Consider the following 57,671-nt stretch of genomic DNA (forward strand, 5'->3'; position numbering starts at 1 on the left):
CATGATTGTATCACATGTCTCGGAATCGACCGAACCCGTTGGTTCGTCTGCAAGCAGAATTTTGGGACGATTGGATAAGGAGATCGCAATCGCTACCCGTTGCTGCTCTCCTCCTGACAATTGATGCAATTTGTTATTCATCCGATCCTTAAGCCCTACCCATTCGAGCAACTGTTTCGCGTAAGCACGATCACGCTTGCCTCCCAGAATCATGGGCGTCTCCACATTCTCCAGTGCCGTGAGATAAGGCAGCAAGTTACGACCGTTATTTTGCCAGATAAAACCTACCGTATGACGTTTGTATTCAACCAATTGGGCATCTGTCATCTTCAGCAAATCCCAGTCTCCCACAACAGCCGTACCCGCCGTAGGACGATCAAGTCCACCCAGAATATTCAGCAGTGTGGATTTACCGCTACCGCTGTTACCAATGATGGCCATCATTTCACCTTGATTGACAGTCAGGTTGAGACCCTGAAGGGCAACGACTTCCACATCGCTGGATTTAAAAATTTTGACAAGTCCTTCGCATTGGATCACGTTTACCTCTCCTCTCCCATTTTGACCGCCTGGTGAACACGCAGTCTGCGAATCTGCCAGAGCAACATCGTTGCACCAATGACCAGCATCACCACAGTAACCCCATACAGTTGCAACATATCCTGCTGCTCAAAGACAATCCGGAACGGAGGTACCTGAGCAGATACATTATCCGTCGTTTGCAGGAATGGCAGGAATAAACGACTGGATACCTGACCAATACCAATACCTAACAGGATCGATAGCCCCGCTGTGAATACCTGCTCCAGCAGCAGCATGCCGCTCAGTTGTGCACGAGACAATCCCATGGCACGTAATACACCGAACTGCACAACACGTCCGGACAGGTTGAAGAACCAGTACAGCACGTATCCAATCAACGAGATAATCACCGATACCAGGAAACCAAGGCTCAGAATTCCGAATACGCCACCTCGTGATGGGTGTTTACCCTGAGATACCAATTCGGTGCGTACGTCACGCACAGAAGATAACTCAATCCCTTCTGCTGCAAGTTTCTCCATTAATGGAGCCACTTTGGCATCCGGTTCCATTTTCAGCCAGACCTCATAAGGAATTAGAGGCACCTGATCGTAGATATAATCCAGATTAGCCACGAAGAATGGCATCTGATCCGGATACTGGGATGGCCAGTAAGGAATGATTCCGAAGACTACGAATTCAATCGCCTGTCCCTGTATACCCATGGAGACGAGGTCTCCGGTTTTCAGCTTGAATTTGTCAGCAAATTTGGAAGAGATCAATACAGCCCCTTCATATTTGCCGAGCAAGTCAAGGTACTTGTAGGGATGTGCCGGGAACAGATCGTTGCGGAACCAAGCCACTTGGGCAAAGTCCACATTATCAATGCCGACCAGCATCCCCTGTCCACCCGATTTACCAGAGACGATAATATTACCTTTGGTCTGTAGTACTCTTGCTGCATGTTCCACCCCATCTAATCTGCGGAACACTTCAAAAGGAGGTTCGGAGTAGATGACTTTGGACGGTTGCGAAGATCCACCGCCGCCACCTGGAGCACCTCCACCGCCATTTCCTCCGCCGGGAGCGCCACCACCCGTACCACCGCCGCCTTGTTGACCTCCACCCGTACCGCCATTCTGTCCGGAACCACCGGGTTTAACCTCAGGTGTTCCTTCCCACACCGTCTGCATAATCACATCAGAACCATAACGGTACAAGGTGCGCTCAGTGGAATTCAGATCAATAGTCCGAGCCGCAGCCGAGTTGTACACCCCAAGTCCCAATGTCAGTACAAGGAGGATCATCAGCGGATAATAAGACGAAGATGAACGCGATAGCTGCGTTAATGTCAGATACAACGGGACCGGGAGCAACTTTCGACCAATCAGCTGAATCAGCTTCAATATCCACGGGAACAAGCGCAGGAAGAATAGTCCGAGCGCAAAGATCGCGAGTGCGGGTACAAAGAACAGAAACGGCTGTACCTGTAACTGATCGGTTGTCATTCCCGTCTGGAAGGTCAACATCTGGCGTTCATAGAACAGGTAGTATCCATATCCAGCCAGACCCAGTAACACAACATCCAGGAACCAGCGTTGCCATACTGGAGCACGGTCTGTACGTGCTTGCCGCCGTTTGGCTGATACAATGGTTGCCCGTGCATAGGTTATCGCAGGGATCAGGGAGGCAATAATGGCAACAAGCACTGCTGCTACACCTAAAAGAATGGCTTCTTTGGATACGCCAATCGGAATCGACTTTCGATCAACAAAGGATAGAAATCCACTTGCTGAACCAATACTCTTGGCCATAAAATAACCGAGCAACGGCCCGATAATTAGCGCAATAGCGCCCAAAAATATACCTTCAAGCAGGTAGAGAGAGAAGATCTGCCGAGCGGAAGCTCCACGGCTGCGCAATACCGCAATATCACTCTCTTGCTTCTGTAATGACTGTCTGGCATTCATAGCAATAAAATAAAAGACCATCGCAATCATCGGTGCTGCCAAGGTAAACAACATCGTCTGCAATTGTAGACTCTGACTGCGGAACTGCTTGAGCAGATCACCGAAGGTAATGTCCACTTTTGTATCTTTCAGCCGCTGATACAGATCGATATCCAACCTTTCCAGCATGGAAGTCAGACCTGATAGCTGGCTGGTTTGAATTTCCTTCAGATCGAAGGCATAGTACCAACGTGAGTTTTGAAGTGGAATGCCTTTCTCTTTCAGTAAAACATCATTAAAAACCGATTCATCCACATAAAGTCCATTCATCATACCGTCAAATCCCTGTACCCAGTAAGGACTGTTTGGATCATCTGCTTTGAAAGACCCCGTAATCTTCACACGCAACGTAATATCAAGACCGCTGTATACCGGATATTCCAGAATATCACCGATATGCAGATCGTTACGGTACATGCCTTCTTCCAACATGACTGCCTCGATAATATCGTCCTTGACCTGATTGCCAGGTTTCACTCCGGCTGAGTAATTCACCTGTGCATCCAGTCCACTCATCGTGCCCATACTCATACTGCGCACCCGGCTGGCGTCCACTTTGGTTGGATCCTCTGGACTCACCTCGGTGCTGCGAATGGATCTGGCATTCACATACGTATGGAATGGGAAACCGATCTCGCGAGGAACATCCTCACGAATATATCGATCTACTTCATCCAGACCCCTTGTGTCTGTCTTCACACCACCAGGTGCCTGATAACTCATGAGCAACGAACCCGCTGGCAATCCTTCACTATTATCCTGTAACGTCTGCGCGACGACCCGTTTCAGTGCACCATCGGCATACATGGGAATACTGACGGTGAACGCAACCGCCACAATTAATCCGATTAATGTGCTGAAGGTCATCCAGCGCGTGTTCCACATTTTGCGGAACAGCAGTCGAAGCAATGGCAGCCCCATTAGCGTCCCACTACTTTCTCGCCTACGGTCAGACCTTTCAGAATCTCAACATCTGTCGATGTCTGCTGGCCCACTTCAACGTCCACTTCACGCTTGCTACCATCACTCTCCACGACTTGTACATACGTTCTTGAACCGATGGAGCGTAAAGCGGATACAGGAATCACAATCGCGTTCTCGGTACGCTGCGTCACAATAGAGACCGATAGAGGTGTGCCACGTTCCACGCCTTTTGGCATTTTTGCAAGTGTAACGATTACATACTTATCCAGCGTTTCCTTCGTTGGAGGCGTCCCGCCTTCCCCCGTTCCTTCGCCACTGCCGCTTCCCGATGCTTCAGCCAGAGGCATGACTTTAATTTTGCCAGCGACTTTACCGGCTCCATTAATGTCCACTTCTGCCTTCATACCGGCTGAGAACTTCTCCAGATCTTCCTTGGCAAAGGTAGCTGCCACAACCAGATTCGATGTATCCGCAATCGTAGCAATCGGGTCATACGCTTTCACGGCTGCGCCCTTCTCAACCTGCACAGCAATTACGGTACCACCGAACGGAGCAGTCAACGTAGCTTTGCCCAGTTGCGCTTCCAGATCGGCGAGTTCCTGGCGCAGTTCTTCAAACGCAATGGTCGCCTCTTCGAACTCTACAGGGTCCATCTCATCTTTTTTGCGGAGTGTTTCCTTCATTTGAACTTCGGATTTGCGAATAGCCAGTTTCTTGCCACGGATCTCCTTCTCCACACTTTCCACATCGAGCACGGCTAGAAGTTGACCCTTTTTCACTTTATCTCCTGGTTTAACATTTAACTCTTTGACATGCATGCCATCAAGCGTGAAGTACACCTTCTCTTCCCGCTGACTCATCATCTTGCCACTTCCACTTACTCTTTTCTCCAGCGTTTCAGTCCGGACTTCATATTCCGGTTTCTTAGAGATCGTTGGTGGTGTAATTGGCGGAAGCACTTCTTCCTCTGTTTCTGACGGCAGCAATGAGCAGCCAGACATTGTTGCAACCATTATCGCACCAAGTACAATAAGCGCTGCGCGTTTCCCCCTCTTCGGAGCGGCCCCTTTACTTGATAAATCTGCCGTCCGCCATTTCATAAACATGGTCCGCAACCTCCAAAATTGTAGGATCGTGTGTAGTCATACATATCGTTACTTGTTCTACTTCAATAATATTGCGGAATACGGCCATGACCTGAGCGCCCATCTTGGAATCCAGTTCCGCTGTAGGCTCATCCGCAAGCAACAATCTGGGTCTGTGGGCAATCGCCTTGGCTATAGCTACCCGCTGTTGCTCTCCCCCGGACATCTCGAAAGGTCGATGCTTCACCCGTTTGGATAGTCCAACCAGGTCCAGACAGTGACCAACCCTGTCCTTCCACTCCGCTCGCGGAACATCCGCCATTCGCAGCGACAGTTCTACATTTTCCCAAGCAGACAATAAGGGCATGAGTGCATAGGCCTGAAAAATAAAACCGATCTCTTTGCGCCGCAAAGCGGTCCGCCGCCGGTCTCCCCAATCCTGAAGAGGCTGGCCGGAGAACAGAATGTCTCCACTTGAAGGCTGATCCAATCCACCGAGCATATTCAGCAGCGTTGTTTTGCCTGAGCCAGATCGCCCCTTCAGCATGACCAGTTGTTGCGGATTCACTTCCATATCAATGCCTTTGAGCACATGGATGATACGACTGCCTGTCTGGAAACTGCGATGCACGTTACGCACCTCCAGTACAGGTCCATCATATGGAGGCAATATATCCTTCTTCGGTTTGATCTTCTTCGGGGGGTTATCAACGGAAGTGACAGCAGTTGCAGCCACTTCATCTGAAGCGATTTCACTTTCAGGTACCAGAGGTTCACTCGACGGATGATCGTGTTCATTGTTGTATGTATGTTCTCCCGAAACCGTCGGTGCCTCCAGCTCTGCTTCCCCCTGTTGATATTCATCGCCTGACTGGCTCTTGGCAGGTCTTTTTCTGAGAAATAAATTCTTCATGCCAGCAATCACGCTCATCCTTTCTTCATATCCCGTTCACTTCTTCAAAAAACCTAAAATTAGAAATCTGTTCCAACCTACACTGAATTATAAACGACCGATCACAACTAAAAGTTACAAGCTTTTTACAACGGTAGAGGGAAAAAGTTAATATTTTGATGAACAAACGAAAAAAGCACCCCAATGTATGGGATGCCTCTTGCATATTCGATGGTTTTGCCGCTGTGACGGCAATCATTACAATTTTGATACCGTTTAACATTGAACACATCTTGCATTATGCAATGATATTATTTTCCAAATGAAGAAGGATCTTCACGCCAGGATTTCAGCAACTCAAAGTCACTCTCCTGAATCGTTCCCTGAGCCAGAGCCACATCCATCAGCGCCGTGTAATTGGACAGCGTCTGAAGCGGAATTCCAGCATCTTCGAAGGCTTTAACACCCTTATCGAGCTGGTAGCTGAAGATGGCAAGCACTGCGAGCGGTGTTGCACCTGCTACGCGTACAGCTTCTGCTGCTTTGATGGAACTGCCACCTGTAGAGATCAGATCTTCAATGACAACTACTTTCTGTCCTTCGGTAATCAGACCTTCAATCAGGTTCTCCTTACCGTGTCCTTTCGCTTTATCACGAATGTAGGCCATCGGCAGATTCAGCTTCTGAGCCACCCAGGCAGCATGCGGGATCCCTGCGGTTGCCGTACCTGCAATGACTTCTGCTTCCGGGTATTGGTTACGAATAATCGTTGCGAAGGCTTCAGCAATATCGTTGCGAATCTCGGGATAGGACATCGTTAAGCGGTTATCGCAATATATTGGTGATTTGATACCGGAAGTCCATGTAAATGGCTGCTGCGGACGCAATGCCACGGCTTTAATTTTCAACAGTTGGGAAGCAATATGATTCGGAATCTCATTCAGTTCGATCATGCGTTCAACATCTCCTTCAAAATGGTTTCTGCCGCTTCACGCGGATTGGGAGCGCCTGTAATCGGTCTGCCTACAACAATGTAATGGCTTCCTCTGGCGATGGCTTCACCCGGCGTCAAGACACGTGTCTGATCTCCCAGACCACTACCTGCTGGACGAATTCCTGGTGTAACGGTGTGAAAAGCACTGCCACACGCTGCCCGAATTGCGGGCACTTCCAGCGGAGAAGCAACAACCCCATCCAATCCGGCCTCTTGGGCCAGTCCTGCATAACGGACCACAGCAGCTTCCACGCTGCCCGGGATGCCAATCTCGTTGTTCATCGTTTCCAGACTTGTACTGGTCAGTTGGGTGACCGCAATGATCTCGGGTCTGTGTAAGGAAGGATCTGCGGCTATAGCTGCCTCAGCACCTTCACGTGCAGCACGCATCATGATCGTTCCACCCGCGGCATGCACATTAAACATGTCTACCCCAAGACGCGTGATACTCTCAGCACCGCCACGAACGGTGTTGGGAATGTCATGCATTTTCACATCCAGAAAAACGGAATACCCTTTAGATTTCAGCTCCCGAATGAAGTCCGGTCCTGCTGCGTAGAACAGCTGCATTCCCACCTTGAGATAACAGGGAATGCCTTCAAGAGCTTGTACCAATGCTTTCGCTTCTTCCGCTCCAGGATAATCGAGTGCCACCATCAGACGGCCAGCCATTTCATTGAAACTCGCGTGATTCATCACCAGCGCTCCCCTCCACTTGCTCATTTTTTCCGTTTTTGCCCGATATAAAGGACATCCCGCCAGCCCGCAGGCTGACTGATGTCCTTCATCAGTGAATATTTATTTTACAAAGGCAGGCATTGCTTCTGAAGAGAAGTTGATTGTTTGCAGCATGATCAACAGCGCACGAATCGTATCCAGTGAAGTCATACATACAATACCATTCTCTACCGCTTCACGACGAATACGGAATCCGTCACGCTGTGGTGTTTTGCCTTTGGTGAGTGTGTTGAAGACAAAGTTCGCTTCGCCGCTGCGAATCATATCCAGAATGTTCGGCGAACCTTCGCTTAATTTGTTCACCGTCGTTACCGGAATGTTCGCTGCTTCAAGCGCAGCTGCAGTTCCGCCGGTTGCCATGAGTTTGTATCCCAGTCTGTAGAAACCTTCGAGCAATGGTACAGCTTCGTCCTTGTCCTTGTCTGCTACAGTCACGACAATGGCTCCGGTTGCCGGAATTTTCATTCCTGCCCCGATGAGACCTTTGAACAACGCTTTAGCGTAATTCGGGTCACGACCCATAACCTCACCTGTGGATTTCATCTCAGGTCCGAGGGTTGGTTCTACACGACGCAGCTTCGCGAAGGAGAAGACCGGAACTTTGACAGATACATGGTCCGACTCAGGCCATAGCCCGTCAACATAACCAAGATCTTTCAGTTTTACACCCAGAATGGCTTGTGTTGCCAGGTTCGCCATCGGAATGTTGGTTACTTTGCTCAAGAATGGTACGGTACGGGATGAACGCGGGTTCACCTCGATAATGTACACTTGGCCATCATGGATAACAAACTGGATGTTGACCAAACCTACCGTTTTCAGTTCTTTCGCAATTTTGATTGTAATCTCTACAATTTTCTCTTTCATGTCCTGGGACAGGTGTTGAGGAGGATATACCGCGATGGAGTCACCAGAGTGAACTCCTGCACGCTCGATATGTTCCATAATGCCCGGAATCAATACCGTTTCACCATCACAGATGGCGTCAACCTCAACTTCTTTACCCATCATGTAACGGTCGATCAGTACCGGATGCTCCGGATTGATTTTAACCGCCTGCTCCATGTACGTGAGCAATTCTGCATCAGAGTATACAATCTCCATCGCACGACCGCCGAGTACATAGGAAGGACGAACCAGTACCGGGTAGCCCAGACTTTGAGCTGTTTCTACAGCATCATCAACGGAAATGACCGTTTTACCTTTCGGCTGTGCAATCTCCAGACGGGAGAGCAGACGCTCGAACTTCTTGCGGTCCTCCGCCTCATCGATGCTTTCCAGATCCGTTCCGAGAATCGTTACACCTGCATTACGCAGTGGTGCTGCCAGATTGATGGCCGTTTGACCACCGAACTGCACGATAACCCCTACTGGCTTCTCCTGTTCAATCACGTTCATAACATCTTCGAAGAAGAGTGGTTCAAAGTACAGACGATCTGATGTATTAAAGTCCGTCGACACCGTCTCCGGGTTATTATTGATAATGACTGCTTCATATCCTGCTTTTTGCAAAGCCCATACAGCGTGTACAGTAGAGTAGTCAAACTCAATACCTTGACCGATCCGGATTGGTCCTGAACCCAGTACCACAACTTTTTGCTTGTCGGAAGGGATCACTTCGTTCTCAGTCTCGTATGTTGAGTAGTAATATGGCGTTGTTGCTTCGAACTCGGCTGCACACGTATCTACCATTTTGTAGACTGGGCGCAGGTTCTCTTCTTCCCGACGAGTTCTAACTTCTGCTTCCGTCGTTAATGTGCCACCAGGTTGACCTTGCGCACGCAGTTCGGCAATGGCGCGGTCCGTGAATCCAAGGCGTTTCGCTTGATACAGAACATCGGAAGACAATTCGGATTCTTCGCGAATACGATCTTCGAATGCGATCAGACCCTCGATTTTGTCCAGGAACCACCAGTCAATCTTGGTCAGGTCTTGCAGTTGTTGCAGCGTATATCCTCTGCGGAATGCTTCGGCAATCAGGAAGATACGCTCATCATCCGCTTTGATCAGACGCTCGTTCAGCGTATCTTCATCCAGCGTTTCGGCATCCTTCAGGTAAAGGCGGTGTACACCAATCTCCAGGGAGCGCACGGCTTTGTGAATCGACTCTTCGAATGTCCGGCCAATGGCCATTACTTCGCCTGTTGCTTTCATCTGAGTTCCGAGTTTACGGTTCGCCGAGATGAACTTGTCGAACGGCCAGCGTGGGATTTTGCTCACGATATAATCCAATGTTGGCTCGAAGCAAGCATATGTTTGGCCTGTTACCGGGTTCACGATTTCGTCCAGTGTGTAACCCATGGCAATTTTGGCAGCCATTTTCGCAATCGGATAACCCGTTGCTTTAGAAGCCAGCGCCGATGAACGGCTTACCCGTGGGTTAACTTCGATAACATAGTATTGGAAGCTGTGTGGGTCCAGTGCGAACTGTACGTTACATCCACCCTCGATGTTCAGGGCACGGATGATTTTCAGTGAAGCTGAACGCAGCATTTGATATTCACGATCCGACAGGGTTTGGCTTGGTGCTACGACGATACTGTCGCCTGTATGAACACCTACCGGGTCAAAGTTTTCCATGTTGCAGACAACGATACAGTTATCGTTTTTGTCCCGCATAACTTCATACTCGACTTCTTTCATGCCTGCAATGCTCTTCTCGACCAGACATTGCCCAATTGGGCTGTAACGAATTCCCGCTGCCACAGTTTCGCGCAGTTCTTCTTCGTTCGCACAGATTCCGCCGCCTGTTCCGCCCAGCGTATAGGCTGGACGAACGATGATTGGATAGCCAATCTCAGCTGCAAATTCAAGTGATTCTTCGAGTGTCGTTACGATCACACTCTCAGGTACAGGCTGTTCCAGTTCACGCATCAGGTCACGGAACAGATCACGATCTTCAGCTTTCTCGATGGATGTCAGCTGCGTTCCGAGCAATTTTACATTTTCACGTTCCAACACGCCTGCACGTGCCAGTTCCACAGCCATGTTCAGACCTGTCTGACCACCCAGTGTTGGCAACAAGCCGTCTGGACGCTCCTGACGAATGATTTGGGTTACAAAATCCAGTGTGATTGGCTCAATGTAGACTTTGTCAGCCATGTTGGTATCGGTCATAATGGTCGCCGGGTTGCTGTTGATAAGTACAACTTCCACGCCTTCTTCTTTCAGAGCCTGGCAAGCTTGTGTACCGGCATAGTCGAACTCGGCCGCTTGACCGATGACGATTGGACCGGAACCAATCACCAGGATTTTTTTGAGATCTTTGTTAATCGGCATGTTATTGTGCTCCTTTCACTGCGGCTGCCAATACGGCTTGACGCGGCTTTTGCGGGTTAGTGATTTTGTGCTCGCGAATCATCTCGATGAAGCGGTCAAAAAGATAGCTGTTGTCGTAAGGACCCGGGGCTGCTTCTGGGTGATACTGAACCGAGAATGCCGGGAAGGATTTATGTTTCAGACCTTCAATAGTCTTATCGTTATTGTTGATATGTGTAACTTCCAGGTCCGTGCTCTTCACAGACTCCTCGTTTACGGTAAAACCATGGTTCTGGGATGTGATGAAGCAACGTCCGCTCTCCAGCTCTTTCACCGGGTGGTTTCCTCCGCGATGTCCAAACTTGAGTTTTTCGGTATCTGCTCCTGCCGCAAGTGCGAACAATTGGTGACCCAGGCAGATGCCGAAGATCGGGTATTCGCCAAGCAGTTCACTGATCATTTTAACTGCGTGAGGTACGTCTTTCGGGTCCCCAGGGCCGTTGGACAGTTGAATACCGTCCGGGTTCAGGCGACGAATCTCGTCTGCTGTTACATCGTGCGGAACAACGACAACGTCACAGTTACGTTTGCTGAGTTCGCGCAAGATTCCTGTTTTGGCACCATAATCCACGAGCACAATACGTTCAGCCGTTCCCGGGCTGTTGTAGACATGTTCTGTAGAAGTCATAGGCACCTGGTTACGCAGCTCGGCGATGGTGGTGTCTCCCATCATCTCCAGCAGTTCTTCCACAGGCTTCGATCCTGTTGTGAGAATTCCCTTCATTGTACCGTGGTGACGAATCCGGCGAGTCAACATGCGTGTATCAATTTCGCTGATTCCTACGATACCGTATTCCTTGAGCAGATTGTCTACGCTATATTCCGCACGCCAGTTGCTTGGCGTTGGCTCGTGACGACGTACAACGAAACCGTGTACGTATGGACGAATCGACTCAAAGTCATCACGCGTAATACCGTAGTTTCCGATCAGCGGATACGTCATGGTTACGATTTGACCGCAATAGGAAGGATCCGAAAGCACCTCTTGATAGCCTGTAATTCCCGTATTAAAAACGACCTCACCTGTCGTTTCACCTTCAGCACCGAATGCTTTCCCGGTGAACAGTGTGCCGTCTTCCAACAATAATCTTGCCTGTGCCTGCATCCCATTTCACTCCTCTGTGTTTATCAACGTTGAATACTTTGAGTTGAACATGGGCGTTACGTGTGGTGCGGCTCCGTGGGCAGAAAAACCTTTGATCGCTGTTATCCCCGGATTACTTTTTATCATTTTTCAAATGATGTAATCCGGTGATAAAGGCGAACGCTTTGCTTCTTCGGGTTCTTTCTGCCCTCTACGCAGTTACGTTGGTGTCCATGTTCAAAAGCATTATTCAACTGTGTTTTGTTTCGTATGTTAGACTCTCGGCATGATTTGCCTCGAGTTAGTTGAAAAGATGTTACTGGTGTAAAAGTTGTAGATTAAGTTTTAGAATTAGAAAGATGTGTTGCTTTAAAAAGTTAAGAATTACTGTTACTGATTTAAAGATATAGAGTTAGTAATTTATCAATTTACTAAATTACCGTTTTATTGTTGTACAGTGTTGCTCCACACGCTTTTGCCATCCACCCATGTTTGTACAGCCCAGCCTTTCAGCTTCCAGCCTGTGAATGGGGTGTTTCTTCCTTTGGTTGCAAACGTTGCAGGATCAACCGCTTTTTCCTCGTTCAGATCAATCATCGTGATATCCGCTGGTGCTCCTTCTTCCAGTTTGCCTGTATCCAGTCGGAATACACGTGCCGGATCAGCTGTCATGCGTTTTACCAGGAAGTCCAAGCTCCAAAGTCCAGTTTCCACAAACTTCGTGTACAGCAGTGGGAAGGCTGTTTCGAATCCTACGATACCGAAAGGTGCCAGCTCCATGCCTTTGGCTTTCTCTTCTTCACTGTGTGGCGCGTGATCGGTTACGATCATGTCCAGCGTGCCGTCCAGCAAACCTTCGATACACGCCTGCACATCACGTGGTGAGCGTAGCGGCGGGTTCATCTTCCAGTTGGCGTCCATGCCCGGGATATCTTCATCCGACAACACCAGATGGTGCGGACACACCTCAGCAGTTACTTTAATACCGATGGATTTCGCCAGACGAATCAGGCGAACCGATTGCTCTGTGCTTACGTGGCAGACGTGGTAATGAACTCCCGTTGCTTCTGCGAGCAGAATATCCCGGCCTACGTGGATAGCCTCGGATTCATTAGGAATGCCTTTGATACCATGACGTTTGGAAAACTCGCCTTCCGTCACATATCCACCTACAACCAGTGAGTCATCTTCACAGTGAGCGATCACTGGCATATCCATGCTTGCTGCGAGGCTCATGGCATCTTTCATCATTTGAGCGTTTTGTACGCCGACACCGTCATCCGTGAATCCGATAGCCCCTGCTTCTTTCAAGGCGGCAAAATCGGTAAGTTCACGACCCAGTTCGTTTTTGGTAATGGCTGCATAAGGCAACACTTTTACCAGATCGGCTTCTTTGGCTTTATCCAGTACCAGTTTCACAACTTCCGCTGTGTCTGTTACCGGTCTTGTGTTTGGCATGCAGGCAATCGTTGTAAAACCGCCTTGTGCTGCTGAACGGGCACCTGTCTCGATCGTCTCTTTGTGTTCGAATCCAGGCTCACGCAGATGCACGTGCATATCGATCAATCCCGGAATGACCAGTTTGCCTGATGCGTCTGTCACATGATGCGCTGACTTTTCGGCATCCAATACGGCTTGGTCTTCCAGGCCAGCGATCTTTTTAATTTTACCTTCATCTATAATGATGGTTTTCCGTTCAAGTTCCCCTTGTTGGTTCAAGATGTTCGCATTCTTTATAATCTGTAGCATAATTGCCCTCCGCTTCGGTTCTGTCCGGCTTACCAGGTAAACCGGATGATTTTCTTTATCGTTTACTCTCTTATTGCTCTATAAGAACTGCCATCTTCGTCAGCCTATGACCCACAGCCAGACCCTGTTACAGTTTCATCGCACGTTCCATAACCGCCATGCGGATGGGAACGCCGTTTGCCATCTGCGGGAAGATCCGCGATGCTTCACTCTCCACAACCGCGTCATCTACCTCGACGTTGCGGTTCACTGGAGCAGGGTGCATGATAATGGTGCTTGGTTTTAGGCGTGACGCCCGTTCTTCCGTCAATCCGTAGTGTTCGCGATAATCCTCAGCTGAAGTAATTAAGCCATGTTGATGACGTTCCAGTTGAACACGGAGCATCATGACTACATCTGCATCCAGCGCTTCTTCAAGACCGACATAAGGAGCATGCTCTGCGAGTTCCGGTGCCTGCATCGTTTGCGGTGCACAGAAGCGTACATCTGCGCCAAACTTTTGCAGTGCCCACAGGTTGGAGCGTGCTACGCGGCTATGCAGAATGTCACCTATGATGGAAACACGCAAGCCTTTCAGTTCACCAAATGCTTTCCGCATCGTGTAAAGGTCCAGCAACGCCTGTGTGGGATGCTCATTGTTGCCGTCTCCGGCGTTCACGAGCGGAACACTCACTTTCTTAGCCAGCTGTTGCAGAACGCCTGCCGGTTTCAACCGGATCACGCCTGCATCAATGCCCATCGACTCAAGTGTTCGCACCGTATCGTAGATGGACTCTCCTTTTTCCACACTGGATGCGGCTGCCGTGAAGTTCAGCACTTGTGCGCCCAGGCGTTTCTCTGCCATTTCGAAGGAGAAGCGGGTGCGGGTGCTGTTTTCGAAGAACATGTTCGCAACGAAGCGTGATTCAAGTACAGGAACCAGTTTCTCTTTCTGCGCTTCCCAGTGAGCCGCCCTGTTCAGAATGGACTCGATCTCTCCTCGGCTAAGTTCCTTCAGTCCAAGCAAGCTCCGGTCTCTCAATGCTGTCTGTGTAATCATCATGCTTGCTCCCCCCGGTTCTGAGTGATTTTGACTTCGTCCTGTCCGTCCGTTTCCATGAGTGCAACTTCGATCTCTTCTGATTTGGAAGTCGGCACATTCTTGCCGATAAAATCAGGTCGAATCGGAAGTTCCCGGTGTCCACGGTCTGCGAGTACCGCCAGCTGAATGTTCTGCGGTCTTCCACAGTCCATCAGGGCATCCATCGCTGCGCGAATCGTACGTCCGGTATAGAGCACATCATCGAACAAGATCACTTTTTTGTTATGGATCGAAAGTGATTCAGGTGTCATAATCAACATTTCCTTGCGATTCGCCTTGTTTTCGTCCAAGCGATCATCGCGGTAAGGAGTCACATCCAGTTCTCCCCAGGGGACTTTGGCGCCTTCGATTTCTTCAATCTTCGCGGCAATCCGTTCTGCGAGGTAAACCCCGCGTGTACGGATACCGACCAGCACACAATCATCGATTCCTTTGTTTTTCTCCAATATCTCATGGGCAATCCGTGTTAATGCGCGGCGGATCGCCGTCTCATCCATAATGACATGTGTCTCTGTGCTCATGCGTTCAGCCTCCTCAGGATTTCCCTTCAGATCATGGCCCCGTGACGAGGAGAACAAAAAAGACTCCTTGCCGTGTTTATTGGCAAGGAGTCTCCGAACTTCAGACCGCTCTGAAGAAAGTTTACTCTCGGGATGCATCGCTTCATTTGCCGCAGCAAAAAACGATGTATCGTTCACGTTACCTTGCCAGTCTCACGGGACTGATTTAAAGGTGCTATTCATGTCGTTCATATTGCAGGACCTCACAGGGTTCTGTAATCAATATGTCCGTTTGTCTTCATGAATTATGACAGAAAGACAACCCCCTGTCAACACCTCACCATCGCAGGTGAAAACCCTCTGCTACGTTCTTCTTAGAATCAGCAGTTAGCCTGAAAAACATCCATGCACAATACATCTCATTGGTTATTCATAATTATACAACATTTCTGCATATTTATCCATAGGAAAATGAGAAATTCGAGATAACCAAAATAAACCTCTGACTATGCTTAAGTAGAGACAAAACAGTTCTTTACAGAACAAACGGTAAGTTTCAATTTACGCATTAAATGAAGGCTCTGAATTAGTACCCACTGAAATGGGTACAGTTTATAAACATAAACCCATTCATAGATGCTGCTGTAATGCCGATATACATAAGATTCGCAGCTATGCGACATGGAATTAAGATACGCCCTACATTTATGTACATTTAGGAGGAAGTCATGCGTCACATTTGGCACGTTTACAAAACAGACTGGTTGCATATTCTGAAGGTTCCCACAGGTATATTTCTAATTGTGGCTATCATCTTACTGCCCGGGGTGTATGACTGGGTCAACGTGAAGTCCGTATGGGACCCGTACAGTAACACCCAGGGGATCAAAATTGCAGTGACAACTGAAGACGAGGGTGCAACTGTTGCAGGAACCAATGTCAATATCGGAGACGAACTGATATCCAGCCTCAAACACAACGAAAAGCTGGGCTGGACTTTTGTAGATCGGGCTGAGGCCAGTCGAGGTGTACAAACTGGAGAGTACTATGCAAGCCTGCTCATTCCCGGAGACTTTTCGTCCAAAATTACAGGTATTGTTGACGGAAAGCTGGAGCGTCCAGAGGTAATCTATACCGTTAATGAGAAGGTGAATGCCATTGCTCCCAAAATCACAGGCTCTGGTGTATCTGCCATAACAACACAAATCAATGAAAATTTCACTGAAGCCGTCAGTGAGGCCGTTCTTACCAAGTTGAAGGAAGCCGGGGTTGAAATTAACGCCCAGCTTCCAACTTTGCGCAAGATGGAGAATGGCATTTTCACCCTGGAGAAAAATCTTCCGGCCATCCAAGCCGCGGGTCAAAAGGTACTGGAAGTGGAAAAAGCCATGCCTGAGATTGTAAAAGATGCTCAAAAGATCGTCGAAATCGAAAAAAAACTACCTGAAATCAATGAAGCGGCAAAGTATGTGCTCAAGGTGCAGGAGTATTGGCCACAAATTAATGATGCGGCTTCGGAAGTGCTGGCTATTCAAGGGCGGATACCTGATATACAAAAAGCGGTAGAACGCATTCGAGAAGTGGATGAAAACTTTGGTCAGGTATCAGCTGTCATCCAAACAGCCCTGGATAAAACCGACAAGGCTCTCTCTATCGTAACGGCCGCAGAACAAGATCTGGACAAAGTATCCCAAATCGCTGGCAACGGGATTGAGCTGGCTGAAAGCTTGAATCAATTTGTAGATTCAAGTGAAGAAGCGTTCCAGGCTATTGGCCCAACGATCCGCCAGAATCTGCTGCTAGTGCAGCAGATTACTAACGCTGCTGGAGACCTATTTGCACAATTGCAAAATTCGGATCTTAATAACCTGCCCACAGCAAAAGATCTGGACCGGATTGCTGCACGTTTGGGGATTGCGGTAAAACTTGTCGACAGTATGGCAGAACTGCTGGGCAAAATAGACAACTTGCTTCCAAGCCATCCACTTACCGAACAAATTCAGCATTTGAACTCCGTTTCAGATAAACTGCAGTTGCAAATCCGGCTGGCTGGCATCATCAGTGATGCCATGCGCCGCAATACAACGCTACCCGCAGACGTCGTCGCTCAGTTAAATTTGCTCTCCAAAGACATTAGCAGCGGCATTGGCAATCTCTTGACTACGTATGAAAGTGACATATCACCGGCTCTATCGGCTGGCGTGGATAAATTGCGGTCCATCCTCTCCACTTCTTCAAGTGCAATGAAAGGAGCAAGAGATCGAATTCCGGATATTGCGGACATTCTTGCATCTGCCAAAGAAGGGATTACGTTTGGACAGACCGAGTTGACGAAAATCCAGAGCGACCTGCCTCAAATCCAATCCAAGATCCATGAGATATCAGAGACACTCGCAAGCAAAAGTGAAGGTTTTATTCAAGCTTTGAACACCGTCTCTTCCTTAATCAGGACCGATCTGCCCAAATTGGGAACCAAACTGAACGAAGCGGCTGATTTTGTTCGTCATGATCTGCCTAATGCCGAGAAACAGATAGGCAAGGCATCCGATTTTGTTCAGAACCAGCTTCCGGAGGTCGAAAAAGGAGTCCATCGTGTTGCCACACTGGTACGTGATGATCTGCCAGCACTGGAAAGTGCCATCAGTAAAGCGGCAGACAAACTTAGGGAAGTCGAAGGTAATAACCAGTTTGCCGAGCTCGCCAAACTTCTGCGCGGCGATATCGAAGAAGAGAGTGCTTTCCTTGCAAGCCCAGTGCAAATCAAGGAACAGCAGCTTTACCCGATTCCGAATTATGGATCGGCCATGTCACCATTTTATGGCGTGCTGTCCTTGTGGGTCGGCTCGACACTGCTGATTTCTCTGCTTCGTGCCGAAGCTGAGAATCCAGAGGGCAAGTTCCGGGGATATGAGTTATATCTTGGACGCCTCGCTACTTTTCTGACCATTGGGTTGCTTCAGGCGATATGCGTCACCCTGGGAGATATCTTAATCCTGGGTACCTATGTCGCCGATAAACTGTGGTTTGTCCTGTTTGCCATGTTGGTGAGTGCCGTATTTGTCACCATCACGTACACCCTGCTGTCCGTTTTTGGAAATATCGGAAAAGGGATCGCCATCATCTTTATGGTGTTCCAGTTCTCCAGCTCTGGCGGTACGTTCCCAATCAGCATGACATCCCCCTTTTTCCAGGCATTGAATCCGTTCATGCCCTTCACGTATGCGATCAGTCTGCTGCGTGAGTCGGTCGGCGGTATATTGTGGTCTACTGCCATCAAGGATATTCTGTGGTTGTGTATGTTCATCGCGCTGAGTCTCATTGTTGCTCTCGCTTTGAAACGCCCACTCAGCAGTCTCACCAAACGTTCAGCCGAGAATGCCAAGAAGACCAAAATTATTGCTTAACTCATTAGCTGGACACTAAATAAGATAAGGCCATTGGACTTTCCATCCCATGGCCTTATCTTATTTCCTTATATGAATCGCTGCATCTTGATTATTTCACTGACCGGTCCTGTTCCAATTGATCATAGGATTGCTTGATTGTTGTTAATGTTTCTGCGTGGCGATAGATGTTGTTACTTGCCGTAACGATAACACATAACATGATTAAGCCTATAATCGCTTTTTTCCCCAATCCCGGACGCAGGCTGATGACGAATCCTCCACCCAACAGGAAGAACGCAAACAGATAGTGTCCCGCATACAGGTACATGTCATATTGAAATACAGCCAATCCGAAACCCACGACTACATGAAGCAAAAAAGCAAACAGAATATATGGAACAAGGGTCCATACTTCACGTTCACGAATGCCTTTAATGATGCCCATGAGTGCCAATAGTAAAATAAAGATCCCTGTAATCTGCACAACAATTGGGTTGGAACGAGATAGATCCGTAACAAAGGCAGCCATGCCCGGGTCAAGTAAATGCATCTTCGGTGTCATCATCGGATTGATGGTTAACATGTTCAATGCTTTCCAGTGAATGGCGAACTGGAATGGTGTTGCATAGCTAGTTCCACCATTTTGAATGCCCAATAGCCAGTTACTAACCCAGCTGCGACCTCCAAATGCAACATATTGAATACCTGTCATAACGACAATAATCAGAACCGCTAGTGCCATGATACCAATGTATTTTTTCAAATTGGCCTTACGCCATGCATGCATATTGAAGAAAGTGGCACCAGCAAACGGTACGATATTGGTTGAGGTTAATCCGAAGTTAATCGATGCAAGCAATGCATTGGGTACATATCGTACGTCCTGACGCTCACGCGTATACTGCATGTAAACCACGGAGAACAGAATAACGAACTGTACATAAGGATACGAGTCCGGGATCAACGCAGTATACATGAGGTAGGAACTGAAACCAAACAGTAAGGCGAACAGCAAAGGTATAATCGTCGGTCTATCTTCTTTTTGACTCAGGAAGAGATACGCCAGCACTACCGAACCTGCATTCACCAGCGATTGCAAAATTAGAAAGAACCAGTTGCCTCCCAGCAGCTTCGCTACAGCCGCAACGGTGACTGCCAAAAAGGAAATCAGCGGATGAATAACAGAAGAACTGTTGTCCCCATAATACATTGAAGGATCAAAGTTGAATATATTGAGTGGAAACAGCGTCGTATTAAAAGGGCTATACTTCCCAAGCAATTCCTCATTATTTTCAATGTACAGAACGTACGAGCCGTTCATTAAACCATAAAATAGAGCAAATCCTGCAAACAGGTAAAAGGCTGTCCAGTTGGCTCTGCGATTATAAAATAAGTAGTCCAAAAATTTCATGCTATCATTCACATCCAATAAATTTTATAAAGAAACTATATAATTTGAACTAATCATGTATACAAAAACGGAGAGTACAGAAAAGACCTGAAAAAGCGGAGCGTTCGCCTTTATCACCGAATTTCCCCTTAAGAAAAGGAATCAAAAAATCTGGGGATAACAGCGATTGGAAGGTCATTCTGTCATCGCAGTGTTCGTGTATATAATGGATGGTTCAAATTAGAGCACCAATAAACATAGGCCCCCCATAATACACGCCACGCCAATCCAGCGTAAAGGCCCTACTGCCTCTTTAAATACCAGCATCGCAATGATCAGAGTCCAAACATAGGTTAATGCGTTGGCAGGCAGTACTACGGTTAATGGGAGAAACTTCAACAATACAATATTCAGCAACGCACCGGTTCCGTAGAATCCGAGTCCCATGAGTACATGCAGACGATTGCGACTAGATGCATAAGCCTTCAGTCCAGCCCCGCCCAGTGCACCACACAATGTCATGACAACTAAAACGGCAACCATCCAGCTATCGATCAACACTGGTTAATGTCACCCCGATTCCAAGCAACACAACTGCTGCCAGCTTCTGCACCGTAATTTCTTCCCCAAGCAAAAAATATCCATAGATTAAGGCAAATACGTAGCTGGCACACATCAGAGGATAAGCAACAGAGAGTTTTTCCAGAGCAAAAGCTTTAATCATCAAAATCGCTCCAAGTCCATAACACAGAAAACCAACACCAAGGTAAATCCACTCGGTTAGTCCCCATTTCCAGAACAATTGACCCGTTGCTGTCAGAAATGCGGAGACGAGCATCAACCATTTACCGGTATGACGCGATTTTATTTCCCCCACGTTAATGCCTCCATGTCCGGAACACGCTTGTTAATAAAGTATCGTTGACTCACTAGCTGCATGACTGGAAGGTCCGATAAGGAGTCCGAGTAGGAACATGACTGGTCATAATCAATGACCATATTTTTCTCACTTAGATAAGCCTGAATTCGGCGTACCTTCTCTTCCCCTTTGCAATTGCTGCCATCAATTCTGCATGTGTAACCATTCGTATGACGGACAAGCTCAGTTCCAATGACATGATCCACCCAGGGAAAATTATTAAAGTATTTCATATAGGCATGCGGAGAAGCAGTTACCAGCAAGACATGATACCCTGCTTCTTTGCGATGCTGCATCTCTACACTGGCCTCGGCAAATATGGACGTACGCAAGCGAGTATCAAAGAAATGTTCCAGATCTTTTTCAGACATACGCTCAATTTCTTGAAAGTAGGATCGTTTGACTTGTTCAACAGTCATGAAGCCTGCCTTGAATAAAACAGTATGTAATGCAATGACAGGTAATCTCCATACCTGCCACGGGTAACGGCGAACACCGTAGTGCACAAATTGAAACATGGAATCACTGCGTATAATAGTTTTATCAATATCAAAAATTGCGACTTTCGTGCTTTTCACCCTGATCCCCCTCAGCCTTTATTCAAAGATAGTAAAAATGGTAACAACACTGATGACATACAAAATTACCGTAATTAATATGGGCTTGTCCTCAAACAATACACGATCGGGCGAGCCTCCCTGGTTCTTCATGTGGATCAGATACAGATAACGGAACATGCCGTAAATGACCAGTGGAATGGTCCACATGAGATGGATGGTCCGGTCTGAAGTGAATGTGAATAGAGAGTAGCTGATAATCGTAGCTGTCGTCACAATCGTATTGAATTGATCCAGCAACGTAATGGAGTAGTTGTCTAAAACCTTACGGTGCGATCCCGTATTCCCCTCAAGCAGCGTAAGTTCATTTCTGCGTTTGCCAATGGCCAAAAACAATGACAACAGCATGGTACAGATCAAAAACCACGGTGTGAATGGTACATGGATCAGTACACCACCTGCAATGGCACGAAGTACAAAGCCGGCTGCAATAGTCATCATATCCAGGATAACGAGATGTTTCAGCACAAATGAATATGATACATTCAATAGGAAATAAACAATACATAACACGCCGAATAGAGGGTTCATCATGAAGGCCGTTCCGACGGAAAGGATTAACAGAATAATACCAAACAACAAAGCATGACTCGGATTTACCTGCCCAGAAGCCATCGGACGATACTTTTTCACCGGATGCTGTCGATCCCTGTCCCGATCTACAAAGTCATTTAAAATATAAACACAGCCTGCAACGAAGCTAAATAGAATAAAACCAAGCAAAGTCGCAAGAATGGTTTCAGCCCGAATCTCCTCAAAAGAGAATAGTAACGCAGCAAATAACAGCAGATTTTTAGTCCACTGTTTGGGTCTTAACAATCTGAATAATCCTGACACTGTACTTCCTGTTCCTGTAGCCGGTGAGGATACCGTACTCGTTCGTGATGATAACAATTGTAATAACTCCCTTCAAAAACAACTTCTGTATATAAGAAATAACGTAAAGATCTAATCATATGTTGCTTGTATAATTTTGTAAAGGGAGTAAATGAAAAAAATCTAATATGAACATAAAAAAAGAGACCGTTACCGGTCTCTTCGTTCTCACACATGATTAATCTATAGGGTACTACAATTAAAATTCGAATTGCACGTCGCTCAGACGACGTTTGATCTCAGCAATGACGCGTTTCTCTTCTTCTTCTCCTTTAGCTTCAAAGGTTACGGAGAAACGAACAAAGTTACCAGCATCATCCCAAGGTACGGATGAGATCAATTTCTCACGGATCAGGAATTGGGAGAAATCTTCACCGGATTCAAAGCGACGTCCGCCAACCACACCTTTTGGTGCTTCCACATACAGGAAGAATGAACCTTTAGGTTTTTCAGCCTGGAAGCCCAGTTCGTTCAATGCGGCAACGAGCATGTCGTGACGACGGGAATATTTCTCTGCAATTTTCTCCGTAATTTCTGGGTGATTCAATCCATAAGCAGCAGCCTTTTGAATCGCGATGAACTGACCGGAGTCATTGTTGTCCTTCACGTCGCTGAATGCTTTGACTACAAGCGGGTTACCTGCTACGAATCCGATTCTCCAACCCGTCATGTTGTAGGACTTGGATAGAGAGTGCAGCTCTACGCCGACATCCTTCGCTCCAGGTACGGACAGGAAGCTGAACGGTTTTTTGCCATCATACGTCAATGCTGCGTATGGAGCATCATGTACAACCACTACGTTGTATTTCTTAGCCCACTCAACGACTTCAGTGAAGAACTCCACCGTTGCGCTTGCGCCTGTTGGGTTGTTCGGGTAGTTCAGGTAGAGCAACTTCGCACGTTTTGCGATGTCCTCCGGAATAGCCGTCAGATCAGGCAGGAAGTTGTTCTCTTTCGTCAATTGAATGTTGAACACTTCTCCACCCAGATATTTAGTGTGTGTACCCATAACCGGGTAACCTGGAACGGTCATGATTGTCACATCACCCGGATTGATGAAGCATGAAGGCATCATCGCCAAAGCCGGTTTGGAACCAATGGAGTGCACGATTTCAGTATCAGCATCGATACCTTCTACGTTAAATACGTTTTTCAGGTAAGAAGCAGCAGCAGCCTTGAATTCAGGAATACCATTGTCGGCATAACCACGGTTCTCAGGTCTGGAAGCTTCTTCAGCAAGTGCAGCTACAATGCCTGCATCCGCCATTTCATCCGGTTCACCTACACCAAGGTCAATCAGTTCCACATCGGGAAAATCTTTTTTGGCCGAAGCTTTGGCACGTTTGATTTTCTCGAATTTATAAATGTTCGTGTCTTTACCATAGTTGGAGCCACCGATACGGTCGGCAAAATTAGTCTGAATGTAAGTTTCTTGGTATTTATCGATACTCATAACGTTGTTCATCTCCTCATTTGACGCAAATTTCTACACTTTAATATGAAGCATTTGCGTGATCAAAGCCATGGACAAAGTATCCGAACATTTGTACTTTCTTGGAACGGTTAACGACTGCGTAGTGAGGCAAGAACATCTTCCATATCCTGAGGAAGTGGAGCTGAGAATTCAAGGTATTCTCCCGTTGTTGGATGCACAAATCCAAGAATGGCTGCATGAAGTGCCTGTCCTTGCATTTTGATGCCTTTATTCCGTCCGTACGTTGGATCTCCTACAAGCGGGTGACCAATAAATTTCATGTGAACCCGAATCTGGTGAGTACGTCCTGTCTCCAGTTTCAGTTCAAGTAAGGTGTAATCTTTAATGCGCTCTGTAACAGTAAAATGCGTAACGGCATGTTTACTGTTACGATCCGTGACCGTATACATTTTGCGGTCATTGGTATCTCGTCCAATTGGTGCATCAATGGTCCCTTGATCATGGTTAAGATGCCCATGAACGAGCGCAATATAACGTCTATTCACCGTATGGTCTTTCAACTGAGCAGCCAGTGATGCATGAGCACGATCGTTCTTGGCAGCCATGATCAGACCGGATGTATCCTTATCGATACGATGCACAATACCAGGGCGCAACTCCCCATTAATACCCGAGAGGTCTTTGCAGTGATACATGAGTGCATTAACGAGGGTACCGGACGTATGTCCTGGTGCTGGATGCACCACAAGACCACGCTGTTTATTAATCACGATCAAGTCGCTATCTTCATATACCACTTCCAGTGGAATATCTTCGGCAACGATCTCAACAGCAGTTGGTTCTGGAATCTGTAACTCGACCAGATCCCCTTCGGATAACTTGGCATTGGCTTTGACTACAGCACCATTGACCGTAACCATTCCGTCTCCGATCCACAATTGAACTTGGGAGCGAGATACGTTATCTACCGCTTCCGTAATATATTTGTCAATTCGTTCTTTTTTATGTTCAGCGGCAACGGTCCATTCCATACGTTCATTGCCACTCATTAGTTCTTCGTCGTTAATCTGTTCCTTATTCGGATTACTCATGATGTTCATTCCCTTCAATCTTCGCGGCTGCTTTTTCGCGCCGTCCTTCAAGTAACGTCTCCACAATGATCAACGCTACACCGATGCAGATTGCCGAGTCTGCGATGTTAAAAATGGGAAACGTATAACTTCCAAAATTAAGTTGTACAAAATCCACAACTTCTCCGGTCAATGCCCGGTCAAGGAAGTTGCCAATTGCTCCACCAAGCACCAAACTAAGCGCCACAGGCAGCAATTTGTGCGGGGTATCTTTTACTTTTTGCAAATACCAAATCAAGGCAACGACCACAATCAACGTAACCACAATAAAGAACCAACGCTGGTCCTGCAGAATGCCAAAAGCTGCTCCTGAGTTACGATGTGATGTGATGACAAAGAAATTGCCGATTACCGGAATTTCTTCTCTGAGTTCCATCCGGGTTGCAATCAGATACTTGGTTCCCTGATCCAATAAAAATACGATAAAAGCGAGGATATAATACACCACGTTTGTTTGTCACTCCGTTCTTGTCTTTTCCAAACGATACCAGGCTTACGCCAGACTTGTTTATTGTAGCACAGCTGTTTGGAAATCGTCCACGACGCGCTACATCGCAATGCTCATGGCAAAAACGATAACATTTCCCTTCTGTAATCTTGCCCATAATGGCACATCCTACAATAGAGTCAACATCCGGATTCCAGCATGAAATCAGAAAGGGGAAAATCATGTCACATTTTACTGCCGAACAACTGCATTTTTTACGTTCCCAACTGATGTCCGATAAGCGCGATATTGAACATAGACTGTCGGAAAACGAGCATTATGGCCTTGGAGACTCCCTTAAACTACAGACAGGTGAACTATCACCGATTGATAACCATCCTGGCGACTTAGCCACGGAAGTGTATGAGCGCGAAAAGGATATTTCCCTGTTGGAACATGATGAATTCCAATTGGAGCGAATCGATTCTGCACTGCACTCCATCGAAGAAGGACATTATGGTACATGTGCAGTCTGCCAGCAACCCATTCCTTATGAACGCATGGAAGCTGTTCCTTATACGAAATACTGCAAAAAACATCAACCGGAAACCGTTGTCTCCGAAAACCGCCCTGTAGAGGAAGAGTTCCTCGCCCCGGCATTCGGTCGAACCAGTCTGGACGAGCGTGATGACCAAAACGGCTTCAATGGTGAGGACGCCTGGCAGATTGTTGAAAGCTGGGGCACATCGAACTCACCAGCCATGGCTGAAGGGCGCGATATCGACAGCTATGATGTTATGGCCATTGAAGCCACCGATGAAGTGGAGGGCTGCGTTGAAGCGTACGAAAGCTTCGTTGCAACAGACATCTATGGTCATGACGTATCCATCGTGCGCAATCGGCAATATCGCCAGTATCTGGAGAACCGTGAGGGCGAGGGTCTGTTAGAACCGGATATGGAGACGGATGACATTTACTAACTGTAACTTAATATCATTCACCTTAATTGCTTAATAGGTGTTCATATCAAGCTGACGCTGGACAATACGCACAATATCAGCGATGTAGTCTCCAACAATGGGAAGATTGAGCGCCCCGAGTAGCTGTAAAACGTAAATAATTGTTGCTGCGAAAAAGGTAAAACCAATGGCGATCCCCACACCTCGTGCGGCTCCAGACAACAAGTTAAGTCCGATTAATTTCCATGGTCTGTTCAGCAATTCTGTGTATTGCGCAATCCGTGAACGTTCCAGTTCATTCGCCAGACGGTTAGTCAGGGTATGCAGCTCTTCAATTTTGTCATGTGAATTCAGATGATCTGATGTTGATGGTGTAGCCGCCGTTGCTGTTTGCTTGTCATGTTCGCTCATGTTTTGGTCAGTTCCTTTGATCAATATAGATTGACTGCACTATAGAATCATTTCCTTTTTGCCTAAAAAACAAACGAGCCCAGAATCAGGGAAAATGTCCCTGCCTCTGCGGCTCGTTTGTTTATGCTCTATATGCTCTCACTGTTGAATGGAAAATGCTTCGAATTATGATTCGATGTAAATACCGATCGATTTGCCTCCGGCTTCAACACGTTCCATGGACTCATTCGAGCCAAATGTCACTTCGGTTACGAGAACATTCTCACGCAACACATCATCAAACGCCTGAATAGCTTCCTGTAGGGATGTATCCACATCCAGTGTCAAACGTACTCTTTTCTCAATCGGCAAGTCCAGTCGTTTCCGGGTATCCTGCACAGCACGAACCACTTCACGAACCCAGCCTTCTTGTTCCAGTGCTGCTGTGATTTCAGTATTAAGCGCAACCGTCAGACCGTAACCTGATGCTGAAGCAAAACCTGATTTGGCCTGTTTATCAACCAATAATTCTTCGCTCGTCACTTGCAGCTCTTCGCCTTCCGGAGAAACGATGTTCAGCACACCTTCCGAAACCACTTTACGCGTCTCATCGGCCGACATTCCCTTGAAGAAGTTTTGCAGGAATCCTACGTTTTTACCGTATTTCTTACCTGCAACTTTCAGGTTCAGCTTCAATGTAAAGTCAACGAATTCCGCATCGTTATGCTCCGTACGGATTCCTTTTACATTGATCTCTTCCTTGATGATCTCTTCGTAACTTGCCAGGTCAAAGCCTTTATCCAGAGAAACAATCAATTCGGACAGCGGCTGACGTGTCTTGATGCCGGTTTCGTTACGAACGTTACGGGCAAGTTCAACCACACGGCGAGCCGTCTCCATATCCTGTTCCAGTCCTGCATCAATTAGAGATTCATTGGCTACCGGATAATCTTCCATGTGCACACTCTCGCCTGTTGCAAGGTTCAGATAGATATCTTCGGCGAGCATCGGTGTAAACGGAGCAACCAGTTTTGCAGTAGTCACCAATACCTCAGTCAATGTGCGGTAAGCATCCAGTTTATCCTCTGTCAGGCCACTTCCCCAGAACCGGTCACGGGAACGACGGATATACCAGTTACTAAGCTCATCGACAAATGCTTCAATCGCTTTGGAGGAGTTCAGGTAGTCGTTAACCAACAACGCTTTTTCTACAACCAGAATCAGACTGTTCAGCCTCGACAGAATCCAGCGATCCAGCTTGTGTGCGGACAGTTGGAACGGATGCTCCTGTGGATCAAATCCATCGATGGTAGCATATAGCGTCAGGAATGCATGGGTGTTAACCAGTGTATCCACCATTTTGGATTTTGCTTCGCCTACGATCCCTTTGGAGAAACGTTTACTGTTCCACGGTGCACTGTCAGACAACAAAGCCCAGCGGAATGCATCGGTACCGTATTCTTCAATTACTTCCCAAGGATCGATCACGTTACCTTTGGATTTGGACATCTTCTGTCCGTTCTCATCAAGAACGTGTCCTGTAGCCATAACTGCTTTGTAAGGCGCTTTGCCTGTCAAAAGGGTGGAAACCGCCAGCAAGCTGTAGAACCAGCCACGTGTCTGGTCAATCCCTTCACAGATCATATCAGCAGGATACTGCTGTTCGAAGACTTCTTTATTTTCAAATGGATAGTGCTGCTGGGCAAACGGCATGGAGCCGCTGTCGAACCAGACATCGATCACTTCCGGTGTACGTTTCATCTCATATTTGCCACAAGAGCTCATGACTTTAACGTCATCCACATATGGTTTATGCAATTCAAGATTCTCAGGCACATCCCCTACCGCACGGGCACGTAATTCTGCAATGCTGTGTGGAGCAAATTGTTCACCAGTCTCCTCGCACACCCAGATGTTCAGCGGAGTTCCCCAATAACGATCACGGCTGATGTTCCAATCCACCAGATCCTCAAGGAATTTCCCGAAGCGACCTTCACGAACATGACCTGGGTACCAATCCACTTCACTGTTGTTGGCAATCAATTGGTCCTTGATGGCTGTTGTTTGGATAAACCAACTGTCCATTGCATAGTACAAAAGCGGTGTATCACAACGCCAGCAGAATGGATAGCTGTGCTCATATTTTTCTTTGCTGAACAAACGTCCATTCTCAGACAGATATCGCACGATATCAATATCACAATCCTTCACGAAACGTCCGGCAAAGTCAGTAACCTCAGCGACAAATTTACCTTCCAGGTCCACCATGTTCACAAAGCTGATACCATTTTCACGGCACACACGGTAGTCATCTTCACCATGGGCAGGAGCCATGTGTACGATACCCGTACCACTTGCATCCGTTACAAAGCCTGCGCCCAGAATGATGTTGGCTTTCTCAGCCTGAACGTAGTTGAACGGAGGATCATACGTTTTGCCAACCAGATCGGCACCTTTCAGTGCACCAATGATCTCATACTCACCCTTGGTATCTTTCATTACTTTCTCTACCAAATTCGTTGCCATGATGTACACTTCATCACCTTGACGAACACGGGAGTAGTCCATATCCGGATTCACGGCAAGTGCGACGTGTGAAGGCAGCGTCCAAGGTGTCGTTGTCCAAGCAAGCACGAATTCTCCGCTGTCATTCAGCTTGAATTTTGCTGTAGCGCTCAGATCTTTGACGTCTTTGTACCCTTGTGCAACCTCATGGGAACTCAGTGTCGTCTGGCAAGATGGGCAATACGGGCTCACACGATGGCCCCGATACAGCAGGCCTTTCTCATGGATTGTCGCGAGGATGTTCCATACACTCTCAATGTAGTTGTTATCAAGGGTGATATATGGGTTATCCATATCTGTCCAATATCCGATACCCTCTGTCAGATCACGCCATTGTTGCTCGTACTCGAATACACTTGCTTTACATTCGTTAATGAATTTCTCCACACCGTAATCTTCGATTTCCCACTTGTGGGAGATGCCAAGCTTCTTCTGTACACCCAGTTCTACGGGCAGGCCGTGTGTATCCCAACCCGCTTTACGAACAACACGGTAACCCTTCATCGTGTTATAACGACCAACGAAATCCTTGATTACACGTCCCAGTACGTGACCGATATGCGGTTTTCCGTTCGCTGTAGGCGGCCCTTCATAAAATACAAAGTTTGGCTTGCCCTCGCGGTTTTCGATGGATCTTTTGAATGTATTCTCCGTTTTCCATTTATCCAACACGCGTAATTCTCTAGCACGTGCCTTCTCTTTGACGTCAACTCGTTGCATGGTGATCATCTTCCCTTTCTTTGGTTAAGATTGTGGACCGTCCACAAAAAGCGTTTCAATCCCCCTAAATCCCCCTTGCCAAGGGGGACCCCATAGGCGCTCCGCCCTCTGGACACCCGGGATGGCTTGTCGATTGGGGGACAGTTGCGCCGCTTGTGGGCGAGGGTTTATGTGCGTGGTGGCGGCCATTTTGCGGCTTGTTCCCTGCGTGAACGCCGCATGGCCTTACCGCGAGGCGGGTGTTGCCGGGTGCTTCGCTCTCCCGGCGGGCGGCTCTCTACCTGAGGTCCCTGCGGGCCTCATGGACGTTCGCCTTTTTTGGACACAAAAAAGCCCCATCCCTGGAAAGGGACGAGGCTATACTCGCGTTACCACCCTAATTCTGTTCATCACAAACCACATCCAGGCAAGCCTGGGTATGCTCTGTCATCAACAGCGCTTATGCCCCGCTAAACTACCGCAGGGTGCCGTTATAACGTACGGCTTACGGTTCGGCTTACACACGGCAATCACGATCACCGCTTCAGCGTCACTTCTCCGGGGAGATATTCGGCTATAACTCATCCATTGGTTTGCACCAACCACCAACTCTCTGAGGGATGAGATCATAACGTACTGAACCCGTCATGGAATCACTATTCATTATGAATATAGTTATAGCCTCTTTGCAGGCAAAAGTCAACCAGGCGACAGACTAATAAATTTCTTTCATCTCCCGCTCACGGTCACGCACTTCCTGCTCCCGGCTCTCCAGCACTTCCCAACCATCCTGAGTCAACAGTTCAAGCTGCGCTTCAACAAGCGTGCGGAAACGGGCACGATAGATCGATGCCTGCTTTTTCAGTTCCTCTACTTCCAAAGCAATCTTTCGTGATTTACCCAACGCTTCGTTCACGATCCGGTCTGCATTTTTCTCTGCTTCCTTCACGATCAACTGCGCTTCTTTCTTCGCATTATTCTTCACATCATCAGCAGCTTCCTGCGCAATAATGATTGTTTTGCTGAGCGTTTCTTCAATCGTTGCAAAATGATCCAGCTTTTCCTGAACGGACAGCAACTGATTGCTCAGCTCTTTGTTCTCGCGAATGACGCCTTCGTAATCTTTGATGACTTGATCCAGGAATTCATTGACTTCATCCTCGTCATACCCGCGCAAACGTCGGGAAAATTCCTTGTTGTGTATGTCCAGCGGCGTTAATGGCATGCTGTCCACCTCCTGTAAAAGTTCCTTCCCGTCCAGAGAAGGTTTGCAGCATAAATCTTTGACTTAATGTATATCGGATACACCGCGTATTTTCTACACCTTTATGATAAACATTTCGACAAGAAAGCGGATTTTCCTGCAACAGACTCAGGCAAATTTGCCGATTTTCACTCGGCATCGTCCTTTTTTGGTCATCCCATCCTGTTCAATGACCTTGAAGCGGCCAAATCCCTGAATGGATACGACATCACCCGCTTTTAGCGATTTGGACGGATCTTCCTCAACCTTCCAGTTTACACGACAGCGCCCAGCTTTGATTGGCACCAACACTTTACTGCGACTAAGCCGGTATACATCTGCACAGATTCCATCCAAACGAAGCGAAGCGACTGTAATGTCCATCGTCTCCAGTTTGTTCTCTGACCACCGCATCTGTTCCAAAGGAAGTAACTCTGTGAACACATGTAACCGATGCACCTGATTCAGTTGAAGCGATAAAAAAGCGCCGGTTTCCGCCGCCACCACTGTATGGCAACCGTCCTCCAGCACTTGGATATCCCCGATCTTTCCACGTTTCATCCCAAGTCCGAGCAGGGAACCCATATAGTCCCCGTGCTCCAGCTCTGAGATTTTCTGATCATCAGACGTGATGCTGAGCACCTGCATACCCATATCCTCATCATCCAGATACATGTAATCAGGTGCAACCAGCGCACGCTTTCGCTCAGCAGCCTCGTAACCACCATCCAGACGAATCTGTACGTCATTACGACGATTGACAAGAGTTTGTAAGATAAACACCTGTCTTGGGTCAAGAAAGTCAGTTAGCTTCATCTCATGATACTTGCCTGCACCCTCAACCCAATCTGAAGCCTTATCTACGAAATCTCGCTCATCATGGCTAAAATGTTCGTAAATTTCACCGCTCATCTATGTCACCCTACCCTAATAGTCCGTGTTCAAAAAGACCGGTTTTCAGTACCGAGAAGATGGGATAAATCGACGGAATGGAGCAGCGGAGCGTAGAGAAAACTACGTGAGCAACCACAATGTTTCCGAAGGAAACATTGTTCGTAAGCCTCCCACTTATTTCGGCTGAATTCCATATTCGATGCTGACGATGCCACTAGGCATCCTTCGTAATCAAAAGCGGACTTTTTGAACAACCTCTAATATACAAAATACCGAAGTATGGAGATCAATCCATTAAGCGCAAGTTGCAGAACGATCAGCGCCACAATCGGGGAAATATCCAGTACACCGAACAAAGGTGGGATAAATCGACGGAATGGTCTTAGATATGGTTCCACAAACTTACCTAGCCATTCACCAATGAAGCTTTCCCGCGCATTGGGAAGCCAAGACATCAATATGTAGACGATGACCATGTAAAAGTAAATCTGGTATAACGTGTACAGCACGCTTTCAATCTGATACAAAAGTGGCTCACCTCATTCTGTTATAATCTTGCTCGCTGTCAGCCAGTATTTCCGTAATTGATCCCTGAATTTCAACCGTATCTGGCGTGCAGAGAAAAATGTTTCCGCCGATTTTGGAAATACCGCCACCCAATGCGTATACCGTGCCACTCAAAAAATCTATAACGCGCAGCGCTTGGTCCTGACGTATCCGCTGCAGGTTTACCACAACGGTACGATGCGAACGCAGATGGTCGGCAATCTCCTGAGCCTCGTCATAAGAACGTGGTTCATACAGGACAACTTTAACATTTTTCTGGGAATGAATGCTCACCACATTATTCCCCCTTTGGTTTCTACGTTTATCGAGACTGGAGGTTTCAGCTTCCTGCTGTTCAGCCTCATTTTCCTCCTGCGAAGCCATCCGTTCACGTTCCACAATCTCTTCCTCTTCCTGAAGTCCGAGGAAATTCATAAATTTATTCATTACGCCCATCGTGAACCCTCCTCTTTTCCTACGAGAATCGATCCCAGCCGTACCCAGGTTGCCCCTTCTTCAATGGCCACTTCAAAATCATTGGACATCCCCATCGACAGCTCAGTTAATGGCTCTGCTGTAAGGGCCTGTCCATTCAATTGATCTCTCAGCTCACGCAATCCACGAAATACAGGACGCGTCAGCTCCGGGTCTTCCTCATGAGGTGCCATCGTCATCAGGCCAACGACCTTGAGATTGTTGAACGAACGAATATCACGCAAAAAAGAACTTGCCTGTTCAGGCTGTAAGCCATACTTGCTCTCTTCACCCGAAATATTCACCTGCAAAAACGTTTCCACTTGCATGCCAAGTGAAGCTGCTTTTTTATCCAACTCCTTCGCCAATGACAAACGATCGAGTGAATGTATGTAACGAAACTTTCCGATCACGTCTTTCACCTTGTTCGTCTGCAAATGACCGATAAAATGCCAGGTACCCTGTTGACCAAAAGCTTCCCATTTGGCCTGTGCATCCTGCCATCGATTTTCTCCAATATGCTCAAGACCATGATTCAGCACCGATCCCGTTGTTTCCAGTGAGACATATTTCGTGACTGCAATCACATTCACATCATCACGATGACGGTTACTGCGCCGACATGCATCCTCGATCTTTTGATTTACCTGTTGTATACGCTCCTCCAATGACACAGAGGGTCACCTCTCTTCCAGCCCAATCCAGCTCGCCATCCGCCCTGTAACACCATTTTCCTTCCGATAGGAGAAAAATAATTCGGGATGACAACTTGTACACCATGTTGTACATTCGATATGATCCGGCAATATTCCTGCTTTCATCATAATGTGTCGATTACATTCTTTCAAGTTTAACATCGTTTTACCGTTATTTACGGATCGATATGCTTTTTTAGAAGCAGAATCCTTGTATTCATCATTAACCGGGGAATCATCAAACCAAACCCGTACATGCTGCATAACCGCCTCATCCACTTCATAACAGCAATCCCCAATGGACGGACCGATTGCAGCTCGAATGTCCTGTCTGCGACTTCCGTACTCCCGTTCCATCGTCTCCACCATGGATACAGCGATACCTGCGACTGTTCCTTTCCAACCGGCATGAGCAAGACCAACGGCCTGTTGCACAGGGTCATAGAAATAAAGCGGGACACAGTCTGCATAGAAAGAAGTCAACAGCACACCCGGCACATTTGTAACCAATCCATCCGTATCCTGCAACGCCGACTGACGATCAAGTAATCCTCTGCTACGATCTTCAGCTTTAATTACAGCCACATGTTTGCCATGTACCTGTTCTCCACAGGTCCAAGCCTCCGCTTCATAGCCAAGCTTCCCGGTTACAAGCCTGCGGTTGTTAAGCACAACTTCAGGATCATCCCCCACATGATAAGCGCAATTAAGCGTAGCATAGGGTACACTTCCGACTCCCCCATGTCTTGTCGTAAATCCGACCGATAAATGTTCAAACTGCTGTCTCCAGGGCTCAACATATAATAATAACGGGTCAGAACCGAAATCTGAATTAGGGTTCTCTGTCCGTTCAAGTAATTCCTTATTCAATACAAAGGGTTCCATTCTCTCACCTCACCACTTCCAGTGTACCAAATGAGCCACATTCTGTCTCCTTTATATCGTTCGACGCTGATTACGGTCTGATCGCTCAATGCGTTCTACACGCTCCGTGCGGTTATGCTGCTGTTCGTCATACAGACGCGCTTCCCGATCACGCTCGTCATACGTGGTTTCCTTCATCTCATCCATCTTCACAAGAATCACATCCGAACCAATCTTTACAATATTTCTCCAGGGAATCACCAGATCCGTTCCCCCGCCAAAAAGTCCCATAAACCGGCTGTACCCCGGCACAACAATCGCTTCAATTCGTCCCTGCTTCAGATCCAGCTCCAAGTCACTGATCTGACCTAGGCGCTTACCATCCGTAATGTTAATGACATCCTTAGTCTGAAAATCCGAGATTTTCATGCCTCGTGCCGCAACTTCGCTCGTATTTACTTTCATTCATTCCCGCCCCCTGTTGTTCCTCTTCTTTCCGTTCCACACGCTTCTATACAATATATGTTTCAGGGGCGAAAAATGTCCTGTTTTTCATCGAATGTGGGACGGCATAACACAAAAAGACGACCAACGGTATACATAGCCCCGATTGATCGTCCTCCTGCCCTTACATTGTGTTACGACTTCACATGTTTTTGCATCTGTTGTATCGCTGATTTCTCCAGACGTGATACCTGTGCCTGGGAAATGCCAATTTCATCAGCTACTTCCATCTGGGTCTTCCCTTCGAAAAACCGCATGGACAAAATCATTTTTTCCCGTTGGCCGAGACGATGCATCGCTTCGCGGAGCGCAATTTCCTCGATCCACGACACATCCTTGTTTCGGTCATCACTGATCTGATCCATAACATAGATCGGATCTCCACCATCATGATAAATCGGTTCAAAGAGCGAAACCGGGTCCTGAATGGCGTCCAATGCAAAAACAACATCTTCCTTCGGCACATTCAGTACTTCCGCAATTTCGAATATCGTCGGTTCCCGGGAATTTTTATTCGTCAGGCTGTCACGGACCTGAAGTGCTTTGTAAGCAATATCCCTCAAGGAGCGAGATACCCGAATTGGGTTATTATCACGCAGGTATCGACGGATTTCACCGATAATCATCGGCACCGCGTAGGTTGAAAATTTGACATTCTGGGATAAATCAAAATTATCAATGGCTTTCATCAGGCCGATGCAACCAACCTGGAACAGATCATCGACAAACTCCCCCCGATTGTTAAAACGCTGAATGACACTGAGTACCAGACGCAAGTTGCCATTCACTAATTTCTCTCTTGCTGAGCGATCATGGTGTTGCTGAAGGGAATGAAACAATTCCCTCATTTCAGTGTTGGTGAGGACAGGCAATTTTGCGGTGTCCACGCCACAAATCTCGACTTTGTTTCGGGTCATCGTGATTTACCTCCCAAGGAGAAACATTAATGTACATTATCTCCGGGGCAGGCTTTTTTATTCGTACTTGGCACCCTTGCCAGTAATACCCATTCTGAGCATTGATGGTTTTCAGACCATTTTATTGAACTCCTTGCGAAGTCTTTTAATGATTCTTTTTTCGAGACGAGAGATGTAGGATTGGGAGATTCCAAGTAGATCTGCTACGTCCTTTTGTGTCTTTTCTTCCCCATCCGTCAAGCCAAAACGAAGCTCCATAATCATTCGCTCACGCTCCGTTAATTTTTCCAGTGCCTTGTGCAAAAGTTTTCGGTCTACCTGCTCTTCAATATTCCGATAGATTGTATCGTTTTCTGTACCCAGTACATCCGATAATAATAGTTCATTTCCATCCCAATCAATGTTAAGGGGTTCATCAAAAGAAACTTCAGTTCGGATCTTACTATTACGTCTCAGGTACATCAAAATTTCATTTTCGATACACCGTGAAGCATAGGTTGCCAGTTTGATTTTCTTTTCCGGGTCGAATGTATTAACTGCCTTAATCAGTCCGATGGCTCCAATGGAGACCAGATCTTCAATATTGATTCCTGTGTTCTCAAACTTGCGTGCGATGTATACCACCAGACGCAGATTGCGCTCAATGAGCATCGCGCGAATGGCCGAGTCTCCCGAAGATAATTTTTGCAGTAAAAATTCTTCTTCTTCCCTTGTCAAAGGCGGCGGAAGTGCCTCACTTCCCCCGATATAATAGATCTCTTCACTTTTGAGTCCCAACAAAAATAACAGACGGTAATATTGCAGCTGCGCCACCAGTTTCCATTTCACAAGCATGTACGTTCCTCCTATACCACATTCAGCGGCTTTTCTGTTGCTCCCGCAGAGAGAGCCGTAGACTGCGCAGAAGCAGCGTCTTGCACAAGTTCAGGATGAATCACGGCCTGATATTTCCCATCCGACGACAAAACACCTCCATCCAGCCCAATGAGTACCCTTGTCGTCTCATAACATGTTTCCCCCATCGTCACCTTCACCCGGTCCGGCTTCATTGCCAGCATAAACGCAGTGCCTTTGTTAATGCCTCGATAGGGCACTAGCCGCAGTCGATCCTGCCACTGAAAACTTTCCTGATCAAGCTCCAGAATAAGATTGTCCGGCGCCTCGTCCTTGAATCTACCCTTCCACGAAGCAGGTAACATGTCTTGCCACAACGAAACCTCCATCACCATGACTGGCATGCGCGATAAGGGATCCGTAAGTTGATTGCCCGTATCCAGAAGGCCTGTACAAGAAATGACTACCTCATCGATGCAGACCTCAACTTTACCCAAATAGGTCGTCATGCGATCTGTTTTCCGTTTTGAGCTCTGCACAGCTTTGAATACAAACAGGACAGCAAAGAATACGATAAACGTGAACCAGAAGGCAATCTTCAGATCAAATGACATCCCGCCAGAAGCCGTGAACCAAATGCCGTTAAACAGCTCACCGGAGCTCTGAAGCATGTAATGCACACCCAGAATACCTCCGGCAGCGACAAAATTAATCACATAGAAGGTACCGAGCGTCCTCGTAAAAGCCTGCAGACCCTTAAAACCAAAAGCAATCGTAAGCATGACCAGCGAGAACCCGAACTTGATCAAAAAAGTGAACATAAAATCAAACTCCGGTACAAACATCATAACCACGTATAATGCGCCCACAATGGCTGACAGCAACCATCGCCACCAAACCAGCTTCGTTTTTCGCATCCAGGCGGTCATGCCGATGAGTGCACCGTCAATACACAGGTTTGTCAAAAAAATAAGATCCACATACACAACCAAACTCTTCACCTGCCTGCGCGCAACATATCGAAATACCGGTATCCCGATATCCTGATATTCATGAGCATATTCACAAGTATACGGAGACCCCTGTTCAAAGTCTGTCTAATCATGGGGGTGTGTTTCCAACTTTTTTTGTCGGAATTGCTCAGCCCTTTTGTTCAGAATTTGTTCAATGCTGTATGCTATGATATTTAAAAAAACAGAAAAACCCGGTCGCTCCATAAGGAGTACCGGGTTATCCATAATTTGATTTGGGTATTAATCGTTATTATTATTGCGTGAACGATTGCGTAAAAATGTCGGAATATCCAGCTGATCATTGCTCGGCTGATTTCCGAACGGACGCAGATTCGGCGAACGTGTATCGGTTGTCTCCGTTGTTGCCGGAGCTGGCTTACGTCCTTGTGGAGGTGGAGCAGGTTTGTCTTCGAAACCAGTTGCGATAACTGTAACCTTGATCTCCTCTTTCAAGTCTTCATCGATGATGGCACCAAAGATCATGTTTACTTCCGGATCGGAAGCAGAAGTTACGATCTCTGCCGCTTCGTTCACTTCATACAGGGACAGATTAACGCCACCCGTAATGTTCATGATTACGCCGCGAGCACCTTCAATGGATGTTTCAAGCAAAGGACTCATAATGGCTTTGCGTGCTGCTTCTGCCGCACGATTCTCACCTGTTGATTCACCAATCCCCATAAGAGCAGATCCACGTTCATGCATAATCGTTTTGACGTCAGCAAAGTCAAGGTTGATTAGACCCGGTACAGCGATCAAATCCGAGATACCTTGTACCGCTTGACGAAGTACATTATCCGCTTGACGGAATGCTTCAAGCATCGGTGTCTTTTTGTCTACAATTTCGAGCAACCGATCATTCGGAATAACGATCAGCGTGTCCACTTTTTCCTTGAGAGCTTCAATACCTTGCTCTGCATGGCTGGAACGTTTACGTCCTTCAAATGTAAATGGGCGAGTTACGACACCCACTGTAAGTGCACCGCACTCTTTAGCGATTTCAGCAATAACCGGAGCCGCACCTGTACCTGTACCACCGCCCATACCGGCTGTAACAAATACCATGTCTGCACCTTTCAACGTGTTCATGATCAGATCGCGCGACTCTTCCGCTGCTTTTTTACCTACATCCGGGTTGGCGCCAGCGCCAAGACCACGAGTCAATTTATCACCGATTTGCAATTTATGCTCGGATTTCGCCAGGTGTAATGCCTGAGCATCCGTGTTCACCGTAATAAATTCAACACCTTGTACACCATTTTCAATCATACGGTTGACTGCATTGCTTCCGCCGCCGCCTACACCGATGACTTTAATTTGAGCCAAGCTCTCCATCTCGAAATCAAATTCCAACATATTATTCCATCTCCCCCTCAATGTGCATGGATGGCCCGTCCAATTTTTGCTTTGAACCGAATCAATTTCATATATCGACGAACGAAAGCGTTTATGTTAGTACCAGCGCATTCAGACGGCTTCAAGAATGTATGAAATGGATCCAACCTGTTATATAAATTCACTGAACATATTCTTCAGCCGTTCGAACAGACCAGGTTTTTGCTCCGATTCCTGTGCCGTATTTGGCTTCGGACGGTTGGTCGGTTTCTTATTATTATTATTGTTATTGTTGTTATTTCCACCGCCGTTATTGATCGAGGGACGAATGCGCAAACTGCGAATTACACTGTGCAATATGCCGACTCCGCTTGTGTAGCCAGGGTCACGCACACCAATGTAATCCGGAACTGCAACTCGTACTGAAGCCGCAAGCTCATGCTGAGCGACCTGCAGAACCCCAGGCATAGAGACCGTACCTCCCGTTAGTATATAACCTCCAGGAAGCTCATTGTAACCAAGACGCTTCACTTCTTGAGAGATCATCTGGAATATTTCCTGAACCCTAGGTTCAATAATAGCCGCCAGATCCTCCTGTGAAAATTCCTTGTCTACATTACTGCCGATTCGGGTTACTTTGAACATCACATCCGCAGCAGCATCATCCAACCAGGCGCATCCGTATTTCAATTTCACCTTCTCCGCCTGATCCGTCAACGTGCGTAAGCCATAGGCGATATCATTCGTTACGAATTCCCCACCAATAGGCAATGTTGATGTTGCAACAAGACTGTCTTCTTCAAAAATGGCGATGGTTGTTGCGCCTGCTCCAATATCCACAAGCACTGAACCCATCGTTTTTTCATCTTTGGACAAAGCCAGTTGACCCGCTCCGAGCGACATGAGAACCAGATCGCTTACTTTCAGACCCGCTTTTTCCACGCAGCGCAAAAGATTATGTATCGCGGTTTTTGCACCCGTAATGATCGTTGCTTCAACTTCCAGACGAACACCAATCATTCCACGGGGGTCCTGTATGCCCTCCAAGCCATCTACAACATATTGCTTGGCGACAACATCAATAATTTCCCGTTCCGGCGGAACTGCAATTACTTCGGCTGCTTTCAACACCCGTTCCATGTCTTCTTCTCCGATTTCACGATCCTCGTTAGAAACAGCCACGACACCGTGACTGCTCATCAGTCCGATATGATTTCCCGAGATTCCAACATACACTTCGGATATTTGAATACCCACCATACGTTCTGCATGATCCACTGCGTTGCGGATCGACTGCACCGTCTGATCGATATCTACGATTACACCTTTGCGAATTCCCTCCGAGTCGGCAGATCCAACTCCTATAATATTAAAGGTTCCATTATTCATTTCCCCAATAATAGCGCGAATTTTGGATGTACCGATGTCCAAACTAACAATGATGTCATTGTTGCTCAAGTCTGTGGCACCTCCTGACTCCAATAGTAAATTACGTTCGAATTTAAACACTCTTAAAACATATTCAACACACTTCAGGCTTTCCCTCTTTTTTCTACAATGTTTTTGGGTGTCAAAATCTGGTTGCGAGACATAAAACCTTGAAGAAAAAAGAAGGAGGCAACTCATGTGCCATAAGTTCAAGTGTATCATTTTTTCTTCATCTCAGAAAGAACAAGTTTCATTGCTCTGACGGGGCCCAACCCCCGACCAGCCTAGGCTTTCATATTCAGTACAGCCTCATCATGGCAAAGGTCAAGGGCTTGCTCCTGGCTCAGCATCATCTTCCGGGTCATCCGGGATGAACGGGACATAGGTATCTGCCTCAAGCATGGTGATTTTCCCAGGCCGTTCGGTCTCTATCACCTGATTTAGATATTCCACTTTATCCGATAAAAGAGATACGGTCGTAATCACTTCAAACTGTGATTTGGTATACATCCGAATCTGATCCGGAAATGAAGGCGTTGGGTTCGGAATAATTTCCGAAATATCCGTCGTCAATTCATTCGGGATTTTAGCCAGTGTCTGACTCAGTTTGGCTTTGAGTGGATCATCAGCCTTCCATTGAGTCAATATGGGCTTCTCCACAGCAACACCAATTGTAGCCGGAACCGTCAAGCTTGTTCCATTGGCCAAAATCGCTTTAAGTGTACCGTCAGAACCAAGCTCATACGCAACGGTGTCATATTCCTGAACCTTGATATGGATAATACCCGGAAATTGCTTGTCCACGGTAACAGTTGAAATGGCCTTGTTGGTCTTGAGACGCTCAATCACCTCGGCAGTACTTGTCCCAAAAAATTGATCGCCTTCTTTCAGACCACTTTTCTCCAGTAGCTCTGAAGTCGCTGTATATACATTACCCGTAATTTCTATTGCCGAAATCCGACTCATGGAAGAACGAAAGAATAATACAGCGAGCAATACAATAAATAGTAATAAGAGAATAATTACAATTCTACGGCTTGTGTTTCCTTTTGGCCGATTCTTCTTCAGAACCGGAATTTGACTTTTAGGCATAAGTAGCGCTCCACAAAGCCTCAGGTCCCCTCCCTTCAAGAAGGGGACTCCAAGGACGTTAATTGGCAAAATCCAACTGTTTTGAAACGGGTGACTGTCGCTCAACCGATGCTCCAAGACTTTGGAATAACTTCTCGATCTGATCGTAGCCCCGGTCAATATGATGCACTTGCTCCACAACCGTTTTGCCTTGAGCAGCCAGACCAGCAATGACCAGAGCTGCACCTGCACGAAGATCGGTTGCTTCTACTGTAGCCCCGTACAGACGGGGAACACCACGGATAAATGCTGCGTTCAGATCGACTGAAATATCAGCCCCCATCACATTCAGTTCATCCACATGTTTGAACCGGCCCTCGAATACCGTTTCCTTCATCACACTGAATCCGTCTGCCAGACTGAGCAGCACCATGATTTGCGATTGCAAATCTGTCGGAAATGAAGGATACGGAGAAGTCACAATACGGTCTACTGATTTGGGACGGCTCATACAGCTCACCGTCATTATATCATTGCAGACTGTGATTTGAACACCAGTGCGCTTCAATACATGTATAAGTGAAGTAAGATGAGCAGGATTGCAGTGTGTAAGCGTAACATTGCCACGTGTTGCTGCTGCTGCAATCATCACAGTTCCGGCAACGATTCGATCCGGTATAATTTCATAGGAACAAGGCTTCAGTTTCTCAACGCCATTGATCGTAATCGTATCCGTTCCTGCACCAATGATACTTGCACCCATAGCATTCAGAAAGTTTTGCAGATCCTGTATTTCAGGTTCTCTTGCCGCGTTGCAAATGGTTGTCGTCCCTTTAGCCAGAACGGCTGCCATCATGATATTCTCGGTTGCTCCCACACTCGGGAAATCCAAAAGAATATCTGTACCCACCAGATTGCGGCCATGGCAGATAATCTGTTGGTCCTGCTCTTCAATCAAAGCTCCGAGCGCTTCCAGGCCCCGGAGGTGAAGATCAATTTTGCGTTCTCCGATGGCACAGCCTCCTGGCTGATACACTGACACATGCCCAAACTTAGCCAGCAATGGTCCCATCAAAAAAATGGAAGAGCGCATCTGCTTCATTAGATCTTCTGGCACATCATATGACCGAATCTGCGAGGTATTAATGGTCACTGTTCCCTGTTCATGCCGACACGTGCATCCAAGCCGTTCCAGGATATACAGCATCACTTCAATGTCCAGCAAGTGTGGAACGTTATGCAGTGTAACTTCTCCATCTGCCAACAAACTTGCGGCCATAATCGGTAAAGCGGCATTTTTTGCTCCATGGATGCGTATGGATCCTGAGAGGGGTTTCCCGCCTTCAATCACCAATTTGTCCAATGTATCACCTCCGGGGTTTACCGTTCACCCACTACGAAGACTTCCGGTACCAGGTTAATACCGTTTTGAGATGATATAGTGCTCTGAATCTGCTGCATTAGGGTGATAACGTCCTCTGCTGTTGCTTGGCCTGTATTGACAATGAAATTGGCATGCATGGTGGATACCTGTGCGCCTCCCTGATTCATGCCTTTGAGCCCTGCTGCTTCAATCAGACGGGCTGCATGATCACCCGGTGGATTTCGGAATACACTGCCTGCACATGCCATCTGCAGTGGCTGTGTGCGTCGTCGGCGATCTTTGTAAGCTGCCATGGTTTCCGAAATGACTTTGCGTTCTCCATGCTGGAGTTCAAATGTAGCTTCCAGCACGATGCCTCTCCGATCATGCAGAACAGAGTGGCGGTAAGCAAAATCCATGTCCTCCTTGCTGTAACGTACCAATTCCCCTGTCTCCAGTACAATCTCAGCGAATTTGAATATCCGTGACACATCCGATCCATGAGCACCTGCATTCATGTATACGGCTCCACCGACAGTGCCGGGGATACCGCTGCCGAATTCCAGACCGGTCCATTCCTTTTTGGCAGCAACCACACTGAGTTTAACAAAAGAATGTGCTGCTCCGGCAGTTACACCACCTTCGTGAAATTCGGCATAATCAAAGCCATCGCCTGGTTTCACAACAACACCACGTATTCCTTTGTCTGACACCAGCATGTTTGAGCCCCGTCCAAGTTGCATCCACGGAATCTGAAACTTGTGAAGCAATTGAACGAGATTCATCATCTGCTCTTTATTCTCGGGAATGACCAGTGCATCCGCAGGACCGCCGATCTTCCATGTGGTGTATTTGGCTAGCGATTCGTTTTCAAGAACTCTGCCAACATTATTCTGGGATAGTAACGACATCCACTGGTGCATGTTTGCTTCCTCCTTTACTTCCAAACCGATGAGCACGGTATTCTGTTGTTGCTAAAGAACGTGCTCTGGCGCCATGGAACGATGGTCACGATTTATACGGTATCTTATGTCAGCCCCGTCTTGTGTGTGACAATCGCCCACAAACGCACTTTACCGGCGTGCAGCAAGACGCTGAATTTCATGAACAAGCACTTCAGCAGCATCGGGTTTACCCAATTTCCGGGAGGCCTCAGCCATTCGTTTTCGTCCCAATTCATCATTCATAATTTTGGCGATGGCTTCATACAGAACTTGGCCTGTAAGATCCTTCTCCAGCATCGTGAGTGATGCGCCCCCACCTTCAAGCGTACGTGCATTGGCTTCCTGATGATTGTTAGTCACGTTAGGCGAAGGAATCAGAATGGAAGGAATGCCCAGTGACGTAATCTCCGCAAGGAATGATGCACCTGCGCGGTTTACAATCAAGGATGTACAGGCAAGCACCTCAGGCATATTATGCACGTAAGGCAAGACATGCAGATGGTTTGGCATCGTACCCAATGAGCTGCGAATGGCTTCACGCGTTTCATCAAAATAGGTATCCCCTGTCACATAAACCACATGTACATCGTCCAGTTGTTCCAGCATTGGCGCCATGTCCACCATGGCCTGATTGATTGCTTTTGCCCCTCGACTGCCACCAACCACAAGAACAACACGGCTGTTCATCGGTACACCTAACGTGGCAAAACCACGATCACGGCTAGCCTGGGCTACCGTAGTCGCACGTGGATTACCGGTGTAGATCACCTTTTTCGCGCCAGAAAACGATTTTTCAGAATCTTCAAAGCTAACTGCAACCGTGTCCACATACCGCATCAAAAATTTGTTCGTCAGACCCGGGATGGCGTTCTGTTCATGAATTATACTCGGAATTCCCAGTTTTGTTGCTGCATATACCACAGGTCCACACACATATCCACCTGTACCTATCACAACATCCGGTTTGAATTCCTTCAGCATTTTTTTGGACTTGCGTACACCTTGAATGAAACGCATGACCGTTTTCAGGTTGTCGATGGACAGTTTCCGTCGAAAGCCGGTAATATCAATGGATTTAAAAGGGATATTTTCCTGGGGAACCAGCTTGCTTTCCAACCCTCTGGTTCCTCCAATGTATAGAAATGTCGAGTCCGGGTTCTCCGCCTCGCATTGTCTTGCTATGGCAACGGCCGGATAGATATGTCCACCCGTACCGCCACCGCTTAGAACGACTCGCATCGCATAGTCACCTCGCATAACGGGATAAATTCACTAAAATGCCCAGTGCTGTGAGCATGAGGGTCAATGATGATCCGCCGTAGCTGATCAAAGGCAAGGTAATGCCCGTTACAGGCATCATGCCAATGACAACACCAATGTTAATAATGACCTGTACGGCGACCATACCTACGATACCCACACCAAGCAGACTGCCAAAGGCATCCGGCACAGTCATGGCTACACGCATTCCTCTCCACACCAGCACCAGAAACAACAATAATACAATCATTCCACCGATAAAGCCGAGTTCTTCGGCCAAAATACTAAAAATAAAGTCCGTTTGCGGTTCAGGTACATAACTGTACTTCTGCCGGCTCATACCCAGTCCCAATCCCGCCAGTCCACCCGGACCAATTGCGTATAAGGATTGAATGATCTGATATCCGGCACCCAGCGGATCGGACCACGGGTCCAAAAACGCTGTGATACGCTGTAACCGATAGGGAGCTGCCGCGATCAATGCTGCAAATCCGGCTACACCACCAAGAGCAAGCAAACCCAGATGTTTCATTCGTGCTCCGGCTGTGAAAATAATAAGCATCGATGCACCCATCATCACCGTGCCTGTCCCCAAATCAGGCTGGAGCATAATAATACCAAAAGCCAAACCAATCAATCCCAGCGGTGGCAGAAGCCCCGTTGTGAAGGTCTTAATTTTGCCCGGTTCCTTGCTCAGCCAGTGAGCGAGAAACAGAATCATGCCCAGCTTCATGAATTCTGAAGGCTGGATACCGAACGAGCCTATGCCCAACCAACTTCGTGCACCGCCGCGAACCACACCGATCCCAGGAATGAGCACCGCAATGAGCATAATAAAACAGGCAATCAATATCGGCTTGGCATATTTCCTCCACACCCGGTAGTCTACGTTAGCGGTGACGAACATGGCCATAAGCCCAAGCACCGCAAACAGGGCCTGTCTTTTAACGAAATAAAAAGAATCGCCATAGTCATGAAAGGCAAGCACCGAGCCCGCACTATATACCATTACGATGCCGATGGCAAGCAATGCCAAAATACTAATCAGCAACCAAATATCTGGTGCTGGTCGCGTCTGTTTCATCAGGAGGCCACCCCTTGCATGGAAGTAGGGGCTTTTCCACCCCCCTACTTACAAGTTATGCGCCGCCTCTTTAAAAATGCGTCCCCGCTCTTCATAGGAAGCAAACATGTCCCAACTTGCACATGCCGGAGATAACAAAACGACATCACCGGCACTGGCAAGCTTCGCTGCTTCCTGCACAGCAACGGTTAACGTCCGGGCAGCGTCCTCCTCATTATCGACGACCTTAATTTGCTTTAATCCGGCAAGTTCCGCGACCTTGGCAATTTTTGTCCGTGTCTCTCCAATTGCAACGACAGCTTTTACCCGTTCCTGGAACAAGGGCAACAACTCCATCATGTCTGATCCACGATCTAGCCCACCGGCAATCAATACGACCGGTTCCTTGAACGAATTCAGAGCCATGACCGTAGCTTTCGAATTGGTTGCTTTGGAGTTGTTGTAGTATGCAGAGCCATTATGCTCCAGGACATATTCAAGTCGGTGTTCAACTCCCTTGAAGTCTGCGAGCGGTGCAGCCAGCACCGCAGGATCAGCTCCTGCCGCTACCGCAATGGCTACAGCAGCCAGTGCATTTTCAACATTAAATCGCCCAGGAAGGCCAATATCCTCGATGTCGATAATGATGTGGTGATCTCCGTTTTCATCTGCGTAGATAACCTGACGCTTCACATCGTCCTCATCTCCATCCACATAAGGAGGATCTGCATACACACCTGTATCCAATTTCTCTGTCACTGAGAAGGGGATCAATCTGCCTTTGATGTAAGGAACCAGACCACGACATACCGCATCATCCCAATTCAGAATGGCTACGTCGTCAGGCTGCTGATTGGCGAACAGTTTGGCTTTGGAAGCCACATAATCATCCATGTTCCCGTGATAGTCCAGATGTGTCTCTGCAACGTTAAGTAAGCTGGCAATCCGGGGACGGAAATCAACCGTTCCTTTGAGCTGGAAACTGCTAAGCTCAACAACCATCCAGTTATCTGGAGAAGCTTGCTCTGCCGCTTCACAGAGAGGTGTTCCTATATTACCGGCAACGATCGGTTTGAGGCCGGCATGTTCCAGCATTTTGCCCACCCAAGTGGTCGTTGTGGTCTTGCCGTTGGAGCCCGTAATCCCGATCATGGGTGCAGCACATAGATGATAAGCAACCTCGACTTCGGTCACCACTTCAATGCCCAATGCCAAAGCTTGCTGCACAGGAGCTGCACGGTATGGGATACCCGGATTTTTGACGACCAGCTTCACATCACTATGAATCAGATCGTCCGGATGTCCTCCGCATACAACAGAAATTCCCAAAGCCTCCAATTCGGAAGCTTCGGGACATTGATCTCTCTCTTTTTTGTCATTAACTGTAACTTTCGCTCCGGCGCGATCTAGCACTTTGGCGACCTGTACGCCGCTTTTGGCCAATCCGAGCACGACTACTTGTTGTCCGCGATATGATTCAGGATGGTTCATGATCTACAACCCCTTGTTGAGATAAAGTCCAAGAGCGGCCAAAATTGCGCCTACCGCCCAGAAGGTAATAACAACCCGCCATTCCGACCAACCACTTAATTCAAAGTGATGATGAATGGGGCTCATTTTGAATACACGTTTGCCACGAGTCTTGAATGATACCACTTGAATAATAACAGACAGGATCTCGATGACAAAAATACCGCCAATGATGACAAATAAAAGCTCTGTTTTAGTTACTATCGCTACCGCACCTATGGCACCGCCAATGCCCAGAGAACCCGTATCGCCCATAAACACTTTGGCTGGATGTGCATTGTATACCAGGAAACCGAGCACGGCTCCAATCATCGCTGCTGCACACACTGCCGCCGGCATCGACGTGGCTTGCATCGCCACAATGGCAAATGCGCCAAAGGCAATCGCACTTACCCCTGACAGCAACCCATCCAGACCATCGGTAAAGTTAACCGCATTGGTAATGGCAAGCATCATGAATACGACAAACGGATAATAGAACCATCCAGTCCAGTCGAACGAGACTGACGTACCCGGAATAGAAATGGCTGTACTGTGTCCATTCTGAATCAGCAAGAAACACATCACTGCACTGAAGAACAACTGGCCCAGCATTTTTTGTCTGGCCGTCAGTCCCAGGGAACGTTTGAACACAATTTTGATGTAATCATCCAGGAAGCCAATCAGCCCGAATCCCAGCGTAGCCACAAGCAAGACATAAAAGTCTGTATTCTTGACAGCCGAAAATTTCAAAAAGGCCAATGTGAACGCAACTAAAATGACGACTCCACCCATTGTAGGTGTTCCGCTTTTTTTCAAATGGCTCTGAGGCCCATCTTCCCTAACTTGCTGTCCGAATTTCATGCGTCGTAACAGCGGAATCAGGAGCGGTGCGGCAATCACCGCCAGAATAAATGAAACGCCGATTGTTAACAGTAATACCTGAAAATCCATGGGTTCACCCCTCTAGTCTACTCGATTCTGTAATGTTGCCATTTGTAGTGCTTCGACCACGTCCTCCAGCTTCATGCCCCTTGAGGCTTTAAACAAGACAACGTCTCTGGGATGTAGTTTCTCCAGTAGATAACGGGTCATTTCTTCTTTATCTATAAAAGCATGCACAGCCTCTGCCGGCATATGCTTTCTTGCTCCTTCGGCAATATGCGCTGATAGCGGGCCGTATACGAGCACCATGTCCATTTTGGCAGATGTAATATACGCTCCAATTCCAAAATGAAGGTCCTGCTCCTGAGGACCAAGTTCAAGCATATCACCAAGCACAGCCACTTTCATGCGGTATCCTTTCAGACCCTCTAGTACATCGATTGCGGCCTTCATGGAGGTAGGACTTGCATTGTATGCATCATTCAGCAGGGTTAGACCACTAACACCTTGAGTAACCTCAATACGCATGCCTGTCAATTTCAAGCGAGACAACCCAGCGGAAATCTGCTCCGTTGTCACTCCAAAATGACGGGCTACAGCCAAAGCAGCCAGACAGTTAACGACATTATGCGTTCCTAGAAGAGGGAGTGTAAATGCATGTTCTCCAGACTGTTTGGTGGTGAAAACGACTCCGCTCTGCGCATTCATAAGTCCGGTAGGATAATCATCATTATCGGTTTGCAGACCAAATGTAAACCGCTGCAAACCATCGGGTTGTTTCGTTGCGGGCTCTTCAAGAACTTGTGCAATTAAAGGCTCGTCTCCGTTGTAGATCAGTAATCCGCCAGGCTTCAGTCCCGCGGCAATCTCGGCTTTGGCTCTGGCAATCTCCAGTCTGGACCCCAGCTGAAGCAGATGAGATTCACCAATATTGGTAATGATCGCTACATCAGGCTGAGCAATAACCGACAGATCGTTAATTTCCCCGCGACCACTCATACCCATCTCCAAAATGATAATCTCCGTATCCGGGGCCATACTTAATACGGTCAGTGGTAGACCAATGTGATTATTGAAGTTGCCTTGTGTCTTATGCACTTTGAATGTAGTTGAGAGAATCGCATCCACGATGTCCTTCGTTGTTGTCTTGCCGTTGCTGCCTGTAATGCCAACAACAGCTGCTTTATTCTCCGTTAGATAAGCCGATGCGAGTGCTTGCAGTGCGACAAGTGTGTCATCCACCACAATGACAGCTCCTTGTGGTGGAATACCATGATCCTTTTGCCAGATCGCCCCTGCGGCACCCTTCTCTAAACAATCTTGCACAAACTCATGTCCGTCAAACCTTTCACCCACTAGCGGGATAAACAAACTGCCTTCCAAGGGTTTACGCGAATCGGTAAACACCCCTTCAACCGTTACATGGCCATGAGCAGCAGCGTCACTTAATGTTCCTCCACACATCTCGGCCAATTGTGCCAATGTTCTTTTTATCAATTGGATTTGCCCCTTATCGCTTCTTTGGCTATGATTCGGTCATCAAAATCGGTTTTGGTTGTGCCGATAATCTGATAGGTCTCATGACCCTTGCCCGCAATCAATACTACATCGGCTGGGCTTGCCATTTCAATAGCTTCATGAATCGCCTGGCGCCGATCCACAATCATCGTATAACGTTCAGCAGGAACAGATTCTTCAATCAGGCCCTGTTCAATGTCTTTGAGAATCAGATCCGGATCTTCTGTCCGTGGATTATCGGAAGTAACCAGTACATAATCACTATACTTCGCAGCAATTTTCCCCATGAGAGGGCGTTTGGTACGGTCCCTGTCACCACCACAGCCAAACACGCAGATTACACGTCCTTCGGCAAACTCCTTCACCGTCCGTAACACATTCTCCAGTCCATCCGGTGTATGGGCATAATCGACAATAACAGCAAATGGCTGTCCTTCGTCCACTCCTTCAACACGTCCATCCACACCCGGAACCGTCTCCAGACTGCGCTTGATCTCTTCCAGCGGAATACCTTCCACCAGTGCTGCAGAGATTGCTGCCATGGCGTTGTACACATTGAATTTGCCTACCATGCGCAAGCGAATATCCGTGCTGCCCGCAAATGTGTCCACGTGGAAAGAAGTTCCTTGAGAAGTGATTGAGATTTGGGATGCACGTACATCGGCCTCTTCACCCATGCCATATGTAATCACTTCAGCAGCCGTCACAGAGATGAAATAATCCGCAGCTGCATCATCTGCATTGATGACCGCGAACTTACGCTGCGAAGCATCTTGCGTATAGCCGTTACCCAGCCGTGCAAAGAACAATCCTTTCGCCCCACGATATTCCTCCATGGAATGGTGGTAGTCCAGATGATCCTGCGTCAGGTTAGTGAATACCGCAGTACGGAAGTTGGTTCCCTTTACTCGTCCTTGTTCCAATGCGTGAGAAGAAACTTCCATGACACAGCAGTCCGTACCCTTCTGAACCATATCATGCAGACTGCGCTGCAGATCAAGCGCTTCTGGTGTCGTTCCTGACATCGGGTAGGTCCGACCGTCATACCGCATTTGAATGGTACCGATCAATCCTGTCTTGCGTCCATAATCACTCATGATTTTTTCAATCAAATACGTGGTTGTTGTTTTTCCGTTCGTTCCCGTAACACCAATCATATTCATCTTCTGGCTTGGCGAGTCAAAAAAGAAATCTGCCAGAACAGCCATTGCAAACCGGCTGTCCTTCACCAGCAATTGTGGTACAGGCAGATCCAGTTGCCGTTCAACCACCAATGCGACTGCACCGGAATTAACCGCTTTTTCTGCATAATCATGACCATCTACCGTATGTCCCGGAAGACAGATAAACAGATCACCCGGTTTTACCTGCCGGGAATCTGTCTGAAGGTTTTGGCATTCTGTATTTGGTTCGCCCACGAGACGGGCGGTGGTCAGCATCGATGCAAATTGTTTTAAAAGCACATGAATAACCTCACTTTTCCAATTATACTTCTGTTTTAGCATATGTCTGTATTTATTAATATCGTCAATACAGCCAAATAATGAAACGCACTTGGATGAACTTTGTTGCGCTTGAAGCCGAAACTGCTCCAGTGCACAAGTTATTCATCCTTCGTGTGATCGTGCGCATCGTTCAGTACATTCCCCATATAAATGCGGATGGTGGATCCCTGATCTACCCTTGCCCCGGGCTTGGGTGCCTGATTGATTACGTATTTACCACTGCCAGACTTGGCCAGCATAAAATTCATGTTCAGGTCTTCGTACAGATCTTCGACAGTAGCTCCTGTCAGGTCTGGAACTGTCACGATTTTGGTCTCACCGTACTTGTATTCTTTCGCGACCTGATCCTTTCGAACAGGGACATTCATATAATGCAACGCATCTTCAAGGATGTTCTGTACAATCGGGGCGGCAACCACGCCTCCGAACTGAATTCCTTTGGGATTATCCACTGCGGTATAGACCACAATCTGAGGGTCATCTGCTGGTGCAAATCCGATAAAGGATACGATATGCTCGGTTGAGGAATAACGTCCGTTGATGACCTTCTGGGCTGTACCTGTTTTGCCACCGACCCGGTATCCATCAATGAATGCTGGACGCCCTGTACCTTTGGCGACAACACTCTCGAGTGCTTCACGTACTTGCTTGGACGTATTCTCCGAGATCACCTGACGAACCAGTTCCGGCTTGGCTTCTTCCATGACTTCTCCCGTAACCGGATGGACCCATGCTTTCGTAACATATGGCTTGTAAAGTTTACCCCCATTGATGGCCGCTGACACAGCTGCTACTTGCTGAATGGGTGTTACCGATACACCTTGACCAAAAGCGGTCGTTGCAAGCTCAACAGGGCCAACTCTGGACAGTTTGAACAAAATTCCACTGGCTTCTCCGCTGAGGTCGATCCCTGTCTTGGTGCCGAAGCCAAAGTCTTTAATATAGGAGAAGAGTGACTCTTTCCCCAGCCTTTGCCCGAGGGCCACAAATCCAGGGTTACATGAGTTCTCCACCACTTGCAAGAAGGTCTGACTTCCGTGTCCTCCCTTTTTCCAGCAACGCAGGCGGGCTCCACCCACCTCAACATATCCGGGATCAAAAAATTGATCCTGTTGCAGATTGACTTTTTTCTCTTCAAGCGCTGCTGCCAACGTAATGATCTTAAAGGTGGAGCCTGGCTCGTAGGTCATCCAGATTGGTAAATTCCGATTGTAGATCTCTGCGGGATATTGCTGATAATCGGCAGGTTCGTATCCAGGCCTGCTGGACATGCCCAAAATTTCACCTGTTTTGGGATTCATCGCTATGGCCAATGCTGAGTTCGCCTGAAACTTCACCATGGCCTGATCCAGTTCTCTCTCCATGATGGACTGAATGGATTTATCAATGGTCAGCTTGAGGTTAAGGCCGTCCTTCGGTTCCACATACTTCTCGGATGAGCCCGGCATTAGCCTTCCGGCCGCATCGGACAAGTAGGACACACTGCCATTCAGACCATTCAGCTTATCATCATATTTCTTCTCGACACCCGTTAAACCCTGATTATCAATACCCGTAAAACCAAGAATATGGGCAGCCAAATCATCATAGGGATAAAAACGTTTATTGTCCTCAGCAACAACGATACCCGGAAGCTTCAAATCACGGATGCGCTGAGCTTTCTCCATCGTAATTTTGCGGCCGCCGGGTTGTAGTCGTACAATCAGTTCTCGTTTCTTGATGGTTGCCAGCACTTTTTCTTCCGTCATTCCAAGCAATGGTGCCAGTGCTTTAGCTGTCGTTTCAGCTTCTTTGACCTGAGCCGGAATGGCCATAATGGTCGGTGTTGTCACATTATAGGCCAGAGAGGTTCCATTGCGATCCAGGATCTCACCTCGCTTGGCTGAATAAGGAATATTACGCCGCCAAGATTCTTCTGCTTTTGCTGACAACTCCGGGCCTTTCCCGAGTTGTACATAAGCAAGCCTGATCATCAGGGCCGAAAATAACAAAACTAAAATCATTAAACTCCATAGCAACCTGCGCCGCAGATTTACACTTGATCCCTTCACGAAAAGATCCCCCCACTCGTCCCAAAATCATGACATTCGTTCCCTTCATGAATATTCAGGACAACCGGGGGTTAGAACAAGCTGTCAGAGCTCCCTATGGTAGCGAAGCCCCGTCTGTTGCTGGATCATCAGAGGATTTGGATTCATTGGCAGGAGCCTTGCTGTTATCTATTTCGTCTTTTTTACCTTCTCCGCCCGAAGCCTCTTGTTCTTTCACTTCAGAATCTGACGACGGACCAGAAGAGATTGGAGCCTCATCGGCTATACCTGTCACTGCCGCTTTGGCAGTTTGCAAGTTCAACTTCACGGTTCTCTGCTCACCTGCGACCTGCTCGGTTTGCTTCACGACATAGCCCTCACCTTCGACCGTTACCCCCACTTTCATGAGTGAAATTACTTCAAGGGCATCACGAAGAGATTCACCTGTTAGATCTGGAATCTTCATCTTGCTGCTTTCTTCCGTTAGCAGATAGATTCGTTGGCCTGGATTCATAGAGGCGCCAGCAACCGGATACTGCCGAATTACATTATCCCCTTGACCAAGAGTAACATAAGCAATACCTGCGCTTAGAAGTTGGCTTCTGGCCTGTTTGGCTGTCTTGCCACTCAGGTCAGGCGCCTTCGCTTGCACGACAGAGACTTCTTTTGACTTTTTGTCAGGAGTTTTGGCAGTGTCCTTCGGTATTCCCATGTATTGAAGAGTCTGGCTGACAATCTTTTTGAATACCGGAGCAGCCGCGGTTCCTCCACCGATGTTGGTTCCATCCGGTTGGTCAATGACAACAAGTATGGCAATCTTCGGATTATTCACTGGTGCAAATCCAATAAACGATACAACGTCTTTGGACTTGCTGTATTCTCCGTTAACTACCTTTCTTGCCGTACCCGTCTTACCAGCTACACGGTAACCTTCAATATAGGCATTACGACCGGTACCAATCGTTTGATCTGCAACCACTTGTTCCAGATAACCGCTCACCAGCTTGGAAGATTCCTTGGAAATCACCTGACGAACCACTTTAGGTTTGATCACTTCCGTGGTCCCATCATTCGGGTTCTTGATCTCCTTCACCAGATGTGGCTCCAGCAATTTGCCGCCGTTGGCAATCGCAGAGATAGCTGCGACCTGTTGAATTGGTGTTACCTGTACAAGACCATGACCGTAGGCTGCCGTGGCAATCTCGGATTTGTATATAAGTGGCTTGATCGGTGACGCTGACTCATTCGGCAGATCAATACCTGTCTTTTTACCAAAACCGAATTCGTCTATGTAATGACGCAGACGTTCACCACCAAGCATGTTATAACCCAAGTTAACAAAGGCAATGTTACTCGACCGTTTGACACCTTCAAGATAAGATATCCAACCATAGGCATGTCCATTATCACTAATTGGGAAACCACCGATATATATGCGTTTGGATTCGAAACTAGCATTGGGATCAAAGAGTTTTTCTTCCACAGCTCCTGCCAGCGTAACTATTTTGAATGTACTACCTGGCTCATAGATGGATTGAGTGGCATGATTGATAAAATTCTTTTGATCAGGTGTACTCCCATACGAATTAGGGTTAAAGGTTGGCCAATTCGCCATGCCTAGAATCTCCATCGTGCTCGGATCTGCTGCAATGACCGTCATACTCAGTGGATTATATTTGGCAACGGCTTCTTTCATTGCATCCTCAATGTAGAACTGGATCGTGTCATCGATGGTTAGCGTAAGGTTTTTCCCGTTCTGAGGTGGAAGATAGTTATCCTGTGAATCCGGAAGTTTGATGCCTTTGGCATCCTTTTGATAATTCAAATATCCGTCTGTACCAGTCAGTGCTTCATCATATGAGACTTCAAGTCCATTGACAGCTTTCCCGTCACGGCTCATATATCCCAAGAGGTGAGAAGCAAGTGTTTCTTCAGGGTAAAACCGCTTCGACTCTTGAGCCATGACAATGGCATTACGAGCCTTGTATTCTTCTTGTAATTCCTCACGCAGTTCGTTGACTTTTTCCGCAAGCTCAGGACTTATCTTATACCCTTCACTGCGTACTTCACGTTGCTGATAGAACTTACCATCTTCCTTTTTCGCTGTGACCAGAGCACGCATCTCACTCTCATTTTTACCAAGAAGAGCTGAGAGCTTTTCTGTCACTACATCCTGAATCCCAAGTTCATTAATTAACAGAGGGTTCACGGAAACCGTGTATGCAGGCGCATCAGTAGCCAGAACGTTACCATTGCGGTCCGTAATCGTCCCACGTGCGGCCTTAATCGTCTGTTCCCGCTCTACCAAACCGGCCGCCCGTTCCTGCCATACACCGCCATTTACTACTTGAATGAAGAAGATTCGGGTTACGAGTACAAGAAAAAAGAGGGTAATACATCCCCCTATAAGCAACGTGCGCATCTTTATTCTTTTTATCATCGGAACACCTCTTTACTTACTGCTTGCTGTATTCGAAGACGATTCAGTACCTGTTGATTTCGTGCTTGTTGAGCGTGGTACAAAAATAACATCCTTACCGGAAGCTTCGACGTAACCAAGTTGTTTTGCATTTTCGATGACCTGATTATTTAAGGTTTCTTTTTCCACCTGCAGGTCTGCAATTGTCTTCTCATACCCCTTGATATCCGTAATAGTAGCCTGGGCCTGTTTGTTCAGATCATAGATATGAGCATAACGAGACATTAAAGCTCCACCAACAAGGATAACTGCAACCAGGGTAATCAGATACAAAATCTTCTCGCGTGCCGGAAGACCCGTACGACGGGTCACCACTTTGGTGGTTTCTTTGTATCGTTGCTGGGTCACACGTTCCTGGGACGCTTTTTCTTTTACAGCGAGATTACCACGTGTATATGCCATACTCCGATTCTCTCCTCCACTCTTGATCTACAATTTCTCGGCAACGCGCAGCTTGGCTGAACGAGCACGTGAATTTTCGGCCAATTCCGTTTCCGTTGGAATTAGCGGTTTTCTGTTAACTAAACGCAGGGTACCCTTGCCGCCGCATACACACAACGGAAAATCGGGTGGACATGTACATTTTTCCAGATAACTGCTGAAAATTTGTTTACATATCCGATCCTCAAGGGAGTGGAAGGTAATAACAGATACACGTCCTCCTGGTGCCAGACAACGAACAGCCTGATGCAAGCCTTCTTCAAACGCACCCAACTCATCGTTAACGGCAATACGCAAAGCCTGAAAGCTGCGTTTGGCAGGATGTCCACCCGTACGGCGAGCTGCCGCCGGGATGCCTTCCTTAATTAGTTCCACGAGTTCACCTGTCGTCTCAATGGTGGACTGCGCTCGTTTTGCGACGATAACACGGGCAATTCTTCTCGAAAACTTCTCTTCACCATAGCGATACAAAATTCGAGCAATCTCTTCTTCTGGCCACTCATTCACAATCTCTTTGGCCGTCAGCATTGCATCCTGGTCCATTCGCATATCGAGCGGAGCATCGTGATTGTAGCTGAATCCACGTTCTCCTTCATCAAATTGCGGAGATGACACACCCAAGTCGTACAAAATACCGTCGACCTGTGGTGCACCATCCTTCATTGGCACATCCAGATCCTTAAGTACCTGTTCCAGATCTCGAAAATTGGTTTTCACCAATGTTACACGATCTCCATAGGCAGCGAGCTTCTCGCGCGCATTATCCAAAGCCCAATCATCCTGATCTAGTGCGATCAGACGTCCCCCTGGACCGAGCTTGGACGCAATCACGGAGCTGTGTCCGCCACCGCCTAAAGTGCAGTCCACGTATATACCGTCCTGCTTGATGTTTAATCCCTCTGTTGCCTCTTCTTTGAGTACGGTTATGTGGTGAAACAACCTGCACCCCTCCTGACTTTATAAATCAAAATTAAAATCGACCAGCTTTTCGGCAATGTCGTTGAATGCTTCTTCGGATTGATTGAAATAACTCTCCCATATGCCTTTGCTCCAAATCTCCACCCGGTTCGACACGCCAAGGACAACACAATCCTTGTCCAGCTTGGCATACTCTCTTAGATTGCCCGGCAGATTTACCCTGCCCTGTTTGTCCAGTTCACATTCGGT

49 protein-coding genes and 1 other annotated feature (2 of these 50 running past the window's edge) are annotated in these 57,671 nt (G+C 47.4%); of the genes, 2 read left to right on the top strand and 47 right to left on the bottom strand.

Annotation, left to right across the window (positions count from 1 at the left end):
* The 11 genes from NLBNIHML_RS07985 to pyrR all read right to left on the bottom strand — a co-directional run.
* Nucleotides 1-540, bottom strand: partial view of an ABC transporter ATP-binding protein gene (locus NLBNIHML_RS07985; protein ID WP_339235853.1) — the 5' portion only. The gene continues 324 nt to the left of window position 1, outside the view; 540 of the gene's 864 nt are visible here — the first part of the coding sequence; its start codon is at nt 538-540; the stop codon falls past the left edge of the window.
* A 2-nt stretch (nt 541-542) separates the two neighbouring features.
* The gene (locus NLBNIHML_RS07990; RefSeq protein WP_339256386.1) at nt 543-3,452 is read right to left on the bottom strand and encodes an ABC transporter permease; all 2,910 of its coding nucleotides are present in this window, start codon (nt 3,450-3,452) and stop codon (nt 543-545) included.
* On the bottom strand, nt 3,452-4,561 hold the full coding sequence (locus NLBNIHML_RS07995) for an efflux RND transporter periplasmic adaptor subunit (protein ID WP_339235857.1): 1,110 nt from the start codon (nt 4,559-4,561) through the stop codon (nt 3,452-3,454). Before NLBNIHML_RS07995 ends, NLBNIHML_RS07990 begins: the two co-directional genes overlap by 1 nt.
* On the bottom strand, nt 4,524-5,471 hold the full coding sequence (locus NLBNIHML_RS08000) for an ABC transporter ATP-binding protein (protein WP_494354133.1): 948 nt from the start codon (nt 5,469-5,471) through the stop codon (nt 4,524-4,526). Before NLBNIHML_RS08000 ends, NLBNIHML_RS07995 begins: the two co-directional genes overlap by 38 nt.
* A gap of 272 nt (nt 5,472-5,743) precedes the next feature.
* Nucleotides 5,744-6,385, bottom strand: coding sequence for an orotate phosphoribosyltransferase (gene pyrE / locus NLBNIHML_RS08005; protein ID WP_339235861.1), 642 nt, complete (start codon nt 6,383-6,385; stop codon nt 5,744-5,746).
* Complete coding sequence (pyrF, locus tag NLBNIHML_RS08010; RefSeq protein ID WP_442032327.1) at nt 6,382-7,122, bottom strand: orotidine-5'-phosphate decarboxylase; 741 nt, start codon at nt 7,120-7,122, stop codon at nt 6,382-6,384. Before pyrF ends, pyrE begins: the two co-directional genes overlap by 4 nt.
* A gap of 102 nt (nt 7,123-7,224) precedes the next feature.
* Nucleotides 7,225-10,443 carry a carbamoyl-phosphate synthase large subunit gene (gene carB, locus NLBNIHML_RS08015; RefSeq protein WP_339235868.1) on the bottom strand — a complete coding sequence of 1,073 codons (3,219 nt, stop codon included), beginning with the start codon at nt 10,441-10,443 and terminating at the stop codon, nt 7,225-7,227.
* Nucleotide 10,444: 1 nt separating this feature from the next.
* Entirely contained in the window at nt 10,445-11,587 is a 1,143-nt protein-coding gene (gene carA, locus NLBNIHML_RS08020; protein ID WP_062835434.1) for a glutamine-hydrolyzing carbamoyl-phosphate synthase small subunit, read from the bottom strand.
* Nucleotides 11,588-12,010: 423 nt separating this feature from the next.
* The gene (gene pyrC / locus NLBNIHML_RS08025; RefSeq protein ID WP_339235870.1) at nt 12,011-13,315 is read right to left on the bottom strand and encodes a dihydroorotase; all 1,305 of its coding nucleotides are present in this window, start codon (nt 13,313-13,315) and stop codon (nt 12,011-12,013) included.
* 127 nt (nt 13,316-13,442) lie between these two features.
* Entirely contained in the window at nt 13,443-14,354 is a 912-nt protein-coding gene (locus NLBNIHML_RS08030; RefSeq protein WP_494354682.1) for an aspartate carbamoyltransferase catalytic subunit, read from the bottom strand.
* Nucleotides 14,354-14,917, bottom strand: coding sequence for a bifunctional pyr operon transcriptional regulator/uracil phosphoribosyltransferase PyrR (gene pyrR, locus NLBNIHML_RS08035; protein WP_017687330.1), 564 nt, complete (start codon nt 14,915-14,917; stop codon nt 14,354-14,356). Before pyrR ends, NLBNIHML_RS08030 begins: the two co-directional genes overlap by 1 nt.
* Nucleotides 14,918-15,624: 707 nt before the next feature.
* Here pyrR and NLBNIHML_RS08040 point away from each other — a divergent pair.
* Nucleotides 15,625-18,300, top strand: a complete 2,676-nt coding sequence (locus NLBNIHML_RS08040; RefSeq protein ID WP_494354134.1) for a YhgE/Pip family protein — start codon at nt 15,625-15,627, stop codon at nt 18,298-18,300.
* A gap of 91 nt (nt 18,301-18,391) precedes the next feature.
* Here NLBNIHML_RS08040 and NLBNIHML_RS08045 read toward each other — a convergent pair whose 3' ends face one another.
* From NLBNIHML_RS08045 to lspA, 8 genes are all read right to left on the bottom strand, one after another.
* On the bottom strand, nt 18,392-19,693 hold the full coding sequence (locus NLBNIHML_RS08045; RefSeq protein ID WP_494354135.1) for a DUF6080 domain-containing protein: 1,302 nt from the start codon (nt 19,691-19,693) through the stop codon (nt 18,392-18,394).
* Between the two features lie 219 nt (nt 19,694-19,912).
* Nucleotides 19,913-20,233 carry an EamA family transporter gene (locus tag NLBNIHML_RS08050; RefSeq protein WP_339256399.1) on the bottom strand — a complete coding sequence of 107 codons (321 nt, stop codon included), beginning with the start codon at nt 20,231-20,233 and terminating at the stop codon, nt 19,913-19,915.
* On the bottom strand, nt 20,220-20,510 hold the full coding sequence (locus NLBNIHML_RS08055) for an EamA family transporter (RefSeq protein ID WP_197997836.1): 291 nt from the start codon (nt 20,508-20,510) through the stop codon (nt 20,220-20,222). The genes NLBNIHML_RS08050 and NLBNIHML_RS08055 overlap by 14 nt, the downstream gene beginning before the upstream one ends.
* Nucleotides 20,511-20,536: 26 nt before the next feature.
* Nucleotides 20,537-21,169 (bottom strand): HAD-IB family hydrolase, encoded by a 633-nt coding sequence (locus NLBNIHML_RS08060; RefSeq protein ID WP_105599694.1) that lies wholly within the window; start codon nt 21,167-21,169, stop codon nt 20,537-20,539.
* Between the two features lie 18 nt (nt 21,170-21,187).
* The gene (locus NLBNIHML_RS08065; RefSeq protein WP_494354683.1) at nt 21,188-22,045 is read right to left on the bottom strand and encodes a decaprenyl-phosphate phosphoribosyltransferase; all 858 of its coding nucleotides are present in this window, start codon (nt 22,043-22,045) and stop codon (nt 21,188-21,190) included.
* A 238-nt stretch (nt 22,046-22,283) separates the two neighbouring features.
* Nucleotides 22,284-23,537, bottom strand: a complete 1,254-nt coding sequence (locus NLBNIHML_RS08070) for an LL-diaminopimelate aminotransferase (protein ID WP_036674844.1) — start codon at nt 23,535-23,537, stop codon at nt 22,284-22,286.
* Between the two features lie 110 nt (nt 23,538-23,647).
* The gene (locus NLBNIHML_RS08075) at nt 23,648-24,610 is read right to left on the bottom strand and encodes an RluA family pseudouridine synthase (RefSeq protein WP_494354136.1); all 963 of its coding nucleotides are present in this window, start codon (nt 24,608-24,610) and stop codon (nt 23,648-23,650) included.
* Nucleotides 24,603-25,097 carry a signal peptidase II gene (lspA, locus tag NLBNIHML_RS08080; RefSeq protein ID WP_091028497.1) on the bottom strand — a complete coding sequence of 165 codons (495 nt, stop codon included), beginning with the start codon at nt 25,095-25,097 and terminating at the stop codon, nt 24,603-24,605. Before lspA ends, NLBNIHML_RS08075 begins: the two co-directional genes overlap by 8 nt.
* A 221-nt stretch (nt 25,098-25,318) precedes the next feature.
* Here lspA and NLBNIHML_RS08085 point away from each other — a divergent pair, with 221 nt between their 5' ends.
* Entirely contained in the window at nt 25,319-26,056 is a 738-nt protein-coding gene (locus NLBNIHML_RS08085; RefSeq protein WP_494354137.1) for a TraR/DksA C4-type zinc finger protein, read from the top strand.
* 30 nt (nt 26,057-26,086) lie between these two features.
* Here NLBNIHML_RS08085 and NLBNIHML_RS08090 read toward each other — a convergent pair whose 3' ends face one another.
* The 28 genes from NLBNIHML_RS08090 to mraZ form a co-directional block, all read right to left on the bottom strand.
* Complete coding sequence (locus tag NLBNIHML_RS08090) at nt 26,087-26,446, bottom strand: DUF5665 domain-containing protein (protein WP_339235894.1); 360 nt, start codon at nt 26,444-26,446, stop codon at nt 26,087-26,089.
* A 165-nt stretch (nt 26,447-26,611) separates the two neighbouring features.
* Entirely contained in the window at nt 26,612-29,710 is a 3,099-nt protein-coding gene (ileS, locus tag NLBNIHML_RS08095) for an isoleucine--tRNA ligase (RefSeq protein WP_494354138.1), read from the bottom strand.
* 344 nt (nt 29,711-30,054) lie between these two features.
* Nucleotides 30,055-30,347, bottom strand: a binding site (T-box leader).
* Between the two features lie 57 nt (nt 30,348-30,404).
* The gene (locus tag NLBNIHML_RS08100; protein WP_339235898.1) at nt 30,405-30,914 is read right to left on the bottom strand and encodes a DivIVA domain-containing protein; all 510 of its coding nucleotides are present in this window, start codon (nt 30,912-30,914) and stop codon (nt 30,405-30,407) included.
* Nucleotides 30,915-31,061: 147 nt separating this feature from the next.
* Nucleotides 31,062-31,844 carry a YlmH family RNA-binding protein gene (locus NLBNIHML_RS08105; protein ID WP_339256407.1) on the bottom strand — a complete coding sequence of 261 codons (783 nt, stop codon included), beginning with the start codon at nt 31,842-31,844 and terminating at the stop codon, nt 31,062-31,064.
* Between the two features lie 239 nt (nt 31,845-32,083).
* Nucleotides 32,084-32,302 (bottom strand): YggT family protein, encoded by a 219-nt coding sequence (locus NLBNIHML_RS08110; protein ID WP_063567036.1) that lies wholly within the window; start codon nt 32,300-32,302, stop codon nt 32,084-32,086.
* 58 nt (nt 32,303-32,360) lie between these two features.
* Nucleotides 32,361-32,828 (bottom strand): cell division protein SepF, encoded by a 468-nt coding sequence (locus NLBNIHML_RS08115; protein ID WP_253439303.1) that lies wholly within the window; start codon nt 32,826-32,828, stop codon nt 32,361-32,363.
* Complete coding sequence (locus NLBNIHML_RS08120; RefSeq protein WP_339235904.1) at nt 32,819-33,520, bottom strand: YggS family pyridoxal phosphate-dependent enzyme; 702 nt, start codon at nt 33,518-33,520, stop codon at nt 32,819-32,821. Before NLBNIHML_RS08120 ends, NLBNIHML_RS08115 begins: the two co-directional genes overlap by 10 nt.
* Before the next feature lie 6 nt (nt 33,521-33,526).
* On the bottom strand, nt 33,527-34,426 hold the full coding sequence (gene pgeF / locus NLBNIHML_RS08125) for a peptidoglycan editing factor PgeF (RefSeq protein WP_494354139.1): 900 nt from the start codon (nt 34,424-34,426) through the stop codon (nt 33,527-33,529).
* A gap of 51 nt (nt 34,427-34,477) precedes the next feature.
* Nucleotides 34,478-34,870 carry a YlmC/YmxH family sporulation protein gene (locus NLBNIHML_RS08130; protein ID WP_494354140.1) on the bottom strand — a complete coding sequence of 131 codons (393 nt, stop codon included), beginning with the start codon at nt 34,868-34,870 and terminating at the stop codon, nt 34,478-34,480.
* A 173-nt stretch (nt 34,871-35,043) separates the two neighbouring features.
* Entirely contained in the window at nt 35,044-35,826 is a 783-nt protein-coding gene (sigG, locus tag NLBNIHML_RS08135; RefSeq protein WP_017687309.1) for an RNA polymerase sporulation sigma factor SigG, read from the bottom strand.
* Between the two features lie 111 nt (nt 35,827-35,937).
* Nucleotides 35,938-36,660, bottom strand: a complete 723-nt coding sequence (gene sigE / locus NLBNIHML_RS08140) for an RNA polymerase sporulation sigma factor SigE (protein WP_017687308.1) — start codon at nt 36,658-36,660, stop codon at nt 35,938-35,940.
* An 11-nt stretch (nt 36,661-36,671) separates the two neighbouring features.
* On the bottom strand, nt 36,672-37,652 hold the full coding sequence (gene spoIIGA, locus NLBNIHML_RS08145) for a sigma-E processing peptidase SpoIIGA (protein WP_494354141.1): 981 nt from the start codon (nt 37,650-37,652) through the stop codon (nt 36,672-36,674).
* Nucleotides 37,653-37,913: 261 nt separating this feature from the next.
* Entirely contained in the window at nt 37,914-39,029 is a 1,116-nt protein-coding gene (gene ftsZ, locus NLBNIHML_RS08150; RefSeq protein ID WP_253439311.1) for a cell division protein FtsZ, read from the bottom strand.
* Nucleotides 39,030-39,179: 150 nt separating this feature from the next.
* On the bottom strand, nt 39,180-40,466 hold the full coding sequence (ftsA, locus tag NLBNIHML_RS08155) for a cell division protein FtsA (RefSeq protein ID WP_339235912.1): 1,287 nt from the start codon (nt 40,464-40,466) through the stop codon (nt 39,180-39,182).
* Between the two features lie 294 nt (nt 40,467-40,760).
* Complete coding sequence (locus NLBNIHML_RS08160) at nt 40,761-41,528, bottom strand: cell division protein FtsQ/DivIB (protein WP_494354142.1); 768 nt, start codon at nt 41,526-41,528, stop codon at nt 40,761-40,763.
* Nucleotides 41,529-41,586: 58 nt separating this feature from the next.
* Nucleotides 41,587-42,870, bottom strand: a complete 1,284-nt coding sequence (gene murA, locus NLBNIHML_RS08165) for a UDP-N-acetylglucosamine 1-carboxyvinyltransferase (protein WP_339235916.1) — start codon at nt 42,868-42,870, stop codon at nt 41,587-41,589.
* A 17-nt stretch (nt 42,871-42,887) separates the two neighbouring features.
* Nucleotides 42,888-43,793, bottom strand: coding sequence for a UDP-N-acetylmuramate dehydrogenase (gene murB, locus NLBNIHML_RS08170; protein WP_253439319.1), 906 nt, complete (start codon nt 43,791-43,793; stop codon nt 42,888-42,890).
* A gap of 150 nt (nt 43,794-43,943) precedes the next feature.
* The gene (gene murG, locus NLBNIHML_RS08175; RefSeq protein ID WP_339256422.1) at nt 43,944-45,053 is read right to left on the bottom strand and encodes an undecaprenyldiphospho-muramoylpentapeptide beta-N-acetylglucosaminyltransferase; all 1,110 of its coding nucleotides are present in this window, start codon (nt 45,051-45,053) and stop codon (nt 43,944-43,946) included.
* A 7-nt stretch (nt 45,054-45,060) separates the two neighbouring features.
* Nucleotides 45,061-46,158: a stage V sporulation protein E gene (spoVE, locus tag NLBNIHML_RS08180; protein WP_253439323.1), complete on the bottom strand. Its 1,098-nt coding sequence runs from the start codon at nt 46,156-46,158 to the stop codon at nt 45,061-45,063.
* Between the two features lie 48 nt (nt 46,159-46,206).
* Nucleotides 46,207-47,628, bottom strand: coding sequence for a UDP-N-acetylmuramoyl-L-alanine--D-glutamate ligase (gene murD, locus NLBNIHML_RS08185; protein WP_339256424.1), 1,422 nt, complete (start codon nt 47,626-47,628; stop codon nt 46,207-46,209).
* A gap of 3 nt (nt 47,629-47,631) precedes the next feature.
* Nucleotides 47,632-48,600, bottom strand: coding sequence for a phospho-N-acetylmuramoyl-pentapeptide-transferase (gene mraY, locus NLBNIHML_RS08190; RefSeq protein ID WP_278298911.1), 969 nt, complete (start codon nt 48,598-48,600; stop codon nt 47,632-47,634).
* Between the two features lie 12 nt (nt 48,601-48,612).
* A complete protein-coding gene (locus tag NLBNIHML_RS08195; protein WP_339243147.1) occupies nt 48,613-50,025 on the bottom strand; it encodes a UDP-N-acetylmuramoyl-tripeptide--D-alanyl-D-alanine ligase in 1,413 nt (470 codons plus the stop codon).
* A complete protein-coding gene (locus NLBNIHML_RS08200; protein WP_339256427.1) occupies nt 50,025-51,512 on the bottom strand; it encodes a UDP-N-acetylmuramoyl-L-alanyl-D-glutamate--2,6-diaminopimelate ligase in 1,488 nt (495 codons plus the stop codon). Before NLBNIHML_RS08200 ends, NLBNIHML_RS08195 begins: the two co-directional genes overlap by 1 nt.
* A 140-nt stretch (nt 51,513-51,652) precedes the next feature.
* Nucleotides 51,653-53,605 carry a stage V sporulation protein D gene (locus tag NLBNIHML_RS08205; protein WP_339256429.1) on the bottom strand — a complete coding sequence of 651 codons (1,953 nt, stop codon included), beginning with the start codon at nt 53,603-53,605 and terminating at the stop codon, nt 51,653-51,655.
* 94 nt (nt 53,606-53,699) lie between these two features.
* Nucleotides 53,700-56,024, bottom strand: a complete 2,325-nt coding sequence (locus NLBNIHML_RS08210) for a penicillin-binding transpeptidase domain-containing protein (RefSeq protein WP_494354143.1) — start codon at nt 56,022-56,024, stop codon at nt 53,700-53,702.
* A 12-nt stretch (nt 56,025-56,036) separates the two neighbouring features.
* Nucleotides 56,037-56,465, bottom strand: a complete 429-nt coding sequence (locus NLBNIHML_RS08215) for a hypothetical protein (protein WP_339235933.1) — start codon at nt 56,463-56,465, stop codon at nt 56,037-56,039.
* A gap of 27 nt (nt 56,466-56,492) precedes the next feature.
* On the bottom strand, nt 56,493-57,443 hold the full coding sequence (gene rsmH, locus NLBNIHML_RS08220; RefSeq protein WP_339256432.1) for a 16S rRNA (cytosine(1402)-N(4))-methyltransferase RsmH: 951 nt from the start codon (nt 57,441-57,443) through the stop codon (nt 56,493-56,495).
* A gap of 18 nt (nt 57,444-57,461) precedes the next feature.
* Nucleotides 57,462-57,671 carry the 3' portion of a division/cell wall cluster transcriptional repressor MraZ gene (gene mraZ / locus NLBNIHML_RS08225; protein WP_017687291.1) on the bottom strand. The gene runs 228 nt beyond the window's last position, so the window shows 210 of its 438 coding nt (coding positions 229-438); its start codon lies off the right edge, out of view; the stop codon is at nt 57,462-57,464.

The organism is Paenibacillus sp. JNU01, from assembly GCF_059130585.1.

Bases quoted from the DNA above. Each gene is read 5' to 3' on its own strand.
- NLBNIHML_RS07990 (WP_339256386.1), bottom strand. From the start codon at position 3,452: ATGGGGCTGCCATTGCTTCGACTGCTGTTCCGCAAAATGTGGAACACG.
- NLBNIHML_RS07995 (WP_339235857.1), bottom strand. From the start codon at position 4,561: ATGTTTATGAAATGGCGGACGGCAGATTTATCAAGTAAAGGGGCCGCT.
- NLBNIHML_RS08000 (WP_494354133.1), bottom strand. From the start codon at position 5,471: ATGAGCGTGATTGCTGGCATGAAGAATTTATTTCTCAGAAAAAGACCT.
- pyrE (WP_339235861.1), bottom strand. From the start codon at position 6,385: ATGATCGAACTGAATGAGATTCCGAATCATATTGCTTCCCAACTGTTG.
- pyrF (WP_442032327.1), bottom strand. From the start codon at position 7,122: ATGAATCACGCGAGTTTCAATGAAATGGCTGGCCGTCTGATGGTGGCA.
- carB (WP_339235868.1), bottom strand. From the start codon at position 10,443: ATGCCGATTAACAAAGATCTCAAAAAAATCCTGGTGATTGGTTCCGGT.
- carA (WP_062835434.1), bottom strand. From the start codon at position 11,587: ATGCAGGCACAGGCAAGATTATTGTTGGAAGACGGCACACTGTTCACC.
- pyrC (WP_339235870.1), bottom strand. From the start codon at position 13,315: ATGCTACAGATTATAAAGAATGCGAACATCTTGAACCAACAAGGGGAA.
- NLBNIHML_RS08030 (WP_494354682.1), bottom strand. From the start codon at position 14,354: ATGATTACACAGACAGCATTGAGAGACCGGAGCTTGCTTGGACTGAAG.
- pyrR (WP_017687330.1), bottom strand. From the start codon at position 14,917: ATGAGCACAGAGACACATGTCATTATGGATGAGACGGCGATCCGCCGC.
- NLBNIHML_RS08040 (WP_494354134.1), top strand. From the start codon at position 15,625: ATGCGTCACATTTGGCACGTTTACAAAACAGACTGGTTGCATATTCTG.
- NLBNIHML_RS08045 (WP_494354135.1), bottom strand. From the start codon at position 19,693: ATGAAATTTTTGGACTACTTATTTTATAATCGCAGAGCCAACTGGACA.
- NLBNIHML_RS08055 (WP_197997836.1), bottom strand. From the start codon at position 20,510: ATGCTCGTCTCCGCATTTCTGACAGCAACGGGTCAATTGTTCTGGAAA.
- NLBNIHML_RS08070 (WP_036674844.1), bottom strand. From the start codon at position 23,537: ATGAGTATCGATAAATACCAAGAAACTTACATTCAGACTAATTTTGCC.
- NLBNIHML_RS08075 (WP_494354136.1), bottom strand. From the start codon at position 24,610: ATGAGTAATCCGAATAAGGAACAGATTAACGACGAAGAACTAATGAGT.
- NLBNIHML_RS08085 (WP_494354137.1), top strand. From the start codon at position 25,319: ATGTCACATTTTACTGCCGAACAACTGCATTTTTTACGTTCCCAACTG.
- NLBNIHML_RS08090 (WP_339235894.1), bottom strand. From the start codon at position 26,446: ATGAGCGAACATGACAAGCAAACAGCAACGGCGGCTACACCATCAACA.
- ileS (WP_494354138.1), bottom strand. From the start codon at position 29,710: ATGCAACGAGTTGACGTCAAAGAGAAGGCACGTGCTAGAGAATTACGC.
- NLBNIHML_RS08100 (WP_339235898.1), bottom strand. From the start codon at position 30,914: ATGCCATTAACGCCGCTGGACATACACAACAAGGAATTTTCCCGACGT.
- NLBNIHML_RS08105 (WP_339256407.1), bottom strand. From the start codon at position 31,844: ATGAGCGGTGAAATTTACGAACATTTTAGCCATGATGAGCGAGATTTC.
- NLBNIHML_RS08110 (WP_063567036.1), bottom strand. From the start codon at position 32,302: ATGGTCATCGTCTACATATTGATGTCTTGGCTTCCCAATGCGCGGGAA.
- NLBNIHML_RS08115 (WP_253439303.1), bottom strand. From the start codon at position 32,828: ATGGGCGTAATGAATAAATTTATGAATTTCCTCGGACTTCAGGAAGAG.
- pgeF (WP_494354139.1), bottom strand. From the start codon at position 34,426: ATGGAACCCTTTGTATTGAATAAGGAATTACTTGAACGGACAGAGAAC.
- NLBNIHML_RS08130 (WP_494354140.1), bottom strand. From the start codon at position 34,870: ATGAAAGTAAATACGAGCGAAGTTGCGGCACGAGGCATGAAAATCTCG.
- sigG (WP_017687309.1), bottom strand. From the start codon at position 35,826: ATGACCCGAAACAAAGTCGAGATTTGTGGCGTGGACACCGCAAAATTG.
- sigE (WP_017687308.1), bottom strand. From the start codon at position 36,660: ATGCTTGTGAAATGGAAACTGGTGGCGCAGCTGCAATATTACCGTCTG.
- ftsZ (WP_253439311.1), bottom strand. From the start codon at position 39,029: ATGTTGGAATTTGATTTCGAGATGGAGAGCTTGGCTCAAATTAAAGTC.
- NLBNIHML_RS08160 (WP_494354142.1), bottom strand. From the start codon at position 41,528: ATGCCTAAAAGTCAAATTCCGGTTCTGAAGAAGAATCGGCCAAAAGGA.
- murB (WP_253439319.1), bottom strand. From the start codon at position 43,793: ATGCACCAGTGGATGTCGTTACTATCCCAGAATAATGTTGGCAGAGTT.
- murG (WP_339256422.1), bottom strand. From the start codon at position 45,053: ATGCGAGTCGTTCTAAGCGGTGGCGGTACGGGTGGACATATCTATCCG.
- spoVE (WP_253439323.1), bottom strand. From the start codon at position 46,158: ATGAAACAGACGCGACCAGCACCAGATATTTGGTTGCTGATTAGTATT.
- murD (WP_339256424.1), bottom strand. From the start codon at position 47,628: ATGAACCATCCTGAATCATATCGCGGACAACAAGTAGTCGTGCTCGGA.
- mraY (WP_278298911.1), bottom strand. From the start codon at position 48,600: ATGGATTTTCAGGTATTACTGTTAACAATCGGCGTTTCATTTATTCTG.
- NLBNIHML_RS08210 (WP_494354143.1), bottom strand. From the start codon at position 56,024: ATGATAAAAAGAATAAAGATGCGCACGTTGCTTATAGGGGGATGTATT.
- NLBNIHML_RS08215 (WP_339235933.1), bottom strand. From the start codon at position 56,465: ATGGCATATACACGTGGTAATCTCGCTGTAAAAGAAAAAGCGTCCCAG.